Source organism: Prosthecobacter sp., from assembly GCF_020439865.1.
Lineage (GTDB): Bacteria > Verrucomicrobiota > Verrucomicrobiia > Verrucomicrobiales > Verrucomicrobiaceae > Prosthecobacter.
On sequence record NZ_JAGRPF010000152.1, the window covers coordinates 1 to 54,190 of the forward strand.

Annotated in this window: 39 protein-coding genes and 1 pseudogene; 35 read left to right on the top strand and 5 right to left on the bottom strand. The window is 61.0% G+C overall.

Translation table 11 applies throughout. The features are described from left to right. The 9 genes from KDL09_RS18785 to KDL09_RS18825 form a co-directional block, all read left to right on the top strand. Positions 1 to 1,025 (top strand): DUF1553 domain-containing protein (locus tag KDL09_RS18785; protein WP_294388630.1); only part of this gene is annotated, 1,025 nt, incomplete at its 5' end. Positions 1,026 to 1,029: 4 nt separating this feature from the next. After that, on the top strand, positions 1,030 to 2,409 hold the full coding sequence (locus tag KDL09_RS18790; protein WP_294388636.1) for a DUF1501 domain-containing protein: 1,380 nt from the start codon (positions 1,030 to 1,032) through the stop codon (positions 2,407 to 2,409). Positions 2,410 to 2,457: 48 nt separating this feature from the next. Continuing rightward, on the top strand, positions 2,458 to 4,056 hold the full coding sequence (locus KDL09_RS18795; protein WP_294388639.1) for an arylsulfatase: 1,599 nt from the start codon (positions 2,458 to 2,460) through the stop codon (positions 4,054 to 4,056). Between the two features lie 117 nt (positions 4,057 to 4,173). Then, positions 4,174 to 5,529 carry a hypothetical protein gene (locus KDL09_RS18800; protein ID WP_294388642.1) on the top strand — a complete coding sequence of 452 codons (1,356 nt, stop codon included), beginning with the start codon at positions 4,174 to 4,176 and terminating at the stop codon, positions 5,527 to 5,529. A gap of 45 nt (positions 5,530 to 5,574) precedes the next feature. Continuing rightward, positions 5,575 to 6,843 (top strand): hypothetical protein, encoded by a 1,269-nt coding sequence (locus KDL09_RS18805; protein ID WP_294388646.1) that lies wholly within the window; start codon positions 5,575 to 5,577, stop codon positions 6,841 to 6,843. Beyond that, positions 6,840 to 8,189, top strand: coding sequence for a hypothetical protein (locus KDL09_RS18810; protein ID WP_294388650.1), 1,350 nt, complete (start codon positions 6,840 to 6,842; stop codon positions 8,187 to 8,189). Before KDL09_RS18805 ends, KDL09_RS18810 begins: the two co-directional genes overlap by 4 nt. Positions 8,190 to 8,192: 3 nt before the next feature. Beyond that, positions 8,193 to 9,050: a hypothetical protein gene (locus KDL09_RS18815; protein ID WP_294388654.1), complete on the top strand. Its 858-nt coding sequence runs from the start codon at positions 8,193 to 8,195 to the stop codon at positions 9,048 to 9,050. Between the two features lie 31 nt (positions 9,051 to 9,081). Continuing rightward, positions 9,082 to 9,939, top strand: coding sequence for a M15 family metallopeptidase (locus KDL09_RS18820; protein ID WP_294388655.1), 858 nt, complete (start codon positions 9,082 to 9,084; stop codon positions 9,937 to 9,939). 13 nt (positions 9,940 to 9,952) lie between these two features. Continuing rightward, positions 9,953 to 11,347, top strand: coding sequence for a hypothetical protein (locus tag KDL09_RS18825; protein WP_294388659.1), 1,395 nt, complete (start codon positions 9,953 to 9,955; stop codon positions 11,345 to 11,347). Positions 11,348 to 11,353: 6 nt separating this feature from the next. Here the strand turns inward: KDL09_RS18825 and KDL09_RS18830 are convergent, their stop codons facing one another. After that, complete coding sequence (locus tag KDL09_RS18830) at positions 11,354 to 12,064, bottom strand: hypothetical protein (RefSeq protein WP_294388661.1); 711 nt, start codon at positions 12,062 to 12,064, stop codon at positions 11,354 to 11,356. Positions 12,065 to 12,177: 113 nt separating this feature from the next. On the opposite strand from KDL09_RS18830, the gene KDL09_RS18835 reads away from it, so the two are divergent. Together KDL09_RS18835 and KDL09_RS18840 are read left to right on the top strand one after the other, a co-directional pair. Further along, the gene (locus KDL09_RS18835) at positions 12,178 to 13,599 is read left to right on the top strand and encodes a sulfatase (RefSeq protein ID WP_294388662.1); all 1,422 of its coding nucleotides are present in this window, start codon (positions 12,178 to 12,180) and stop codon (positions 13,597 to 13,599) included. Between the two features lie 60 nt (positions 13,600 to 13,659). Then, positions 13,660 to 15,456 carry a sulfatase gene (locus KDL09_RS18840; RefSeq protein WP_294388664.1) on the top strand — a complete coding sequence of 599 codons (1,797 nt, stop codon included), beginning with the start codon at positions 13,660 to 13,662 and terminating at the stop codon, positions 15,454 to 15,456. Between the two features lie 17 nt (positions 15,457 to 15,473). On the opposite strand, the gene KDL09_RS18845 is transcribed toward KDL09_RS18840, so the two are convergent. After that, positions 15,474 to 17,354 (bottom strand): sulfatase-like hydrolase/transferase, encoded by a 1,881-nt coding sequence (locus tag KDL09_RS18845; RefSeq protein ID WP_294388666.1) that lies wholly within the window; start codon positions 17,352 to 17,354, stop codon positions 15,474 to 15,476. 57 nt (positions 17,355 to 17,411) lie between these two features. On the opposite strand from KDL09_RS18845, the gene KDL09_RS18850 reads away from it, so the two are divergent. From KDL09_RS18850 to KDL09_RS18870, 5 genes are all read left to right on the top strand, one after another. Continuing rightward, on the top strand, positions 17,412 to 18,344 hold the full coding sequence (locus KDL09_RS18850; protein ID WP_294388669.1) for an alpha/beta hydrolase-fold protein: 933 nt from the start codon (positions 17,412 to 17,414) through the stop codon (positions 18,342 to 18,344). Positions 18,345 to 18,350: 6 nt separating this feature from the next. Beyond that, positions 18,351 to 19,895 carry a sulfatase gene (locus KDL09_RS18855; protein ID WP_294388671.1) on the top strand — a complete coding sequence of 515 codons (1,545 nt, stop codon included), beginning with the start codon at positions 18,351 to 18,353 and terminating at the stop codon, positions 19,893 to 19,895. 157 nt (positions 19,896 to 20,052) lie between these two features. Further along, a complete protein-coding gene (locus tag KDL09_RS18860; protein WP_294388674.1) occupies positions 20,053 to 21,048 on the top strand; it encodes a hypothetical protein in 996 nt (331 codons plus the stop codon). Beyond that, positions 21,045 to 22,190 carry a zinc ribbon domain-containing protein gene (locus KDL09_RS18865; protein WP_294388677.1) on the top strand — a complete coding sequence of 382 codons (1,146 nt, stop codon included), beginning with the start codon at positions 21,045 to 21,047 and terminating at the stop codon, positions 22,188 to 22,190. The genes KDL09_RS18860 and KDL09_RS18865 overlap by 4 nt, the downstream gene beginning before the upstream one ends. Beyond that, a complete protein-coding gene (locus KDL09_RS18870) occupies positions 22,187 to 22,939 on the top strand; it encodes a hypothetical protein (RefSeq protein WP_294388681.1) in 753 nt (250 codons plus the stop codon). Before KDL09_RS18865 ends, KDL09_RS18870 begins: the two co-directional genes overlap by 4 nt. On the opposite strand, the gene KDL09_RS18875 is transcribed toward KDL09_RS18870, so the two are convergent. Continuing rightward, positions 22,936 to 23,913, bottom strand: a complete 978-nt coding sequence (locus KDL09_RS18875) for a hypothetical protein (RefSeq protein WP_294388684.1) — start codon at positions 23,911 to 23,913, stop codon at positions 22,936 to 22,938. The two genes, KDL09_RS18870 and KDL09_RS18875, sit on opposite strands and share 4 nt — an antisense overlap. Before the next feature lie 101 nt (positions 23,914 to 24,014). Between KDL09_RS18875 and KDL09_RS18880 the strand changes: the two genes are divergently transcribed. The 4 genes from KDL09_RS18880 (at position 24,015) to KDL09_RS18895 (ending at position 31,154) form a co-directional block, all read left to right on the top strand. Beyond that, a complete protein-coding gene (locus KDL09_RS18880) occupies positions 24,015 to 27,827 on the top strand; it encodes an RDD family protein (protein WP_294388687.1) in 3,813 nt (1,270 codons plus the stop codon). 21 nt (positions 27,828 to 27,848) lie between these two features. Further along, positions 27,849 to 29,114, top strand: a complete 1,266-nt coding sequence (locus KDL09_RS18885; protein ID WP_294388690.1) for a zinc ribbon domain-containing protein — start codon at positions 27,849 to 27,851, stop codon at positions 29,112 to 29,114. A 2-nt stretch (positions 29,115 to 29,116) separates the two neighbouring features. Further along, positions 29,117 to 29,779: a zinc ribbon domain-containing protein gene (locus KDL09_RS18890; protein ID WP_294388693.1), complete on the top strand. Its 663-nt coding sequence runs from the start codon at positions 29,117 to 29,119 to the stop codon at positions 29,777 to 29,779. Positions 29,780 to 29,840: 61 nt separating this feature from the next. Continuing rightward, positions 29,841 to 31,154, top strand: a complete 1,314-nt coding sequence (locus KDL09_RS18895) for a right-handed parallel beta-helix repeat-containing protein (protein WP_294388694.1) — start codon at positions 29,841 to 29,843, stop codon at positions 31,152 to 31,154. On the opposite strand, the gene KDL09_RS18900 is transcribed toward KDL09_RS18895, so the two are convergent. Further along, the gene (locus tag KDL09_RS18900; protein ID WP_294388696.1) at positions 31,155 to 32,282 is read right to left on the bottom strand and encodes a DEAD/DEAH box helicase; all 1,128 of its coding nucleotides are present in this window, start codon (positions 32,280 to 32,282) and stop codon (positions 31,155 to 31,157) included. A gap of 91 nt (positions 32,283 to 32,373) precedes the next feature. Between KDL09_RS18900 and KDL09_RS18905 the strand changes: the two genes are divergently transcribed. The 15 genes and pseudogenes from KDL09_RS18905 (at position 32,374) to KDL09_RS18975 (ending at position 53,186) form a co-directional block, all read left to right on the top strand. Then, complete coding sequence (locus tag KDL09_RS18905; RefSeq protein ID WP_294388698.1) at positions 32,374 to 34,491, top strand: FAD-dependent oxidoreductase; 2,118 nt, start codon at positions 32,374 to 32,376, stop codon at positions 34,489 to 34,491. After that, positions 34,488 to 35,921: a sulfatase-like hydrolase/transferase gene (locus KDL09_RS18910; RefSeq protein WP_294388702.1), complete on the top strand. Its 1,434-nt coding sequence runs from the start codon at positions 34,488 to 34,490 to the stop codon at positions 35,919 to 35,921. Before KDL09_RS18905 ends, KDL09_RS18910 begins: the two co-directional genes overlap by 4 nt. A 2-nt stretch (positions 35,922 to 35,923) precedes the next feature. Next, positions 35,924 to 37,513, top strand: coding sequence for a sulfatase-like hydrolase/transferase (locus KDL09_RS18915; RefSeq protein ID WP_294388706.1), 1,590 nt, complete (start codon positions 35,924 to 35,926; stop codon positions 37,511 to 37,513). 53 nt (positions 37,514 to 37,566) lie between these two features. Then, positions 37,567 to 39,003, top strand: a complete 1,437-nt coding sequence (locus tag KDL09_RS18920; protein WP_294388708.1) for a sulfatase-like hydrolase/transferase — start codon at positions 37,567 to 37,569, stop codon at positions 39,001 to 39,003. Between the two features lie 7 nt (positions 39,004 to 39,010). Next, complete coding sequence (locus KDL09_RS18925) at positions 39,011 to 40,447, top strand: sulfatase-like hydrolase/transferase (protein WP_294388710.1); 1,437 nt, start codon at positions 39,011 to 39,013, stop codon at positions 40,445 to 40,447. Between the two features lie 15 nt (positions 40,448 to 40,462). Then, the gene (locus KDL09_RS18930; RefSeq protein WP_294388711.1) at positions 40,463 to 41,314 is read left to right on the top strand and encodes an alpha/beta hydrolase; all 852 of its coding nucleotides are present in this window, start codon (positions 40,463 to 40,465) and stop codon (positions 41,312 to 41,314) included. Positions 41,315 to 41,398: 84 nt separating this feature from the next. After that, complete coding sequence (locus KDL09_RS18935; protein WP_294388713.1) at positions 41,399 to 42,877, top strand: sulfatase; 1,479 nt, start codon at positions 41,399 to 41,401, stop codon at positions 42,875 to 42,877. Between the two features lie 45 nt (positions 42,878 to 42,922). Next, positions 42,923 to 44,386 (top strand): sulfatase, encoded by a 1,464-nt coding sequence (locus KDL09_RS18940; RefSeq protein WP_294388715.1) that lies wholly within the window; start codon positions 42,923 to 42,925, stop codon positions 44,384 to 44,386. A 6-nt stretch (positions 44,387 to 44,392) separates the two neighbouring features. After that, positions 44,393 to 45,748, top strand: a complete 1,356-nt coding sequence (locus KDL09_RS18945) for a sulfatase (RefSeq protein WP_294388717.1) — start codon at positions 44,393 to 44,395, stop codon at positions 45,746 to 45,748. A 9-nt stretch (positions 45,749 to 45,757) separates the two neighbouring features. Further along, a complete protein-coding gene (locus KDL09_RS18950; protein ID WP_294388720.1) occupies positions 45,758 to 47,269 on the top strand; it encodes a sulfatase-like hydrolase/transferase in 1,512 nt (503 codons plus the stop codon). 20 nt (positions 47,270 to 47,289) lie between these two features. Beyond that, complete coding sequence (locus tag KDL09_RS18955) at positions 47,290 to 48,648, top strand: sulfatase-like hydrolase/transferase (RefSeq protein WP_294388723.1); 1,359 nt, start codon at positions 47,290 to 47,292, stop codon at positions 48,646 to 48,648. A 1,225-nt stretch (positions 48,649 to 49,873) separates the two neighbouring features. Next, positions 49,874 to 50,581 (top strand): annotated as a pseudogene (locus KDL09_RS25175) (alpha/beta hydrolase); the annotation flags it as partial. A gap of 3 nt (positions 50,582 to 50,584) precedes the next feature. Further along, positions 50,585 to 50,956 (top strand): malonate transporter subunit MadL, encoded by a 372-nt coding sequence (gene madL / locus KDL09_RS18965; RefSeq protein ID WP_294388727.1) that lies wholly within the window; start codon positions 50,585 to 50,587, stop codon positions 50,954 to 50,956. Next, complete coding sequence (madM, locus tag KDL09_RS18970; protein ID WP_294388731.1) at positions 50,953 to 51,699, top strand: malonate transporter subunit MadM; 747 nt, start codon at positions 50,953 to 50,955, stop codon at positions 51,697 to 51,699. The genes madL and madM overlap by 4 nt, the downstream gene beginning before the upstream one ends. A 2-nt stretch (positions 51,700 to 51,701) precedes the next feature. After that, entirely contained in the window at positions 51,702 to 53,186 is a 1,485-nt protein-coding gene (locus tag KDL09_RS18975) for an acyl-CoA synthetase (RefSeq protein ID WP_294388733.1), read from the top strand. A gap of 107 nt (positions 53,187 to 53,293) precedes the next feature. Here KDL09_RS18975 and KDL09_RS18980 read toward each other — a convergent pair. Further along, positions 53,294 to 54,190, bottom strand: an 897-nt coding sequence (locus KDL09_RS18980; RefSeq protein ID WP_294388736.1) for a sulfatase-like hydrolase/transferase, incomplete at its 5' end; no start/stop codon positions are given.

Genomic DNA, 54,190 nt, shown 5'->3' on the forward strand with positions numbered 1-54,190 from the left:
AAAGCGAAGATCTGACGAAGGAACTTGGCAAGCAGATCAACGAGCTCAAAGACGCCGACCTGGCGATGGCGCCGCGCGATGCACGCGACGCTGGCGACATTCATCTGCGTGTGCGTGGCGAGGTCGGCCAGCTGGGTCCGAAAATCGCCCGCACCTATCCCAGCGTGCTGTTTCGCGGCGCTCCGCCAAAGATCGCACCGGGTTCCAGCGGTCGTTTGCAACTCGCTTCGTGGATGACGAGTGAGGAGAACGCGCTGCTCGACCGTGTGATCGTAAATCGCCTTTGGGCGCAGCTTTTCGGACGCGGCATCGTCAGCACCGTGGACAACTTCGGCGTGCAGGGCGAGAAGCCGACGCATCCCGCGCTGCTCGATCACCTCGCCGCGAAATTCCGCGCCAGCGGTGGCTCATTCAAGACGCTGATTCGCGAGATGGTGCTCAGCCGCACCTACCAGCTCGCCGCCGAGGCGAAATCACCGCGCACCGTCGCCGATCCGGAGAATCGCTTGCTCGGCCGTCGGTCCTATCGTCGTCTCACGGCGGAAGAGATTCGCGACAGCCTGCTCTTCCTCGCCGGTGATCTCAATCTCGAGCAGGCCGACGCCACGGCGCTGACCTATGGCGAAGATCTCGACAAGCCGATGAAGTTCGACAAGGAGCGCCGTCGCAGCATCTACCTGCCTGTTGCACGCAACAACCTCGCTCCCGAACTCGAGATCTTCGACGCTGCGAATCCCGAGATGGTCTCCGGCGACCGCCCGCTCACCACCGTGCCCACGCAGGCGCTGTATCTTCTCAACAGCGAGTTTTTGCAGAAGCAGGCCGCCACGCTCGCCCAACAGGCTTACGCCAAACCGGAGCCCGTCGTATGGCTGCATCAAGTGATCCTCGGTCACGCGCCGGATGCCGCTGGCATGAAGCGCGCGAACGATTTCGTCGAACAGTCCGGCAATGACCGCGAGCAGGCGCTCGCCGATCTCGCCCACGTGCTGCTCGCCTCCACCGAGTTTTTGTTTCTCGATTGATGCCATGAATGCCCTTCCTCAAATCAGCCGCCGCACCGCGTTGAAAACCGCCGCGTGCGGCTTTGGCTCGCTCGCGTTCAACGGCCTCGCCACTGCGGCCAGCCTGCCGCGCGGACTGCACCACACGCCGCGTGCGAAGCGCGTGATCTTCCTCTTCATGCACGGCGGCCCGTCGCAGGTGGACACGTTTGACTACAAGCCGATGCTTCAGCAGATGGATGGCAAGAAGCTGCCGTTCGCGCCGGCAAAGAACCTCGATCCGTCCGCGACGGCGCAGGCGAAGCTGCTCGGTTCGCCGTGGAAGTTTCAGCAGCATGGCGAGGCGGGCTTGTGGGGCAGCGATCTGTTTCCCGAAGTATCGAAGCGTCTCGACGACCTCTGCGTCATCCGCTCCATGCAGAGCAAAGGCCAGTCGCACGGCCAGGCGGTGTGCATGATTCACACCGGCTCGGACAACTTCGTGCGTCCGTCGATGGGCTCATGGATCAGCTACGGTCTCGGCACCGAGAACGCCGACCTGCCCGCCTTTGTCAGCATCAGCCCGCCCGCCACGCACGGCGGTCCGCGCAACTACGGCAGCGCCTTCCTTCCCGCCGCGCATCAGGGCACGACCGTCGGCCGCGCGGGCAAGCTCGGCAAGGACGCCACCTTCCGCTTCCTCGACTCCGGCGGCGATTCCGATCGCCAGCTGCGCAAAATGAAACTGCTGCAGGCGATGAACCGCGAGGAGTTCGAGCGCACGCGTCACGCGCCGATCGAGGGCATGATTCAAAGCATGGAACTCGCCTTCCGCATGCAGCGCGAAGCTCCCGGCGTCATGGACATCGATCACGAGCCCGAACACATCAAAGCGCTCTACGGCATCGGCAACGAAACGACCGACAACTACGGCCGCCAGTGCCTGCTCGCGCGTCGCTTTGCCGAGGCAGGCGTGCGCTACATCCAGGTCAGCACACCGAACGTGTGGGACCAGCATTCGAATCTCGTCAGCGGTCACACCAAGAACGCCGCCGCGGTCGATCGCCCCATCGCCGGACTGCTCACCGATTTGAAACAGCGCGGCATGCTGGAAGACACGCTTGTCGTCTGGGGCGGCGAGTTCGGCCGCACGCCGATCGTGCAGGGCTCGAACGGTCGCGATCACAATCCGCAGGGCTTCACCATGTGGCTCGCCGGCGGCGGCGTGAAAGGCGGCCTCGCGTATGGCGAGACCGACGAATTCGGCTACTACGCCGTGCGCGACAAGGTCCACATGCACGACCTCCACGCCACGATCCTGCATCTCCTCGGCATCGATCACTTGAAGCTCACCTACCGCTACGCCGGCCGCGACTTCCGCCTCACCGATGTGTATGGCGAAGTCGTGAAAGGGATCATGGCCTGAGCCGACGAATCCGCTGAAGGAACTCTGACCCGATCGCGTTGGTGGCGCATGCGTTTTGCCATCTGTTCTCTCGTGTTTTGGACCTCGTGCGTCCTGTTTGCCCAGCAACCGGCCGAAAAGCCGAACATCGTAGTCATTCTCGTCGATGACATGGGCTTCAGTGATCTGGGCTGCTATGGCAGCGAGATTCCCACGCCGAACCTCGATGCGCTGGCGGCGGACGGACTGCGCTTCACGCAGTTTTACAACACCGGTCGCTGTTGTCCCACGCGTGCGTCGTTGCTGACCGGATTGTATCCGCATCAGGCCGGCGTCGGCCACATGACGGATGACAAAGGCGTGCCGGGCTATCGCGGCAGGCTCAATGACTCATGCGTCACCATCGCTGAGGTGCTGAAACCGGCGGGCTATTTCACCATCATGAGCGGCAAGTGGCATGTCGGTCAGAACCTCGGCGTCACGCCCTGGGGTCGTGGCTTCGATCGCAGCCTGAATCCTGCAGCCGGTGGGTTCTATTATGCCGGATCGCCGCGCTATGATCTCTGGCTTAATGGCGAGTCCATCAAGGCCGATGATCCGCGTCTGCCGAAAAACTGGTACACCACCGATCTGTGGACGACGTTCGGCCTGAAGTTCATCGACGAGGCGCTGGCGGAGAAGAAGCCTTTCTATCTTCATCTCTGCCATAACGCGCCGCATTTCCCCCTGCAGGCACCAGCGGATGCGATCGAGAAATTTCGCGGTAAGTACAAGGCCGGCTGGGGAGCGATCCGTGATGCGCGCTATGCCAGGCAGATTGAGATGGGCATCATCAACAAAGACTGGGCAAAGTCACCGCGTCCGAAAGACGTGAAGCCTTGGGCGGAGGTGCCGGCGGAGGAAAAGGAGCGCTTCGACCACCTCATGGCCGTCTATGCGGCCTGCGTGTATCGCATGGACAAGGCCGTGGGCGATCTCGTCGCCGGACTGAAGGAGCGCGGCGTCTTCGACAACACGCTCATCCTTTTCATGAGCGACAACGGAGGCAACGCCGAGTCCGGACCCAAGGGTCGCACCGAAGGCGATCCGACGCAGGCGACGTCGAACTGGTTCTGCGGCGAAAGCTGGGCCTTTTCCGAGAACACTCCCTTCCGCCTCTTCAAGCACTACAACCACGAAGGGGGCATCGCCACGCCGCTCATCGCGCACTGGCCGGCGGGCATCACCGCGAAAAACGAACTCCGTCATACGCCCACGCATCTCGTCGACATCATGACGACGTGTGTCCGTGTCGGCGGCGCCACATATCCGAAGGAGTTCAAGGGCAGGCCCATCACGCCGATGGCGGGCCACACCCTGACCACCGTTTTCAACGGCACCGGCATCATGTCGCGCTATCTGTTCTGGGAGCACGAAGGCAACGCCGCCGTGCGTCTGGGTGACATGAAGCTTGTTCGCAAAGGCCGCAACGCCCCGTGGGAGCTCTACGATATGAAGGCCGATCGCACCGAACTGCACGATCTGACTGCTGAGCAGCCAGAGAAGGCAAAAGAACTCGCCGCACAATGGGAGGCATGGGCCGAGCGAGCCAACGTGAAGCCGTATCCCAACGAAGGCGGCACCAAGAAGAAGGGCAAAGGCAAGAAGAAGGCGGCGGCTCAGGAATGACCCAACAGATTGGATGAAGTTACGCGAACCGTGTCGCGTTGACGAATGATGCGATTCTTTGTCTGTGCCGTAGCGATTTGGGCCTCATCAGTTCTGTTTGCACAAAAGCCGCCCGCGATGCCGGTCAACATCGGCTCACAACTGGAGTTGATGGTCGATGATCATCTCATCGAATCGATGACAGGCGGTGCGGCATTTGAGCTCCATCATCCGGTGCTGACATCTCATGAGAGCGATGCACAGCCCGTGATGCCCTGGGGCAACGTCTTCAAGACGGGAGGGCGCTATCAGATGATCGTGCGGGCGCTGAAGGATCCGAAGGTCGGATGGAAGGAGGACGGACCTGAAGCGCATTACTTGAACCACATCCTGCTCTACTATGAGAGCAAGGATGGCGTCCATTGGAAGGCCCCGAAGCTGGACCTGCATGCGTTGCCGGCGTTTCCGGCAGGGAATGTGATCATGATGGACGAGTTCGGTGTGGAGCAGACCTTTGCCGCGTTTCTCGACACGCGTCCCGGTGTGCCTGCGGCGGAACGCTACAAGGGGCTCGGCGGCAAGTCCTACCCGGATGCGAAGGTGAAGGAGTTCAGCGAGAAATACGCGCCGCCCGGACTGCGCGCCTATGCGTCGCCTGATGGCATTCATTGGAAGCGCCTGCACGACGCGCCGGTGATTCCGGGCGCATGGGGGAAGTTTGATTCGCAGAACATCGTGTTCTGGTCGGAGCAGGAGCAGTCGTATCTGTGCTACTTCCGATCGTTTGAGAACAAGCTCGCCAAATCACTGCGCTCGGTGAAACGCACGACGAGCAAGGACTTCCGCGAGTGGTCGCAGCCGGTCGATGTGCAGATCAACCTGCCCGGCGAGGAGCTCTACACCAGCAACGTGGAGCCCTACTTCCGCGCTCCGCATCTCTACATCGGCCTGCCCACACGCTACCTCTCGAAGCGCGGTTCCTCGACGGACATCATGTTCGTTTCCAGCCGCGATGGCCTGCACTTTGACCGGACCGCCAAGGACGCCTTCATTCGCCCTGGCCTTGACCCCGCCGCGTGGGGAAATCGATCCAACTACACGGCCTACCACATCGTCCCGACTTCACCGGAAGAGATATCGATCTACGCGTCAGCAGGCCGTCGCTACACGCTGCGCACGGACGGGTTCATGTCGATTCACGCGCCCTACGAAGGCGGCGAGTGGGTCACGAAACCGCTGATCTTCACCGGCAAAAAGCTCATCTTGAACTTTGCCACGAGCGCGGGCGGCCAGATCCGCGTCGAGGTGCAGGACGCCAACGGAGCGCCTATCGAAGGATTCAAGCTGGATCAGTCCAAGCCGCTCATCGGCGATGCGATCGAACGCGCCGCAGCCTGGGCGGGCGGCAACGACGTCAGCGCACTTGCGGGCAAGCCCGTGCGCCTGCGTTTCGAAATGAGCGACGCAGACGTGTTTTCGCTGCGGTTTCGCTGAGCAGCGAGGAAAGTGGCGTCGTCGGTGCGTTTGATAACGCATCGCATGAACGCTCCGACTTCACTCCACCGTCGTCAGTTTCTTCGCAGCACGGCCGCCACCGCCGGAGGGCTCTGGCTTTCCGGGTTCCAGTCATCGCTCTCCGCCGCGGCGATCGAGGGCGATACGGAGCATTTCTTTTACCGCATGCCATCTGCGGACGATCCCTACATCGACACGCAGCGCGACAACAAGGCTTTCGCGTTTCAAGGCACGCAGATCCTGCTATCCGAGGACAATGGCAAAACGTGGCCGCATCGCGCGGAGTTCCCCGAAGCGCAGAACATCACCTTCAGCGTCATCTTGAAGAATGGGAACGTGCTGTTCGCGACGCTCAACCGGCTCTTCCTCAGCACGGACAATCTGAAGACGCATCGCGAGATCATCGTCAAGCGGCCGGACGGCAGCGAGTACCGGCCGCACACGCCGGTGAAGGCGGATCAGCCCGGCTGGTATTTCCATTCGCTCGACGGCGAGCACTGCTTCGAAGTGAACGGCAAGGAGATGCTCGTATGGGGCAACTACTGCAACGTGCTCGGCGGCGCGGTGCCGGTGAACGTCTATTACTCGACCGACAACGGCGAGACGGTGAAGCTCGCCTATGCCTTTGGGCAGAATCCGAAGTTTCAGCAGAAGGACGCACCACCGGATGCGCCGATGCTCGGCGATCCGAGCAACCAGCTCATCGCCCGTCATGTGCACAATGTGACCTACAATCCCGCCGAGAACGCCTTCTACGCCTGCACGGGCGACATCGACCGCAGTTTCGGGAAGGAGGTGCACTGGATCCGCGGCACGTATGATGCCAAAGCGGATGCCTGGGACTGGAAGCACGTCATTTCAGTGGACTCGAATTCGCGCTTCAAATGCGGCGGCATCAACTTCATCGGCGACAAGGTCTACTGGATCGCCGATGCGAACGGCCCGGCCATCGCCAACCGGCATGACCGCGGCATCTTCGTGTGCGATCCGAAGGACATCACGGACACCTCGCAGCACACAATGCTCTTCAATCCGATGTTTGAATCCGCAAACATGCTCGTGCAGGACGGCGTCTTCGTCGCCACGCACTGCGCGCCGGCTTCGACCTACGCCTGCGGCATCATCTGGTCGCCCGACATGGGGAAGACGTGGGAACAATACGACCTCAAAGAATTCGGCCCGCGCAGCGGCGTGCGCATCAATTACAAGAACAGCGACGGCTGGTTCCGCATGGACCTGCGCAAAGGCTGGATCGAACGCGCCGAAGTTCTCTTCCTGAAACCCAAGTCATGAAACATCTGCTCTTCCTCGTTCTCCTGGCCTCCGCGCATGCGCAGGTCATCGACGGCCAGTTTCCCGTCACCTCGAATCTCAAAGCCGGTGTCGCGAAGGTGGACATCACGCCGCCGGAGGTGAAGGGCGTCATCGTCACCGGACATACCCGCGAGGTGAACGGCGTGCGCGATCCGCTTCGCGCGGGCGTGCTGCTGATGGACGACGGCGAAACAAAGGCGGCCATCGTCACGATGGACACCATCGGAGCATGGGAGGAGATGGTTGCTCAGGCGCGTGCGGAAATCGAAAAGGCCAGCGGCGTGCCAGCGGCGAACATCATGATCTGCGCCTCGCACAATCATTCCGGCCCCGGCTGGAACGAGAACATGCGCTGGGCTTCCGATTTGATCAAAAAGATCGGCGCGGCAGCGAAGGAAGCCGCCGCCAGCATGCGCCCCGTCAGCATCGGCATGAGTGTGGATCGCATCAGCTTCGGCATCAACCGTCGCAAGACGATCGATGGACGTGCCGTCGTGCGCTTGAACCCGGACGGACCGAATGATCCGCGCGTGAAGGTGCTGCGCTTTGATGACGGAAAGTCGCTCGCGCCGATGGCCATTCTCATGCACGCCGTCTGCCATCCTTGCTTCTTCACCTGGGGTGACAAAGGTTCGCAGCCGTATCCGAAGGGCTTTCCGATGATGACCGCCGACTACCCCGGCGAGGCGCAGACCTTTGTCGAGATATGCTACGCGGGAAAAACGGCGTCGATGTTCATGCAGGGCTGCGCCGGTGACATCCGCCCGAACCTGCCCGGCTATCCCTACCGCTGCGCCGACGAAGCAGACATCCAATGGGCCGGCCGCGATCTCGGCGGTGCCACCGCACGCGCCGCGGCGTTCAGCATCACGCGCGAGCAGTTGAAGAAGCGCGAGACCTTTTATCAAATCCGCGTGGCCAGCGAAGTGATCGACCTTCCCGGCAAGGAGCAGCCGGTGAAAGCAGAGCTCATGGCGATGAAGGTCGGTCCGTTTCTCTTTTTGACCATGCCCGGCGAGCCGATGGTCGAGTACGGCTTCAAACTCGAGCAGGCCATCGCCGACCGCGCCACGCCGGTGATCGTCGGCTACGCGAACGGCAACATCGGCTACATCGCCACCGCCGCCGCGCACGAAGTCGGCGGCTATGAACCGAACCGAAGCCACCTCAAACCCGAAGCCGAGGCCATTCTCCTCAGAGAACTCGGCAAACTCGCCGACCGCGTCGTCGGCGATGTGTTTGAGTCCTTCTCGAAGCATCCCAAAGACATGGTCAAGCGCGAGGCGGAGGAGAAGGCGCGGCTGCAGGGAACGCCAGTGAAGTAGAACATGCCTGCCGGGCAGGAGTTGAAGCTGGGGCAATCTGAATCACCGTGCGGCATGAATACATCGTCTCAAGAGCTCGTGCCGCCTATGCGCTGGTTCTGGGTCTTCTTGTCCGTAGGTTCGATGTGGGTCTTAATGGCTTTAGGGCCGCTGACTTTGCTCGTTCCGTTTGTCTGTGTTTTCCTCATTGTAAATGCGTTGCAGTCCAAGCGCTCGAGACCTCTGCTGGCGGTTGGTTTGTCTCCCATGGTTGTCTTGTTCGTGAGCGGCATCATGAGTTGGTTCTCGGCACGCCCTTCTTTCCAGTTTTTCGGCTTGCCGACGCCTGAAGCGTACAACCTCGAGCCTGAAACGCGGTGCTACGCCAGCAGCAGCGGCTGCTTGGTGGATGGTGGCGAAATGATCCGCCAAGGGCCGCATAACCTCGGGTTAACACTGATGTGCGCGGCCTTCGGCTGGCCTCCCAAGACTTACCACGGATTTTATCCGTCCCAGGAACAAGCCAACAAGCTGACTGAGGACATGGTCGCAATACCGCTAAAAGACTTTGAAGAGGGACTGCTAAGGCTTCCTGCCGGACAAATTGAGGTCGGCGAACACCAGGCACACCGGATGCTGTTGGATGCCAACACATTGCCCGGTGACGGGACTTCAAACGGCAATATCAGCGTGCGTGCTCAAGTGTTTGAAGGCGATTGCCTGGCGATTCGTGTCACCAATGACAATCCCGACATGGCGACGGACCTCTTCTATCTTTTTGATCGCACGACTAGGCGCGCTTTTGCTCGCTATCAATACGGCAGTCGTTCCAGCAATCCCCCCTTCTTCGCGGGCAACATGGATGAGGTCTTCACTGACTGACAGAAAAGGCAGTTTTCCGGCGAGTTGTTACATGATGTCAATATCCTCACCCACCGACGACCAAGCCCGCCGCGCCTACTGGAATGAGCAGATGGAGGCGGGTTATGCCATCGTGCAGAAGCTCATCGAATTTCCCGTGAAGGAATGCGGCGAGCGCTTTGCCTCGATCCCAGAAGCGGCGACGGAAGCGGGCGTGGAGATGCTGTTCTCCACCTCGAAGATCGCGGGGGATCTGGACCGCGTTTACTTCCTGCGCGAGAGCCTCGTGCGCGATGTGATCACCATCGGCCGCGAGATGAACGAACGCGGGTGGATTCTGAAGATCGAAGACGGCTTTCGCTCGCTGGACATGCAGCGGCAGCTCGTGCGGAAGCCTTCCGTGTTCGACACCGTGCTCAAGAAGACCATGTGGGAGCTCGGCGGGCAGATTCCGACGCCGGAGATGATGTTCCGCCGCGCCATCGTGCTCACGGCGAACATGCCGAAGATCGGCGCGCACATGTCCGGCTCCGCCATCGACATCAGCGTGTTCAACCGCGAGGACGGCTCGGAGGTGTGGCGCGGCTATCCGTATCTCGAAATGAGCGAGTGCACGCCGATGCGCTCGCCGTTTGTCGCGCCGGAGCACATCGCTACGCGGCTGGACATCTGCGCGATGATGGAGAAGCACGGCTTCATCCACTTTCCGTTCGAGTTCTGGCATTTCGACAAGGACGACGCCGGCATGCACATCCTCACCGGCAATCCCGCGCCCTGCCGCTTCGGCCCCGTGAACTGGGATCCACGCACGAACGAGGTCACGCCGGTGGAAAACCCGCTGGAGCTGCTCAATCCGCTGCCGGTGATCGAACGCGAGATCGCCGCGGCGCTGGAACGTGCGCGTGCTTAAACTCCCGATGACGATGAAATGCCTGTGGACTCTTCTCGCGGCGACATTGGCCGCACATGCCGTCGAGCCGGTGAACATCGGGTCACGACGCGAGCTGTTTGTGGACCGGTTTCTCGTCGGCGAATTGAAGAACACGTCGCTGAAGCTGCATGAGCCACAACTCGCGCCGCCGGTGTCGCCGCCGCGTCCGCATGGGCATTACGCGACCGTCTTGAAAGCAGCGGACAAGTTTCAGTTCTACTATCGTGGCGACACGAAGCCGGGCAACCATTGGAAGCAGGGCTGGGAGCAGTATCACGAAGGCGAGGTGACTCTCTATGCCGAGAGCCACGATGCGATCCACTGGACGCTGCCGAAGCTCGGACTCCACGAGCATCCCACGTTTCCGCAGGGCAACATCGTGCTGATGAACGAGTTCCTGGTGAACCACAACTTCACGCCCTTCATCGATACGCGCCCCGGCGTGCCTGCAGAGGAGAAATACAAGGCGCTCGGCGGTCTCGCCTACCAGTCGCATGCGGAGCACCTCGCCGTGCGTGACAAGCGCGGACCGGGCGGACTGAAAGCCTTCGCATCGCCCGACGGCATTCATTGGAAGAAGCTGCGCGAGGAACCGGTGATTCCCGAGGCGTGGGGCAAGTACTTCGACTCGCAGAACTACGCCTTCTGGAGCGAGAGCGAGCAGTGCTACGTCTGCTACTTCCGCCGTTTCATCGGCGGCATGCGCGGCATCGCCCGCACGACGTCGAAGGATTTCATCCACTGGACGCCGTTTGTCGAGATGCAGGCGAACCTGCCGAAGGAGCATCTCTACACTGCCTGCACGCAGCCCTACTTTCGCGCGCCGCACATCTACATCGCACTGCCGACGCGCTTTATGGACAAGCGCGGCGCGGCCACAGACATCCTGTTCATGAGCACGCGCGGCGGGGGCAAATACGACCGCGAATTCACCGAAAGCTTCATCCGTCCCGGCATCGGCAAGGACGGCTGGGCCGATCGTGCGAACTACGCCGCCATCGGCATTCATCAAACGGGCGACGCCGAGATGTCCATGTTCCTCACCGGCGGCCGACGCTTCACCCTGCGCCTCGACGGCTTTGTCTCGGTCAATGCGCCGCTTGCCGGAGGCGAGTTCATCACGAAGCCGTTCGTCTTCTCAGGCAAGGAACTGGAGATCAACTACTCCACCAGCGCCGCCGGCCAGATCCGCGTCGAATTTCAAGATGCCGAAGGCAATCCGCTGCCCGGCTTCACCCTCAACGACAACGAACCCATCTACGGCGACCACATCGCCCGCACCGTGACCTGGAAATCCGCACCCGACCTCAGCGCCCTCGCCGGCAAGCCCGTGCGCCTGCGCTTTGAAATGAGCGATGCGGACCTCTACTCGCTGCGGTTTCGCTGAAGCAGATCACTTCTTGTAGATCTTCACATCATCCACCACGGCATTCCGTGGCACGGAGAGGCGCAGCATTTTCTTCGTGGGGTGGGCGATGCCGGGCGATTTGAAGCTGCCGGCGTCCTTGCCGTCGATCGTGGCGCTAAGTTCATCGCCGGAGATTTTCACGACGAGATCGTGCCACTTGCCGATTTCCGAGGCCAGCGGGATGACCTTCTGCTTGCCTTCCATCGCCTTCTTCTGCTCCTCGTTGAGCGGCTTTTTCTCCTGACGCGCTTCGCTGATGTCCAGCCGCATGCTGCCGGTTTTCAAATCCTGCAGCGTCACCTGCTTCGGATTCACACGCGCGGCGAAGAGGTGGCCAGCGTGCACTTCCTTGCAGCCGAGATCAGCAAAATCGAGGCCGAGGCTGTCCTTCGCGTCCTCCAGCATGAAGCGCAGACTCACCGCGCCGTCGGTAAACTCGGCGGGATGCGTCACGGAGACGGCGTGATTCGCCTCGGGGGAAAGGTAGATGTACATCGCGCCATCGCGCAGATCGACCTGCTTGTTGCCCTTCGCGCGCGTCTTGCTGTTAGTTCCCCAGCCGTTGCCGGGCTCGTCTTTCTGCTCCTGCGACTCGTTGCGATCAAAGTGATCTTCAAAGACAAGCTGGCCCAGTTCCTCGGCGGAAACAGCGGAGGTCAGAACGATGGAGGCGAGGAGGAGGCAAGCAGGTTTCATGGATGGCATGTGGTTGGCCGGTGGAAACGCCAGTGGGCAGTGCAACTTGCGCCAAGGTGATGGCAAGGCGCGGCTCATTTGTGCGTTGGAGGGCGGAACCTTCCCCCACACCCATGAGATCTCTCCCCGCTCTGCTCTTCGTCCTGCTGCTGACCTCGTCCTTCGCGGCGGCACAGCGCCCGAACTTCCTTCTCATCATCGCCGACGACCTCTGCTGGCGGGACCTGGGCTATGAAGGCAATGCGGAGGTGAAAACACCGAACCTCGACAAGCTGCGCACCGAATCCATGCACCTGCGCGGCATGTTCAATCCGGCGACCACATGCTCGCCGACGCGACACGCGCTTTACACGGGCCTCTACCCGATCCGCAGCGGCGCGTATCCGAACCACACCCGCGTTTATGACGGCACGAAGAGCCTCTTCACGCATCTGAAGGACGCTGGCTACCGCGTGGCGCTGCAAAACAAGGAGCACGTCGGACCGAAACCGTCATTCCCTTATGAGCACATCGAGGGTGCGGATGATCTCACCGTCACGAAGTCGTTCGTGACACGCGATGCCTCACAGCCATGGTTCATGGTCTTTGCCTCGAACGATCCCCACGGCCCCTGGACCCGCGGACCGAAGTACGATCCGACGAAACTCACCATCCCGCCCTACCTGCACGACAACAAGATCACGCGCGATCTCCTCGCCGCCTACTACGGCGAAATCACGAAGCTCGACGAACAGGTCGGCGCGCTGATGAAGCTGCTCAATGACACGCAGCAGGCCGAGAACACGCTCGTCATGTTCGTCAGCGAGCAGGGCAGCAGCTTTCCCTACGGCGGCAAGTGGAGCGTCTATGACAACGGCATTCACGCCTCTGCGCTGGTGCGCTGGCCTGGAAAGGTGAAGCCCGGGAGCAGCAGCAAAGCGCTGATGCAGTATGTCGATGTGCCTCCCACGTTTCTTGACGCGGCGGGCATCGATCCGACAAGGATCGACGTGAGCTGCCCGGACGCGAACGGAGCGACCGGATTCGACGGCATCAGCTTTTTGCCCGTCCTGCGTGGCGAGATCGACAGGCTGCGCGATTACGTCTTCGCCCAGCACACGACCCTCGGCACAAACGGCGCGCTCGAAGCCTACCCGATGCGCATGGTGCGCGACGCGCGCTACAAGCTCATCCGCAACCTCGCACCCGAGAACACCTACACCATTGGCGGCATTCACCAGGGCCAGCCGATTGAGTCGTGGAAAGCAGACGCTGAGAACAACTACAAGCTCGCCGATCGTGTGAAGTGGCTGTTCAAACGTCCTGGCGAAGAGCTCTACGACCTGCAGTCGGACCCTGAGGAAATGAAGAACTTGGCCGAGGATCCCGAATTCGAGACGATCAAAGCCCGGCTGCAAACGCAGCTCGACGCCTGGGTCGCCCAGCAGAAAGACCACGGCATGGAAACGGAAAATCTCGCAAGCACCCGCCAGGGCAAGAGCGACGACGAACCGCGCAAGGCGAAGAAGAAGGGCAAAAAGAAGGCGGCCAAGTGATCCCGAAGGCCAGCCCACATCCCTGAAAAGACGCTCCCCGACCTGCGTTCACAGCAGGCCATGAACCGCGCCATTCTTTTCCTCCTGGTCACCTTTGCCGCATCGCTGCATGCGGCGAAGCCGAATCTGCTCATCGTCACCGTCGATGACATGAGCTGCGACTCGGTCGGCGTTTACGGCTGCAAGCTGCCGGACACGTCCCCGAACATGGACAAGCTGGCCGGGCAGAGCCTGCGATTCAATTACGCGCACGTCGTCGTCGGCAACTGCATGCCCTCGCGCAACGTGATGTGGTCCGGACGCTATCCGCACAACAACCGCATCCAGGGCTTCCGCTCGATGAGCAAGAACGACAAGGACTATCCGGTGCTCGGCGACATCATGAAGGACGCCGGCTATTTCATCGGCATCCGTCACAAGGTCTCGCACTCCACGCCCTACTCGCCCTTCCCCTGGGACCTCATTCTCGGCGAAGAGAAGAAGGACGATGTGAAGAATCCCGCCTCATGGGGCAAAGCGGCAACTCAGGGAATCGAAGCCGCCAAGGCCGCCGGCAAGCCCTTCTGCCTGCTGCTGAACATCGCCGATCCCCACAAGCCCTTCTATGCCGAGGGCGGCAAGGGACAGACCGTGCCGGACGACAACGTGCCGTCGAAGGTCTTCACCCCCGAAGAGGTGCCCGTGCCCGGCTTCCTGCCGGACGATCCGGTCGTGCGCAAAGAGCTCTCGCACTACTACTCATCGGTGCGCCGCGCCGACGACTCACTGGGCATGATCCTCGCGGCGTTGAAGGCCTCCGGCGAAGATGAAAACACGATCATCGTCTTCCTCTCCGACCACGGCATGCCGCTGCCGTTTGCCAAAACCCAGCTCTACCATCACAGCACGCGCACGCCGCTCATGATCCGCTGGCCAGGCGTCACGAAACCGGGTGCGGTCGATGACACGAACATGGTCTCCACCGTCGATCTGCTGCCTACGCTGCTCGACATGGTCGGCGTGGCCAAGCCGGACGGGTTCGATGGACGGTCCTTCGCTCCGCTGCTCAAAGGCGAGTCGCAGGACGGGCGCGACATGGTCTTCAAATCGTATGACGAGAACTCCGGCGGCCAGCGCACGCCAATGCGCGCCGTGCAGACGAAGGACTTCGTCTACATCTTCAATCCCTGGTCCAACGGCACCCGCGTGATGACCGGCGCGACCGCAGGAACCTCCACCTGCCGACAGATGCGCGTGCTCGCGAAGACGAACGAGCAGATCGCCGCACGCATCGATCTCTTTGATCATCGCGTGCCGGAAGAAGCCTACGAGGTGCGCTACGATCCTGACGCGCTCACAAATCTCATCGCCGACCCGGCACACGCGAAGGAGGTCACCGCTTTAGAGAAAGCGATGGAGGACTGGATGGTCCGCGTGAAGGATCCGCTGCTGGAGATTTTCCGTCACCGAGCCGACGCCGCCTACCGCGAGAACTGGATGCTCGAGATCGAGAAGGAGCGCACCAGCCGCAAGGAACGTAAAGCCGCCGCACCCAAGGCGAAGGGCAAAAAGACCGCCGGCCTCATTGAGCTCGAGATTCCCACGAATGTCACCGCAGGCGAGAAGGCCACCGTGAAACTCAAGCACACCTTCCCCGCCGACCTCGGCGAAAAGCCGGTCCAGGTCACGCTCAAAGACGGCAACAACGGACGCATCGAACGCCAGGAGGTCAAAGCCAGCGGCACCGGAGAGATCGATGTCACCTTCGCCATCCCCGCCGAGGTCCCCGGCGGCAAAGTGAACTTCGCCGGCCTCGTGGGCACCGGCATGAAGGATTCGCTCGAACTCATTCAGTCCAAGCAGGTGCCGGTGAAGTAAAGCTTCGGTCGTCGCGCCTACTTCTTGCCCTTCTTCTTTTTCGCGCCTGCATTCGGCGGATAGGGCACGCCGTTGATGTAGTTCAACCGGTCGTCAACGTCGCCGCCTTTGACGAGGGGATGAAAATCCGAACGCTTCACGGAGTATTTGCCCGCGAAGTGATCCTTGAACCAGACGACGGAGTTCAACGCTTCGACAGCAAGCACCGGATCCGCGGTCTTGTTGACGATGTCCGTCAGGGCGGGCTGCGGATTCATCACATCCAGGGAACCCAGAAACTCGAGCGCGCGCACGCGCACGATTTCGGATGGATCGTTGAGCAGCGGACGCACGAGATCGGTCAGCGGAGCGGCGTCTTTGCCAAAAGCGGTGCAGACCATGGCGCCCCAGTAGCGCTGCATCGGCACATCGCTCTTCAATGCGGCTTCGATGCCGAGCCGGGCCTCTGCAAACGGGCGCAGCATGAGATCGGCGATGTCTGCGAGTTGACGGATCTCATCAAGATGCTTCTGGCCGAACGCCACCGGGTTGTCCATGGCGTGTGCGGCGAGATAGCTCTCCGGATAGTAGCTGAGGTCGGGCATCGAGCGCATTTGCTGCTGCAAACGGCCGCGCAGATCCTGAAGCGTCGCCGCATGCGCCGGATCGGTGGCGAGGTTCTTCACCGTCCAAGGATCAGCTTCGCAGTCGAACAGCATCTCGACCGGCTTCCGTTCAAAGAACTGCGCGGGAGCTCCGCTGAACTTGCCGTCCTTCCAGAGCTGACGCCACTCCTCGTAGGCCAGCATCTTGTAGCGGTAGTTGTTGTGCAGTCCATCCGGCAGCCACGGCTCGAAGCTGCGAATGTACTGATACTTCCCCTTCCGCAGCGTGCGGACGAAGTCGTACTTCTCATCCATGCGGTTCGCGTAGCCAAAGGCCTCGTCACGCTCGTTCACGTCTTTGATCGGGACGCCTTTGCCAAGAAACGCCCTGCCATCAATGCCGTGCGGCAATGGCACACCGGCGAGCTGAAGCGCCGTGGCACCGAAGTCGATGAACTGCACGAAGCCGGGCACGCGCGCACCCAGATCCGCGCCTTCCACGAGGTTTTTGAAGTGCTCCGGCACACGGATCACCAGCGGCACATGAAGGCCTGTGTCATAGACGTAGCCCTTGCCACGCGGCAGCACGCCGCCGTGATCGCCGAAATAAAAGATGAACGTGTCTTCCAGCAGGCCGTCCTTTTGCAGATCAGCCACCGTTTGCGCGACGATGTCGTCAATGACCTGCTGCTTGTCCAGATAGAGGGCGTGTGTGTAGCGAAACAACGGTGTGTCGGGCAGGTGGGCGCCGGGCTGAACCTTGGCCGGATCGTGCTTCGTTTTCACGTTCTTGTAGGTCTGCTCGTTGAAGTGCAGCGAGCTCTCGTGCGACTGCGCATGCGATTGCATGTGGAAGAAGGGCTGCTTCGCATCGGGTCGGTTGCGCCAGGAGGCCTTGTTGGACGATTCGTCCCACACCTCCTTGCCGGCCTCGGCGTTGTAGTCGGTCTTGGAGTTGTTCGTCGTGTAGTAGCCTGCCTTGCGCAAATATTCGGGGAACATGCGCACGCCGTCCGGCAGCGGCGGCGATTTGTAGCGACGATGAAACTGTGTGCCGATGCGCGGGCCGTAGCACATCGTTGCCAGCGTCGTGCGCGCCACGGAGCAGACGGGCGCATTTGAGAAGGCGTTGTCAAAGGTCAGCCCATGCGCCGCCATCGCTTCGATGGCAGGAGTCTCTGCGCCGCCGGGGAAGAAGTGCTTCAGATAATGGATGGAATTGTCCTCTGAGACGATCCAGACGATGTTGGGCCGATCAGCGGCGACGGAAAACGAGGAGACGAAAAGAAGGCAGAGGGCGGTCAGAAGGCGCATGGCGTGCTAACGCGGAGAGCTCGTGAAACTTGCCCGCGATTCCGCCGTTCAGGCGCAATGCTTCGGTTCTTCATCTGTCTCGTTTTGACCTCCCCTGTACTGTGTTTCGCCCAAAAGGGAGACAAGCCCAAAGCCAATGCCGCTCCGGCTCCATTTTCCTGGGTCTCACCCATGGTGAATGCCGAGTGGGCCAAGAAGATCCTGCCGCCGACGGTGAAGCACGCGACGTTCAAAAGCCCGTCCATGGGCATCGACGTGGGCTACTACATCTACCTGCCGCCGGGTTATGAAACGAGCCAGGAGAAGTATCCGGTCGTTTATCATCTGCACGGTGGTCGTCCCGGCGGCGAGAGCAAGAGCGTGAAGCTCGCCACCTACGTCGATGCAGCAATCAAGAAGGGCACGATCAAGCCGACGATCTATGTCTTCCCGAATGGCGGTCCGGTGAGCTGGTATGACATGCCGGAGATCAAGAACGGCATGGGCGAGAGCGTGTTCGTGAAGGAAGTCGTCCCGCACATCGACGCGACCTACCGCACCTGGGGCACACGCGAAAGTCGCGCGCTGGAGGGCTACTCGCAGGGCGGACGCGGCACGACGCGCATCATGTTCAAGCATCCCGAGCTGTTTCTCTCCGTCGCACCTGGCGGCTCCGGCTACGGTCCTGAAAAGCACATTCAGGAAAACGACGGCTACGAATCCGAGAACCTGCGTTTCCTGCCCGTCGGCTACAACGCCTGGGACCTCGCGAAGGTTTATGCATCCCGCACTGACAAACCCGCGCTGAACATTCTCGTCTGGGACGGCACGAAGTGTTTCAACTACGAGTTCAATCTCCAATACTCCACCTACTTGAAGGAACTCGGCATCGCTCATAAGTTCCTCTCCATCCCCGAGGTTCCTCACACCGCCACCGGCAGCTATGACGTGAAAGGCGACGACATCATGCGCCACCACCAGAAGACCTTTGACCAACATCGTCCCAACTGAATCACCATGCGCATCGCTCTCATCCTTCTATCGTCACTTCTCGTCGCACAGTCGTCATTTTCGGCGCAGCCGAACGTGCTGATCATCCAGACGGACGAGCACAACTTCCGTACGCTCGGCTGCTATCGCAAACTGCTGCCGCCGGAGCAGGCCTTCATTTGGGGCGAAGGCGTGAAGGTGGACACGCCGAACATTGACTCCATCGCGGAACGCGGCGCCATCTGCACGCGCTACTACGCCACGTCGCCGGTTTGCACCCCATCGCGTGCCGCGCTAATGACCGGCGTGTATCCGCAGAACACGGGCAGCATTTCGAATGATCTGCCGATGCTCGACTCGATGGAAACCTTCGCAGCCGTGCTCGGTGCGAACGGCTACGCCACGGGTTATGCCGGCAAGTGGCATCTCGACGGACCGGCCAAGCCCGGCTGGGCGCCAGCGCGTAAGTTTGGCTTCGAGGACAACCGCTACATGTTCAACCGCGGCCATTGGAAGAAACTCGGCGAAGATGCGAGCGGTCCCAAGGTCGCGGCGACCGATAAGAAGGGCACCCCGAACTACGATGTGGCCGATGCCGACGACAAATCCTTCACCACCGACTTCCTCGCGGACCGCACCATCGAGTTCATCAACAAGAACAAGGAGAAGCCCTTCTGCTTCATGGTAAGCATCCCCGATCCTCACGGGCCGAACACCGTGCGTGCGCCATACGACACGATGTTTGATCCGAAACCCTTCCAGCAGCCGAAGTCTGCGCTGACGAAGGGCGATCAACTGCCATCCTTCGCCAGCATCATGCAGGACCGTTTCGTGGCACGGCAGATGGCGCTCTACTTCGGCATGGTGAAGTGCATCGACGACAACATCGGCCGCATCCTCGCGACGCTGCGCCAGAACGGCCAGCTTGAGAACACCATCCTCGTCTTCACCTCCGACCACGGCGACATGTGCGGCGAGCACGGCCGCTACAACAAAGGCATCCCCTGCGAAGGCAGCGCCCGCATTCCTTTCGTCATCGCCGCGCCCGGCATGATCCAGCCCGGCACCGTCATCAACGAAGCGCTCGGCACCGTCGATTTCAAACCCACGCTGCTGAGCCTGCTCGGCGTCGAAGCCAAAGCCGCCATGCAAGGTCGTGATGCTTCCGCTCTCCTCAAATCCGGCAAAGCACCCGAAGGCTGGGTCGATCAGGCCTTCGTCCGCATCGGCGGCACAGCCAGAGAAGGCGCAGCAAGCAGTGGAGGCGCAGGGTGGCTGGCAACCTTCACAAAGCGCCACAAGCTCATCCTCTCGCCCACCGATGATCCCGCACTCTTCGATCTCGACAGCGATCCGTTTGAAATGAAGAACCTCTTCCACGATCCCGCGCAGCGGGAACTGATCCGCACGCTCGCCAAAGGATTGGAAGGCTATCTCACGACGCGAAACGATCCGCACGCCAAATCCCCTGCCGTCATGGCCGATCTCGCCTGGTGCCTCTCCGACGCCACCGACTACACGGCCCCGAAGCGTGACAAAACAAAGCGCGGAAAGGCGGAGCGTGACGAGTAAGCTTGCCAGATTCGTTTGATTGCTGGCAACTGCCCCCACTTGAACGTCGATCGCAAGAGACGCCCCCCGGCCTGACAGGCTGAGATGGGGCAAGAAACGGCTGGGAGTGCCCAATAGCCGGGTGGTGACATCGGACAAAGGGCCGTACGATATCACCATGAAAACTTCCACCGGTTTGCGGCTGGTTCTCACACTGGCAGTGATGCTTCTGCCCGTATTGACACTTCGTGGCGAAGAGTTTCCGACGGAACCGCTCACGCTGTCGGCCGATCTGAATGGTGACGGCGTGCCGGAGCAGATCTCGCGGCGCAAAGTGGGAGCAGATGACCAACTGGGCACATTTTTCCAAATCCTGGTAAAAGATGCTCAAGGCACGGTACTGTGGAAGAGCCCGGAGGTGCTGGCCGTCGATCATCCGCTGGCATTTGGGGAATGGGATTTCGGCATCAGCCTCCCGCAGTTTGCGGCGGACATCGATCATGACGGCAAAGTGGAACTGATCGTGCCCGCGCCGCAGAGTGATGTGTCACCCACGACGTTCCGTTTGTTCCGCTGGAACGGCGCGGCATTTGCGCCGTTGCAGGTAAAGGCTCTCACAGGCAAGGCGCAGACCGGAGCGGCTTTTCGCTGGACGGCCAACCCCACGCCGTCGTCGTATTGGGTCGAGAAATGGATCGGCACCAGCGCGGAGGGCGGCTGGGTGGTGAAACTCGTGACGATGCCGGAAGGCGGTGACCTGATGACGGCGGTGGCTGTGATGGCTGCGAAGAGTGACGGATTTGAACTCGTGCGCTGGATCGAATCTCCCGCAGCGCTTGGCAATGAGGGCGGCGAATCCGTAGGTGTGAGGCCAGATTCATATCGTGCAAGACTCAGCGCGCAGGATCATGTGAACTCATCAGGCACGCCGCTGCGCAAAGTAATCGAAGTCCTGCGCCAGGACCGTGCGAACGTGCATCGCGGCACTCACCGGGACAAAGAGGACGATGTGGATGTGTTTTTCACCACGCCGGAAAACCGTGAAGGCATGTCGCAGCAGCCGCTGAAAGTGGTCGGCGGATCGAAGACCGAGGCAACGATCCTCAGCGGCACGCCCGTCGTTGAGGTACAGATTTCAAACGACGGCTTGCAGGTGGAAGTCATCAGCCCATGAGCACGCCGTCGAACCAGAACTGCTGTGCGAAATGCGGGGCCGCGCTCGCTGAAGGAGTGCGTTTCTGCGAACAGTGCGGCGCTCCGGTGGAGGTTTCGCCGCCCGCAATGCCATGCGCCGCGCCGCTTCCGGCGAAAGCAGCGGGCAACCCGCCGTTGCTGCTTATCGTGGTGGCGTTGGTGGTCGGAGCGCTGAGCTTTGCGGGCTACAGCCAGCGCGAACGATTGCTGGGCTGGTTGAAACGCAGCCCAGCTCCCGCGGTGACGACGCCCGCGCCCTCTCCGTCGGCGACTACCACTCAAACGCCGCCTGTGTCTGCGGTGCCGGTGAGTCCAGAAGTCGCCGCGGCACAGGATCTCGCGGAGATGATCCTGTGGTTTCAAAAGCTGCCCTGGCTCGTCGAATTGCAGAAGTCGATGCCACGTGGTGTCGGCATCGCGATGCATGCGGAGCCGTATGATGGAGGAGGATGGTCGGAGATGTCGTTGCGGGAGACGCACTCGAAGGACTCCGGCTTCGAGCCAAATGTGAGTCCGATGGTCGGCCTGTTTCGTGTCTCGCGTGCGGACCGACGCATCGAATGGATGGAGCCGGTCTCGGGCGAGTTTGTGCCGTTGGCGGAGTTTCTCAAAGATCGCGGACTGAGCGGCGGCACGGTGAACACGCCAACGCCGCCGCAAAGCAGCGCACGCGGTGTGCAGGGCGGTGATTTCGAAACGGCGGTTTCCACCGGTCCGAACAGCGACACAGCCGTCATCGTGACTGATCCAACGCAGAAGGGCAATCACGTCGCCCGCATCATCGGACCGGATGAGATGAGCTTTGACCTGCCGCTTAAACTGGCTGTCGGCACACCTGAGGCGACGATTGCGCTGCGTCTGCTGCTGCCGGAGAACACAAAGCTGGTCCGCTTCGACGACGGCAAATCGCCCGAAGGCATCCGCCTCCGCGTACGCTTGGTGAACGACATCGGCAACTCGATCATCCGTGATGCGGTCGTGCGGCCCATCGGACAATGGCGTGAGATGGAGTTCAGCTTTTACGACCTGCCGAAGAAGGTGGTCAGCGTGAGCGTGGAGGCCATCTGGATGGAAGGTCCGGTGTATTTTGACGACGTGAAACTCATCCCCACCCAACCATGAATCGAGACCTCAAATTTGCACGCCGCGCCTGGATCGTGGCGCTGATTGCCTTTCTCGCCTGTTTTGTTCCGGGTCTGGCCGGCTGGGACATGATGGATATCGGTTTCGCACTGATCATGCTGTGCGGGATGGTGTCACTCACGGCACTCATCACCGCGCTGGTGTTCCGCAGCCGCGGCAAGCAGGCCGAGGCCCTGCTCAGCGGCACGGGCGAATTCATCGTGGAGTGGAGCATCCCGCCGGAACTCTGGCGTGAGATTCTTCAACTGCAGTGTGAGGAGGAGAAGACCATGAAGATGGGGTTGCTTCGCATCGTGTGGTTCTTCTGCGTGCTGTTCGGCGTCGGCTTCATCGTCTTTGATCCGGATGCAGGCATCGTCGTTGGCGTGGTGATGCTGCTGCTCATGGTGATGACGGGGCTGCTGGCGAAACTGACACCGGGCGCGCGCATGCGTCGCCTTGGTAAAGCAGAAACACGGGTACGTGTGGGCAAAAAGTGCGTGATGCTCGGAGACGAACTGCATTCGTGGTCGATGCCCGGCTCATGGCTGCGGGATGTGGCGCTTGAAGAGGAGGATGGCCGGAGCTGGTTGCGTGTCTGCTACGCCTTCATCACGCGCACCGGCATTCAGGAGGAAAACGTTCTGCTGCCCGTGCCACCGAGCGAGATTCCCAAAGCCAAGTTCGCGGGAGAGGCGCTAGCCAAGGTGAAGCGCCACGAGCCACCGCCTCTTCCGGGGACTGTTTAACGTTCCCAAGCGAAAACCCACGTGCTGCGCCACGTCTCGCCTGGAACGCCGAGCTGGTAAAGGCCCGCAGCAGGGAGCACCTGCTTTGTTTCGCTTTTCGCCGGCAGCACGATCTCCACACCGGCGCTATGATGGCCTTCCTTGGTGCTGCGCATGCGCACTTTGAGTTCTCGGTCGGTTTCATTGCGCAGCGTGAGGTCGGCGCCTGCCGGCAGATGAACATCCCGCACGCCGGGGAAGATCGCGACGGGACCAAAGCGGATCACGCGGCCTGAAAGCTCTGGATAACCGGCCACCGGCTGCCACGCGAGCACGAACCACGCCGCCAGCGCGATGATGGCCGTGCCCGACCAGCCAAGTGACACACCGAGGCCGCGCGTAGCGCGCACTTGGCACACACGACCGAGCGGATAGCCGTAAAACAGATGAGCCACGAAGGCTATGATCACGGTTTGCGAAAATGCGCGAAGCCCAAAGAGCTCACCGAACGGCGTGACGACAGCCATCGCCTCCAGGCCAAGTCCCCACAGCACGCCCCAGACCCAATGACGGCCCGTCATGAGCAACGCAAAGATCCAGCCGAAGGTGATCCCGTTGCTGATGTGATACGTGAAGCCTGCGAGATCGGTCCATGGCGTGGCGTGATCGAGACCGCACACCCACATGCCGTAGGCCCGGATAGGCGGGAACGGATTTAGGCCCATCAAGTGCAGCGGCACGCGCACTGCATCGTAACCAACTGTGCCCCAGAGCCCACCGACGAGGCCCAGACGCAGCCGCTCCGTGAGAAACCAGTCTCCTTTGGCCGATGCCAGCAGCCACGCTGCGATGATCACCCCCACACAGGGCAGTGCGACAGGCAGAAGGAGTGTGTGCATCGTCGCGATTCCGGCGACCTGGCCGATCAACAGGGCGATGGAGCCAAAACAGGCGATCCAGACGCAAAAAGGAAGAGGGCGAAAGAAGGTGTTCATAAGGTCTGGGGTGCGCAATTCTGGTGTGGTGGTGCGTATTGTGGTGCAGTGTGGACGACCCCACGTTGTTTTGTATGCCAAAGCCTGCACAACAATCCGATGTGCTCAAATGCAAGCATTGCGCCTCGCTTGTCACAGCAGGTGCGAAGTTTTGCCCTTCCTGCGGCAAACCTGTCGAAGTGGACAAGTCGCCTGAGGCGACAAATGAAGCCAAGGCGGTCTCGCAGATTCAGAAACCGGTACATGTCACCGTCGCCGGAGGCACACCACCCCCGCCGTTGCCGCCTGCGGCGCTAGCAGACCGTGTGAAGGCCAGCGCGATCGATGTGGCGGTGATCTTCATCGGTGCGTGGTTGATCGGACAAATCATGTGGGTCTCAGCGTGGACGACCTGGCGTTTTCCGCTGCCCTTTGGCGGACAGTCGACGACGCTGCTTCCTTGGCTGCCGTTGCTGGTGGCCGCATTGTACTGGTTCACAGAAGTCGTCGGCGGACGTTCGCCCGGCAAACGCATCGCCGGTGTGCGTGTGGTGACTACCGAGGGCGGCAAGCCGGGATTCCTGGTGCTGAAGAAGCGCTGGATGATGAAGATCGGCGTCTTCGCCGGAGCGATGTTCCTCTGCATGGTGCTGTGGCAGATTCAAATGGGTGCGAATACGCGCAGCGGACCGTGGCTGCTGAATCGCCTCATCTTTTTGGTCGGCGGCGGCATTGAGGTGGCGGTCGTGATGTCACTCTTTGGCATGCGCGGGCTGCACGACCGCATGTCAGGCTGCTCAGTGGCGCGTTTTGACTCGACCGCTGCGCATCATCCGGCGTGGACGGCGGGAGAGCTGCATGTGAAACAGCTCATTCTCAAAACGCCGGGTCTGCTGCTGAAGTTTGTGAAAAGCGCGAGCGGCATCTTCGATGCGAAAGGGAAGTTCTCATGGAAGGCGCTGTGCCTCTACCCCGTGCGCATGTTCAAGTCGAAGACGCGCGCCTTCCTTCAGGGCGCGGCGCTCGGGATGATTATCCACTTCTCCACGGTGGGCCTCAGCGGCGGCTACAACGACGTGGCCAAGTTCCCCACGATGCTGATGGTGCCGACGCTGTCAAAAACCGCACCGTCATCGACTTTCTTCTTCCCGGTCGCCACGGCCTTGTGGGGCACGGTGGCCGCGATGTTTGGCTTCATCATCGGCGTGTTGCGCGGCGGTGCCACGAAGAAACCAGGCACACCGCCACTGCTGCCCGGAGCCGGCGTCGCAGCGGGTGTGGTGGCATTCCTGGTCTGTGAAGACCTCATGGCGGATGATTCGGGGTTGTCCGAATGGGGCGCGGATCCATCCCGCTTCGCGAAAGAGGGCGGCCTGAATCTCGTCGGCCAGAGCACGGTTGTCGGAGCCGCGACAGGCGCCGGCACGGCGATGGGACAAACCGCCGGCGAGACCGTGAACGAGGGCCTGACGAATGAAGAAGGCCCGCCCGGCGAGGGCTGGATGGTGACGGACGCTGACGGGAATGAGCACTTCTTCCCCACCAAGGAGGCTGCCGACAAGTACTGGCAGAAGCTCGTGAGCGAACAGGAGGCGGAGACCGAGAAGGAACACACACGGATGCGGCAGGAGGACTTCAAGAACACCGTCGAACAGATCGGTTTCGTGCAGTCCATCCGCGATGGATTGAAAGCGGCCGGCAGAGACTGCAGCGAACAGGACCGCGAAATCGAGCGCCTCACCCAGGAACGTGATCGCATCAACCGCGAACTCGCGGAAAAGGGCGCTTCCATTTCCTACACCGCCCAAGAACGCAGTATCTGGCGGCCGGATCCCGTGCTGGAACAGATGGTGCAGCAGCACAAGGAGGAGGCGCAGACCCTTCAGGACATTCACAAGACTGCGGAGGCAATCCGCAATCTGCAGGAACACGGGAATCTCAGCTACACCGAAGGCCAGTCAGAAAAGATGCTCGAGAAGCTCGACAAGATGTCGCAAGACCTGCTCAAAGGGCATCCACCGTCACGCGAGGATATCGAAAAGATCCGCCATCTCATCAGCAAGGAGATGGACGCTGAATCCTCCCGTCAGGATGCCCGCGACTCCAACTGGGTGCGCGACGGCGCCGAGTCCACCTCACGTGAGATTTTCACAGGCACGAACTCTGATGGCGAGACCTCCTACAAGGCGATGGTGCTGCGCGGACTAATCGGCGCGGCGACGGGTGGTCAGTCCGAATACGGCATGGAAATCGCCGAGAAAATGTACGGCGTGCATGACGACATCATGGCCGGCAAGAGCGGCATGGAGGCCTTCACGAACGCCGCCGGCAAGGTCATTTTTGATGAAGGCGTGGGTCGTGCCATGGAAAAAGGCCTGGCACTGACCGGCAAGGCCGCCGGCGCGGGCTACGAGGCCACCTTGAAGGGAACGGACTTCGACCGTGCGGCGAAGGAGCAGCTCGAAAAGGCAGGCAAGTTCCTGAATCAGGATGTGAAGGACCTCGTGGGCGGGACAAAGCCGAAGAACCCGGACCTGCCCGGCACAGGCATCCATGGCCCGTCCGAATCCGCGGTGCACGAGCGTACCAAAGCCTTCGAGGAAGGGCGCAAGATGGGCAATCAGAAGGTGGATGACTTGGAGCAGGCGATGAAGCAGCATCGTGACAATCCGACGCCGGAAAGCGCAGCGAAAGTGCGCGACAAACTCGACGCCGTGCAGCAGGACAAGCACGCCATGCAGGCCATGAACGGCCGCACAGGCGACGCCGCGGACAACGTGCGCAAAGGCTTCAGCGAGGATCTCGGTCAGTCCTACAACCAGGCCCACGACGCCGCCAAGCAGCGCATCGCGAAGGAGTACGGTGTCAATCCTGACGATGTGAAGGTGGTGCAGCCCACGAACAAGCCGGGTGCCGTGCCGGAACCTGATCCGAGCGGCTTTGCCAAGAAACCGAAGGGCGCTCCGAAAACGCATGGCGACGACATTGTGCAAACGCCCGGCAAGGTGCCCGACAACGTCAATCCGAAGAAGGCCAGCTTCGACCAGGACGTGACGTATCGTGTGAAGCAGGACGGCATCGATCCGCGCACCGGCAAGCCGGTCAGCGGGCATCTGGATGTGCCCAAGACGGACGCGAAGCGCATCTACAACGAAGAATTCTACAAAGCCCGCCACGACGGCAAGCTGCCCTACGAGACGCACCCCGATGGCAGCATCAAGATGGGCGCGGACGGCAAGCCCATCGTCGATGCGAAGAAGGTCAACGACTACAACCACAAGATGGACCAGTCCGTCACCGACCGGCTCGACGCCGAGGCTTACGGCACCGGCGACAAAGACCTGCAAACCGCCACCAACAGCAACGTCAAGGGCCGCGACTTCAGCGACGTCGAAGGCGTTGGGAAAACGATGGAGCACAAGCAGTACGAGTGGCGCAACGAGGCCCAGAAAATGCAGAAGGACGCCTCCGAACTGAGCAAGCTCGCCAAAGAGGAGGCCGCCGCGGGGAACCTCGAAAGAGCCGCCGAGCTCCAGGGCCACGCGGACAAACTCTCCTCAGCCGCTGAAGGCAAGATGGAGGAAGGTTTTCGCCAGACGACAAAGCAGTTCAAAAACCAGATCCAGGGCCGCGTGGATGCGCTGAACTCCAGCATGGGCAGAAACGTCGCCAATGTGCCGCCGAAGCTGCAGGAAGCCGTCGGCATCATGGAGCAATGCGGCAAGCCCGGTTACTCGCCCGCGGAAGTCGAGCGCAAACTCGCGCAGATGGGCTACACGCCGGAGAAGGTCGTGAACCAGATGTCCAGCACGTTGGAAAGCCTGCAAAAGTTCAAGCCCAGCGGCCTGCCCAAACCGCCGGTGCCCGCGCCGCCCGGCTTCATGGGCCGCATTATCGGCCAGACCGCCACGAAGGGCGCATTCGCTCAAAAATAACCTTTCATCCCCACCACGCTCATGAACTACGAAGGCAAAGATCTCGTCGCCACTGGCGCAGAACTCGTGGCGGCTTCAGCGCTCATCGGCGAGCCCTACGGCAGTCTTTCCCGACTCCCGCGCGTACTTCCCACGCCCGAGGTCGAGGCGCAGGTGAAGGCGTTTTTGGAGCAGCTCTCCCCCGAACGACGCCAGATCACCGGTGCAATGATCGCCGCCGTGGCGAATCCGGGTCGTGCGGGCACGCTGCACTACACGCTGGGTGACCTCGAAGTGCGCCGCGTCATTCTCGCCTGGCATCCAGCCACCGGCCACGCATGGACGTTCATGTTTTTCGCAGAGACGCGCTGGCATCTGCGCCTGCTCACGCCGGATGATCTGCTCCGCGTGCTCATGGAGGTGCTTCAGGAGGACACTCAGCTGCGCAGCACGCCTTATCGCTGCTGTCTGAATACATCGTCTTCGCTCCTCTTCCTCGGCATCCTGCATCTGCTTCAGGCCGCGCATCTGCACGCCTGCCTCGGTCATGTGGAGTCGCCCATCAGCTTCGTGCCGTCGGTGCTTCCCGATGTGATGCACGAGGGCTCCACGGAAGACTTCCGCTGGCCGCTGTACTTCTTTGACAAAGTCCTGCCACAGTCCGTCGAGATCATGCCATGGGCCGAAGAACTCGCTCCCGCGCTCGCGGATCTCGTCGCACATGATCTCATCAAGCCACAGGGTGAAGACTATGCGCTCACACCCGCCGGCTTCGCCTTCGCCGCTGCCTTCCGGCATCATCTCACGAAGATCGGCCTGCGTTTCACCGGTCAAAACGACGCCGACATCGAGACGCACGAGGCCCTGCTGCTCGTTCGTTCGCCGCACGATCTGCATTTGATCGATGTGGGCGGCAAGGAAAGCGCGCTCGCCTCGCTCACGCTCGAAAATGCACGCAATCTGCTCGACGGACTGCTCCGCATCGGACCCGCCGAAGCGCAGCCTGCTGCTGAACCAACACCCGCATCCGCTCCTGCACCGGCCCCCAAACATACCTGCACCGTCTGCGGGGCTCGTTTCGCCGCGGACGCTGACGCCTGTCCCACCTGTGGAACGCCGGTGCATCCAGAGTCAGCCGCCGCATCTCCCGCCCCCGTTGCTGCGCCGCCGCACAGCGTCAAACCGCCGCCACTGCCACCCAAATCGGCTCCGACACCTGCCGGACCGCCGGTCTGCAAGCAATGCGGCAAACCGCTCGCCAAGGCCACGTCTAAATTCTGCGGTCACTGTGGCGCACCCGTTTCCTGATCATGTCTGATTCCGTCTCTGCCTTCTGCACCAACTGCGGCTCAACGCTGACGCCCGGCTCTGCGTTCTGCGATCAATGCGGACATCGCGCCGCATCAGCTCAGCCATCACCGCCTCCACAGACACCGCCGCCTGCACCCGCTGTTGTCGCGTCGCCTCCGCCGGCATCCAGCGTTCCGTTTTCAAGCATCGAACAGGCAAAGCAGTCGTCGAAAGGGCTCTCGATGGTGATCATCATTGTGGTCGCCGCTGTGCTGGGTGGCATTGGAGGCCTTGTGGTCGAGCGTGTCAAAAAAGCCCGCAAGGAGGCTCCGATCTCCGCACCCACCAAGCCCACGATCCTCGCCGATCCAGTGGGCGCCTTCAATGACAAGGGCACACCGCCGGTCGAAGTGGCCTACATTCACTTCCTCGATGAGGCGCATCGCCTCACGAACGGAAAAATCCGTGTTGGCTCGCCTGCTTCCACACCGACCCGCATCGAAGTGAACGTCACCGCACCCAATGCGAAACCCGAGATCGTCGTGGTCGTGGAAAAATCCAACAACGGCCGCCACGCCGTTGTCTTCGTCGGCCCCAAAGACGCCGGCGCCGTGCGCAGTTACACGCTCGCTTTTGAAAACGGAGCCTGGAAGATTCAGTCCTTCAAGGACCTGGACGGATGACCGAAGCCGGCGCCGTGCGGCTTCTATTCACAACGTTCTTGATTGGCCGCCATTCATCGTCATGGCAGCTCAACACATGAATGTCTCTCCCAACTTCGTCGCACGTCTTCGTCGCGTTCTTGTCGCATTACCGCTGGTGTTTGCCCATGCGCACGCGTCGGAGCTCTCCGTCGCCGCCTATCCTTCGATCCAGGCGGCTTTGGACGCGAATCCGAATTGCATGCTCTTCGTTCCGGCGGGTGATTACGTCATCAAGGACAAGATTTGCATCCGCGGCGAGCGCAGCGGGCTGTTTGGCCCCGGTCGTATCATTCAGCAGAGCGACGATCAGCCGATCATCGAAATTGAAAACGCCAACGCCGCCGAGATTCGTGATCTGACACTCACGCGGCCTGAAGGGAAGATGGAAACGCGCAACGAGGGCATTCTGGCGATCAAGTGCCGCGACCTCGTCATCGATAACGTGCGCGTGATCGACAACCGCTCGAGGTCGAGCGTTATCGAAATTCGGGAATGCAAGGACGCACGCATCAGCCGCTGTCTGGTGCGCAATTACATGCGCGTTAGCATCGACGACCGCACGGCGAACAAAGAACTCGGCTACGCCTTCAACTGCACCGACGGCACCGGCATCAACGTGACCTACAGCACCGGCACGCTGGTCGAGGGCAACCGCGTCATCGAGGACAACCTCGTGCCGACACCGGAGATCAAGGCGAAGCACAAGCTCGGCGACTTCGTGAAAAAGAACGCGGAGAAGGGCGCGATCATCAATCAGCAAATGTGGGATGCGAACTACACGGACGCCTGGCAGCAGGGCTCCGCCATCGTGATCAATGCGCCCGAAGCCAACGACCTCACGCGTGTGATTGGCAACCACATCGAAAACGCTGCACAGGGTTTGGACATCCACGCGGATCACGTGATCGTCTCACAGAACATTATCACCAACGCCTTCATCGGCATGAAGGCGATGCACGGCAGCCGCAACGTGCTCATCACGGGCAACCAGTTCGTCCGTAACTCGCTCTGGGCCATCGGCCTCATGCCTGGGGCCGCTGCCAACGCTGAAAACTTCGACGGCGGCTCGATCATCTCCAATAACATCATCTCCGACTTCGGTCACGGCGACGCGCATTGGATTTGGGGCGATGAACGCTCGCCCATCAAGTTCGACACCGGCCAGCAGCCCGATGATCCGCCGCTCACCGATGTGATCATCACCGGCAACCTCATCCACTGCATCGGCAAACCGCGCTACAAATACGCCGTGATCATCCCCGGCGGTCCGAATGCGCCGCGCGGCCTGCATTTCTCGAACAATCTGTTTCACCCCGGCACAAGCGGAGTGTGCAACACGGAGCTGCCGCCGTGATCAGCGCCGGAGCTCGCTGAACTTCACGTGCAGCTTGGTTTCGAGCTGGGTGATCTGCCATTTTTCCTTCGGCTCGATCAGCGCGAGCGACATGCCCTTCTTTCCCGCGCGAGCGGTGCGGCCGGCGCGGTGGGTGTAGTATTCGAGCTGATCGGGAAGCTGGTGATGGATGACGAAGGACAGGTCGGCGACGTCGATGCCGCGCGCGGCGACATCGGTGGCAATGACGAACGGAACGCGCTGTTTCTTGAAGGCACGCATCACCTTGTCGCGCTCTTTCTGCATCAGATCTCCCTGCAGCACGTCCACCGGCAGGCCGAGCTCGGTCAGTTCGTTGAACAGCGCCATCGCGCCCGCCTTGGTGCGGCAGAAGATGAGGCCGCGCTGGCCTTTCTGGCGCTTGAGGAAGTCGTAGATGAAGTCGGTTTTCTTCTCGCGTTTGCAGAAGGCAAAGCGGTGGTCGATGTCGCGGTTCACCACGTTCGCCTGGTCGATCTGGATCGAGTGCGCGCTGGCGGACATGCAGCCTTTGATGAGCTGCTGGATCGCCTCGGGAAACGTCGCGGAGAAGAGCCAGGTGCTGCGGCGCATGGCGGCCAGTTTGAGAATCTCCGTGAGCTGTTTCTTGAAACCCATGCTCAGCATTTCGTCCGCCTCGTCCAGCACGACGTAACGCACAAACTCCAGCGTGAGCGCATCGCGCTCGATCAAATCGAGCAACCGGCCCGGCGTGGCGACGAGAATGTGCGTGGGACGACGCAGCCTTTCGATCTGCTGGTCGATGTTGTCACCGCCGCCGACCACCTCGATGAAAATCTTCTCCGTGTACTTCGTGAAGCGGAAGAGCTGCTTGCCGATCTGCTTTGCCAGCTCGCGCGTCGGAGCGAGCACCAGGCCCTGAATGTCGCGATGCTTCGGATTCATCTTCGTCAGCAGCGGCAGGCCAAACGCGGCCGTCTTGCCGGTGCCGGTCTGCGCCTGCGCGATGAGATCGCCGCCATCCGTCAGCAGAAACGGGATCACTTTTGCCTGTACCTCGGTCGGCGTGACGATGCCCAGTTCCTCCAGACCACGGATCATCTCCGGCGGGATTCCGAGGGCGGCAAAAGGATGGGGGGCGTCTGACATGGCGCTGCTGTCCGTCATGCCGCGGTGAAATGCCAGCGGAATGCAGGGCAACATGACGGTTATCGAGCCCGTTCATGCTTCAGCCCATTTCATGAAATCCTTTCTTCTCACGTTCCTCCTGACCAGTTTTGCCGCTGCTGAATCGATTCAAACCGATCTCCTCATCGTCGGCGGCACCGAGTCCGGCTGGGCGGCGGCGATTCAGGCGGCGCGCATGGGGGTGAAGTCGATCACGATCGTGCACGACGGCGAATGGCTCGGCGGGCAATACACGGAGCAGGGGCTCGTTTGCGTGGATGAGAACAAGGGTGTGGGCAAGGTCGGCTGGGGGCCGGACTGGCATCCGATGAAACGCTCGTTTCATCGCTTCGGCCTCTTCAAAGAGCTGATGGATCGCATCGAGGCCTTCAACACACAAAAGTACGGCTCGCCGATGCCCGGGAAGCCGATGCATGGGCCGACCACGTTTCGTCCGGCCGAGGCGGAGGCGATTTTTCGCGAGATGCTGCAGCCTTACATCGCCAGCGGGCAGGTGAAGCTGCATCTGAACTTCATCCCGCTGAGCGCGATGAAGTCGAAGGACGGCCATCGCATCACCGGCATGACGTTTCGCTCGACGAAGGGCGAGGAACTGAGCGTCGAAGCACCGCTGACGATCGATGCGTCGGACTGGGGCGATGTCGTGCAGCTTTCCGGCACGGAGTTTGAGGTCGGGCCAGATCCGAAGTCGCGCTACGGCGAACCGAGTGCACAGGAGGATGTGTCCGTGAATCCGCCGAATGAAATGAATCCGATCACGTGGACGCTCATTGTCGAGGAAAGCAAAGGCGACACGCCGATCCCGCAGCCGCCGCATTACGATGACCGTCGCTACTGGGGATCCACGAAGTTTGGCAAGGCGGAGGCCTCCAAACAAAAATGGGAGCGCAAGGTGCGCGCCAGCGGCATGGCGCCGTGGCCTGCCAAGGGACACGAAGCAGCTCGGCAGGGAACGATTCTCACGATGCGCCGCATCGTCGAAGGTACGACGAGCAAGGACGGCATTACTTCAGCGCTCATCTGCTACTCGAACGGCCAAGATTATCCGCTGGAACGGCTGCCGCGGCATGTATGCGATGGGCTGGAGGCCACGGAGGCCGGCGCATCGATGAAGAACCTCGTTTTGATGACGCGTGCGCAGCGCGAGATCGTCTTTGCCGACTGCCGCGCGCATTCGCTCGGCCTGCTGTATCATTTGCAGACGACCGTGCATGATCGCGCCAAGGACACCGCGAACAGCCTGCGGCATTACCATCTCAGCACGGAGTTCGGCACGCCGGACAACCTGCCGATGAAACCCTATATCCGCGAGAGCCTGCGGCTGAAGGCGCTGCACATGATGCGCGAGCAGGACAGCCTCGTCATCGACGGCAATGGCAAGAACGGCGCCAAGGAAACCTTCGCGAAGGTGATGTATCCCGACGGCGTCTTCTGCTGGCAGTTCCACTACGACTTCCACGATACCGGTCGCACTTATCTGAAGAGCGAGGGCGATTCAGGTCCATGGACGCATTACGAGAAGCCCGGTCGCGGTGTGCACAATCTCAGCGAGCGCAGCGTCTTCCCGCTGCGCAGCCTGATTCCCGTGAAGATGGACGGTCTGATCGGTGCGCAGGGCAATGTGGGTTTCAGCAGCATCGTCAGTTCCGCGATCCGGCTGCACGATCATCGCGTGCACATCGGCCAGGCCGCGGCAGCGCTCGCGGTGCTGGCGATGAAGCATCACATCCAGCCACGTGACATGGCGTGGAACCGCGAACGCCTTGAAGAAATCCAGCACGCCCTCTGCGGCGGCACGGAAGGCGTGCCGATGCTGCTGTTCCCCTGGCGCGATATTCCTGAGGATCACGCGGCGTTCGTCGCGATCAATCGTTTAAGTGCGCGCGGTTTGATTCCCGTCGATCGACACGAGGTCGATTTTCAACCCGATGCACCCGCGACGAAGGAGTGGCAGCAAGCGGTGATCAATTGTTGCATGGCTTATGACTTCAGCGTGATCACTGATGACCAGCTCACCCGCGGTGAATTCGCCCAACGCGTGTGGAATGCGATAAAGACCCAGTCGCCTCCGGCGTGGAAGCGATTGAAACCCGACGATGCCGATGCGGACGGCATTCCTGACCTCGATGACGCGCTCCCGTTTACCAAGGAAACCCAAAGCTGGCCATGAAGACCCATCACCTCGTCCTCCTCTGCTGTTTTCTCACCGTCGGCCTCGCGCACGCGCAGCCGCCAAACGTCGTTTACATCATCGCCGATGATCAGACGTATCGCGATTTCGGCTTCATGGGCAGTCAGGATGCGCTGACGCCGCACATCGACAAACTGGCGGCGCAGTCGGCACGGTTCGTGAACGGCTATGTACCCACGAGTTTGTGCAGCCCGTCGCTTGGCGTGATGCTGACCGGACGCTATCCGCATCAAAGCGGACTGCATTACAATCACCCACCGCCCGGCAACAGCGGCTTCAACAAGATGTCATCGGCAGCTGAATATGAGGCGGCACGCAGTCCGGCCTTTGAGATCATTCGTTCACAGTCCACCCTGCCGCGAACGCTCGGCACACTGGGCTATCGCTCGTTTCAAACCGGCAAGTTCTGGGAGGGGCATTTCTCCAACGCGGGCTTCACAGACGGCATGACGATCTTCCAACCCTCACCGCATCTGAATTACACGGGCGTCACGCGAGTGCTAAAAGACGGGTCGCAGGCAGCGCACGGCAACGGCGACCACGGACTCGCCATTGGTCGCGAGACAATGCAGCCAATCGCGGATTTCCTCGACCGCAACGGCAAGACCCAGCCCTTTTTTCTCTGGTATGCACCTTACTTGCCGCATCAGCCCCACGACTCGCCGCAAAAGTATTTCGATCTGCATCGACAGCGCGGCGCGGCGGAGCATCGCATCCCGTATCTCGCGTCCGTGAGCCAGTTTGACGACACGGTGGGCGAATTGATGACGATGATCGACCAGCGCGGCCTGACGAAGGTCACGCTCTTCATCTTCGTCGTGGACAACGGCTGGACGCCTGGCAAGACGCGCATGAAGAAGAGCCCGAAGGAGTTCGAGCACACGCACGAGAGCAAGTACTCGCCCTTTGAAGATGGCCTCCGCACGCCGATCCTGATCCGCTGGGATGGGCACACGAGGGCGGAGACGCACGAGCAACTTGTCAGCAGCGTCGATCTTTTGCCCACGGTGCTCGCGGCCATCGGCAAACCGGATGCCATCGCATCACTGTCAGGCCGCAGCCTGTGGTCGGCGGCGATCGGTGAATCCAAGCTCGAAGACCAGCCCGTGTTTGGCGAAATCTATCCCGGCGATGCCACCAGTCTCGGCCATCCCTCACGCGACATCGCGTATCGCTGGATTCGCAGGGGCCCGTTGAAGCTGATCGTCCCTCAATCGCAAAAGGGCAAAGCGGCCTGGGGTGACTACCTTACGGACGTTGCCCTGTTCGACGTCGTCGCTGATCCCGACGAGAAAACCAATCTTGCCGCGAAGCCGGAGCATGCCGCCGACGTTCAGAAGCTGCGCCGCCAGCTCGACGCCTGGTGGACACCGGGCGATGACTCGCAGGTGCCCCAACCTCGACGCTGATCATGAAATCGTTGTTCCTTGCCTGCCTTCTTCCGGCTCTCTTCCTCCCGCTTTCCTCCGATGCGGCGCCGCCGAACATTCTTTTCATCTACGCCGATGACTGGGGCTGGGGCGATCTCGCCTGTCACGGACATCCGCATTTGAAGACGCCCCACCTCGACCGGCTCGCAAAGGAGGGCACGGACTTCCAGCAGTTCGTCGTGTGCAATCCGGTCTGCTCGCCGAGCCGCACCGCCATCGTCACCGGCCAGTATCCGGCGCGGCATCTCGTGCATCAACACTTCGCCAGTCATGCCGAGAACGAGGCGCGCGGCATGCCCGACTGGCTGGAGCCGAAAGTCACGTTGCTGCCGCGCCTGATGAAAAACGCCGGCTACACCACTGCACACTACGGCAAGTGGCACCTCTCTGGTGGCGGCAAGGACATCGATGCGCCATTGCCCACCGAGTACGGCTACGACGATGCCGCCGTGTGGACCGGTCCGGGGCGCAGTGTGTTTGAAGACACGAGCGTCGAGAAGCAGGCGGGAGATGCGCATGACAAATCCGGCGCGTCGTTTCAAACCATCGCCGCCGCCGAGCATGTGCTGCGTTTCATTCGCGACGCGAGCGGGAAGAAGCAGCCGTTTTACATCAACTTTTGGCTGCATGAGACGCACCATCTTGTCGCCGCCACAGAGGAGCAGAAGGCGCCGTATCCCGACACCTCCGAACCGCAGCGCACCTACTATTCCGCCGTCACACGTGCGGATGCGCAGATCGGCCGCGTGCTCGCGCTGCTGGATGAATTAAAGCTCGCCGACGACACGATCGTCATCTTCTCCAGCGACAACGGTCCTGAGAATTCGATGCCCGAACCCGGGCAGAAGTTCTATTACAGCGTCGGCACCACCGGCGGACTTCGTGGTCGCAAACGCAGCCTCTACATGGGCGGCGTTAACGTGCCCTTCATCGTGCGCTGGCCCGGCCACGTGCCTGCCGGACGGGTGGACAAAACGAGCGTCATCGCCGGCGTGGACATGCTGCCGACGCTGCTCGCTGCCAGCGGCATTCCTCTGCCCGCCGGTTATCAAAGCGACGGCCTCAATGTGCTCGCCGCTTTCAACGGCGAGCCCTTCACACGTCCGCAACCGCTGTTCTGGGAATGGCGCGGCCCGAACTCCCATGAGGCCGACTGGCCGCAGCTCGCCATGCGCGACGGCTTCTTCACGCTGCTCATGAAGCACGATGGCTCGCACGCCGAACTCTACGATCTCACCAAGGATCGCGGACAGGAGAACGACCTCGTCACCGCACAGCCCGAACGTGTCGCCAACATGACGACGGCCCTGCGCGCCTGGCAGCAAACGCTGCCCGTTACCACGCCGCCACCTGCTCCCACACCGCGCAAAGCACCGCCGGCCACGCCTTCCAAGCCTGCACCTGACCGCGCCGCTGTCTTTAAGAAGTGGGACAAGGACGCGGACGGCATCCTCACGCTCGAAGAATACACCAACGGCCTCTCCAAAAAGGAGAACGCAGCCCAGCGCTTCAAGAACTTCGACAAAAACGGCGACGGCAAGCTGACACGCGATGAATTCGTGACGCCGTGACGTCTGCGAGTCGTTTGTTGGAACAACCCGCCGGGTCCTTCGTTTTCCATCCCATGCACCGCATCTTCATCGCCCTGCTCCTTCTGACGTCGTCTGCTCTGGCCACCAAACCCAACATCATCTTCGTCATGGCCGACGACATGGGCTGGGGGCAGACCGGATATCGCGGGCATCCGGTGCTCAAGACTCCGAACATCGATGCGATGGCGGCCAACGGGCTGCGCCTTGACCGATTCTATGCCGGATGTCCCGTTTGCTCGCCGACGCGTGCCAGCGTGCTCACCGGACGTTCTCCAGATCGCGCAGGCGTGTTGAGCCACGGCTATGCGCTGCGTCTGCAGGAGAAGACGATCTCGCAGGCGCTCAAGGCCGCGGGATATGTGACCGGTCATTTCGGCAAATGGCATCTCGACGGCTTCAAAGGACCGGGTGCTCCAATCTTGAAGGATGATCCACGCAGCCCGGGTGCGTTTGCCTTCGATGAATGGACGTCGGTGACGAATTTCTACGATCAGAACCCGCTCATGTCCCGTGAGGGCGAGTTCGTGGACTTCAAAGGCGATTCATCCGATGTCGTGGTCGATGAGGCGCTGAAGTTCATCGAGAAACATCACTCCGGCGACAAGCCGCTCTTCACCGTCATCTGGTACGGCACACCGCACGCGCCGTTCAAGGCGCTCGAAGCCGACAAGGCGGAGTTCGGCGCACTGGACAAGTCGTCGCAGGATCACTACGGCGAACTCGTCGCGCTGGATCGCAGCCTCGGCAAACTGCGGCAGAAACTGCGCGACTTTGGCATCGCCGACAATACGCTGCTCGTCTTCAACAGCGACAACGGTGGACTGCCCGGCATCAAGCCGGAAACCGTGGGCGGCCTGCGCGGCTTCAAAGGCAGCGTGTTCGAAGGCGGCCTGCGCGTGCCGGGCATCATCGAGTGGCCGTCAGTGATCAAACCGCGTGTCACCAACCACGCCGCCTGCACGATGGACCTGTTTCCCACTGTCGCGGATGTGCTCGGCCTGTCTGACGACGTGATAGTCAAGCCGGTCGATGGCGTGAGCCTGAAGCCGCTCTTCGCCGGAGAGATCGGCGATCGGAAGCAGGCCATCCCGTTCCGCTTCGGCACCAAGGCCGCACTGACCGGCCAGCGCTACAAGATCCTCACCGAGAACCTCGGCAAAGGAGAGTTCCAGTTTTACGATCTGGAAACGGATCCGAACGAGACGAAGGACATCAGCAAGGAGCAGCCGGAGATGTTTGAGAAGATGAAGAAGGATCTGCTCGCGTGGAATGCCTCGGTCGATGCCAGTTTCGCGGGCAAAGATTACCCCGAAGGCAAGGTCACGCCGCCCGATCCTGAATCGATTCCATGGACCGAATTTCCCGGCTACAAGCCCTTCCTCGAAGAGTGGTCGAAGCGTTGGGAATACGAAAGCGCCATCAAAGGTGCGACGAAGGGTGGCAAGAAAAAGAAGAACAAGAGCGAATGACCTGCCTATGAAAACCTGGATCGCACTGGTTTTGCTGCTGTTCACTGCCGTATGTCCCGTTCACGCCACGCCGCCGAACATTGTCTTCATCATGCTCGACAACGTCGGGCAGGAGTGGTTCGGGTGCTACGGAAGCGAAGAAGGCTGCACGCCGCAGATCGACCGGCTCGCGGCCACAGGCATGCGTGTCGAGCACTGCTACACGCCGTCGGTCTGCGGACCGAGCCGCACGGTGTTGCTCACGGGGCGCTATCCGCACAGCACTGGTTTTCGCCTGCATCACGATGCCGCGCTCTACAGCGGCGGCGGGTTGGATCCGAAGCGTGAGATTCTTTTCCCGCGCCTGTTTCGCGAGGCCGGCTTCGCCACCTGCATCGCCGGCAAGTGGCAGGTGAACAATCTCTACGACGAGCCGGATGTGCTCACCCGGCACGGCTTTGACGAGCAGCTCGTGTGGCCCGGCAGCCTCGACACGAACAAAGTCAAGGGCGCCGATCTCGCGAAGTACTGGGACGCGGTGAAACGCGAAGACGCACCGGAGACGACCGCCTACATTCAGAACATCGAAAGCCGCTACTGGGATCCCGTTTTTCTGCGAAACGGCAAACGCGAAGTGCATCCCGGCAAGTTCGGACCGGACATCACGCAGGAGTTTGTCTTCGACTTCCTGAAGCGGCATCGCGACAAGCCGTTCATGCTCTACTACCCGATGGTGCTCACGCATGGCGCCACCTACACGCTGCCGGTCGTGCCCACGCCGGATCATCAGGAGACCGGTCTGTCGCATGAGCAAATGTTCGCCAACATGCTGCGCTACGCGGACAAGCAGGTCGGCCAGTTCGTCGATGAACTCGACAAGCTCGGTCTGCGCGACAACACGATCGTCTTCGTCGCCAGCGACAACGGCACCGAGAAGAGTTTCCACGCACGGCGCAACGGCCGCGACGTGACCGGCGGACTTTACTCGCTAACCGAGGCCGGCAGCGATGTCGTCCTGCTGGCGAACAGCCCCAAGCTCGTGCCCGCCGGTCGCGTGCTGCCACTCGCGGACTTCACCGATCTCTATCCAACCTTCTGTGAACTCGCCGATGTGCCGCTTTCGCCAAAGCACAAGGTGGATGGCAAATCCTTCGCCCAGTTCCTGCTCGGCAAGACGGATAAGACACCTCGCGAGTGGATTCTGAACGAGTACGACAAGGACCGCGTCGTACGCGACACGCAGTTCAAGCTCTACAGCGACGGCCGCTTCTTCGATGCGAACGCCGATCCCGCCGAGCAGCACAACATCGCGAGCAGCGACGCCACCGATCACCGCACCGCCCATGAGAAACTGCAGCGCGTGCTCGATTCACTTCCGCCTGATGTCGAGCCGCCCTTCCTGCTGCGCAGCCAGTCGGGATTCAAATTGCGCACAGCGGAGCGAATGAAGAAGCTCAGCCAATAACATTCACGACACCGCATGAAGCCTTGGTCGCTGTTGCTCTCGCTACTTCTCTTCGGCTCCGCATCATCGTCTGCTGCCGAGAAACCCATCGTGCTGTGGCCGGAAGGTGCGCCGGGCGCACTCGGCACCGCCGCAAAGGACATTCCGACGCTCACGCCCTATGTGCCCGCGAAGGCGAGCGGCGCAGCGATGCTGCTCATTCCTGGTGGCAGCTACTCCGGCATTTACGAAGGGCAGGCGGAACCGTTTGCGCTTTGGCTCAATGAGCAAGGCATCACCGCCTTCGTGCTGCGTTACCGTCTCGGAAGCGCGGGCTATCGCTATCCGGCGCAGCTTCAGGATGCCGTTGAGGCGATGCGCCAGATTCGGGCCGGTGCGACGAAGTGGAAGATCGATCCGAAGCGCATCGGCGTGATGGGATTCTCTGCCGGCGGCCATCTTGTCTCCACCCTGATCAACCGTCCTGAGGACGGTGAGATCGAAGGACGCACGCCCAGTGTCAGCCCGCGTCCGGATCTCGCGATCCTCTGCTATCCGGTCATCAGCATGATCACGAAACCACACGGCACCTCGCGGCGAATGCTGATCGGTGATGAACCTGAGGAGAAGTTGATTCGCCAAACATCCAGCGAACTTCAGGTGCACGCCGGTCTGCCTCCCTGCTTCCTCTGGCATACGACCGAGGACAAACTGGTGCCGGTCGAACATGCCCAGCTCTACGCTGCCGCTTTGCATCAACACGGCATCCCGCATGAACTTCATCTCTATCAGCACGGTGACCACGGCACCGGGCTCATCGGCACACAGCATCCCTGGTTCGCCGATTTGTTGTTCTGGCTCAAGGCGCAGGGTTTCATTGCGAAATAAAAGGAGGCCGTTGGGGGACTTGCGGAGCTTCTCCGTGGCATCTTCCTGACACAACTTTGCCTTCCTCGCGTTCACAGACATTCCATGAAGTCCTCGTTGCTCAGTCTCGTGCTTTTCTTCAGCATCTCGTCGCTTATCGCAGCGGCGCCGAACTTCGTCTGGATCATCGCGGATGACATGTCGCCGGACACAGGCGCCTACGGGCTGAAGGATGTGAGCACGCCGAATCTCGACCGCCTCGCAGCGGAGGGACGGCGTTACACACGCGCCTATGCAAGCGCCCCCGTGTGCAGCGCGTCGCGTTCGGCCTTCATTCTCGGCTGTTATCAAACGACCACCGGATTGCATCCGCATGACGCGGAGAATCCGCAGCCGCTGATGGCCCCCTACCGTCACCTGCCGGGGCTACTGCGGGACGCGGGATGGTTTGTGACGAATGCGCCGGCACCAGGCGGGCTGCGCAACGGCAAGCTCATCAAGAAGGCGAAAACGCACTACAACTTCAAACACGATGCAGCGGAGATGTATGACGGCGACGACTGGCGGAAACGAAAGCCAGGACAGCCATTCTTCGCGCAGTTTCAGATTCCCGAGCCGCATCGCCCGTTTCCGATTCCTGAGAGCTACGACGAAGCGAAACTCAACGCGATCCAGATTCCTCCGAACTATCCCGATCACCCGCTCATTCGTCGTGACTGGTATGCGTATCAGCGCAGCGTCGAGATGGTGGATCACCGCGTCGGCGTGATCCTCGACCAGTTGAAGGAAGAAGAAGTTCTCGACAACACTGTCGTCATGTTCTTCGCCGATCACGGTCGCCCGATGCCATGGGGCAAGCAGTGGCTCAGCGTCGAGGGACTGCAGGTGCCGCTGATCATGCGCGGTCCGGGCATCGAGGCGAACAGCGTCGAGAACCGCCTCGTGAGTCTGATCGATCTCGCACCGTCGATGCTTCAGCTCGTCGGGCTGCCGATCCCGACGTGGATGGAAGGCCGGGCGATCCTGCGTGGCGAATTCCCGGAGCGCAGCACGCTGTTTGCCGCACGCGACCGCTGTGGTGACGCGATGGACCGCATCCGCGCGGTGATCGGCACGGAGTCGCTGCTGGTTCGGAACTTCCAGCCCTCACGTTCGCGTCTCAACTGGTCCGGCTACAAGGAGGCCAGCTATCCCGGCATGCCGCTGCTGCGCGTGCTGAGCAAGTCCGGCGGTTTGAACGACTTTCAAGCGCAGTGGCTCACGCCTACCCGCCCGGAGATCGAATTCTATGATCTCAAGACCGATCCGCAGGGACTGCACAACATCGCCGGCGAGCCCGCAGTGAGCACCAAGATCGAATCCATGCGTGCCGCGATGGACACGTGGATCCAAACGAGTCCGGATCGTGGTGCGCAGGGAGATCCCGTTACCGAGCCGCCGCTCGCCACGATTCAGAAGGAAAAACGTGCCGACTACCAGCGCACCTGGAAAGCCCGCCTGAAAAAAGCCGAACCCACCGATGCCGAGCGCGTGGCGTGGTGGATGCAGGCCTACGGTCTGCCCGCGAAGGATCCGATCCCGTGATCTTCGGAGGAAGATTGCCCCCCTCGCATCCGTTCGCAGAGGTTCATGAAATTTGTCTGCGCCCTGCTTTCATTCTGCGCGGTTGTTTCGTGTCCGGCCGCTGATCAGCGCCGGCCGAACATCCTGTTCCTGTTTGCCGATGACCAGCGCTTCGACACGCAGAGCTGCGCGGGACATCCCATCGTGCAGACACCCACGGTCGATCGTCTCGCGGCAGAAGGCGTGCGTTTTAGCAATGCGCATGTCACCACACCCGTGTGCTGGGTGAGCCGCGCAGTGGTGCTGACGGGCCAGTGGGCGCGGTCTCATGCGCAGCGCCAGGCCATACCGTCGGTGAAGCCGGAGGTGCTGACCACCATGTATCCGGTGCTGCTGCGCGCTGCGGGCTATCGCACGGGGCACTTCGGCAAATGGCACATGATCGCACCGCAAGGCTTCAAGCCGCAAGAGCAGTATGACGAGTACGAGGCCATCGGCCGCAATCCGTATTTCAAAACGATGCCGGACGGTTCGAAGCGGCACGAAACCGACATCGTGTGCGACAAAGGCATCGAATTCATCAAATCGCAGCCGAAGGACAAACCCTTCGCGCTGAATCTCTGGTTCAACGCCGCGCATGCCGAGGATAGCGATCATCGTCCCGGCATCGGTCTCTATCCCTGGCCGCAGTCTGTCGATGGCATGTATGAGGACCGCTCCATTCCCCCGCCACGTTTGGGCGATCCGGCGATCTATGAAGCGCATCCGCAGTTCCTCAAAGACTCGATCAATCGTGAGCGCTGGTTCTGGGGCTACGACACGCCGGAGAAATTCGAAATCAATCTGCGCGCCTACTACCGCATGATCAGCGGCATCGATACGGCCATCGCACGCGTCCTTGCAGCGCTGAAGGAGGCGGGCCTCGCAGACAACACGATCATCGTTTATTCCGGCGACAACGGCTACTATCTCGGCGACCGCGGATTTCAGGGCAAGTGGTCGCACTTCGAGGAATCGCTGCGCGTGCCAATGATCATCTACGATCCGCGTGCGCCGAAAGAGAAACGCGGACGTGTCTTGGATGAGCTGGTGCTCAATGTCGATCTGCCCGCAACGTTCCTCGACTGGGCCGGAGTCGAACGTCCGGCCGCCTACGAAGGCCGCAGTCTCGCGACGCTCGTCGAAGACAAGGGCAAGGACAAACCATGGCGCACGCATTTCTTCTGCGAGCATCTCGATCTCGCACCGACGCTGACCTGGGAAGGCGTGCGCGATCAGCGCTACGTCTATGCGCGTTACTTTGATCAAACGCCTGCGTTCGAGTTTTTGCACGATCTCGAGACGGATCGCGATCAATTGAAGAATCTCGCCGGCGACTCCGCGCATGCCGAGGCGTTGCTGAAAATGCGAACGCTTTGCGATGCCGAGATGAACGCCCGCGGCGGCGCATTGCTGCCAATGGATCAGCGCGGTTCACGCAAGGCCGCGAAAAAGAAAGCTGCCGCGAAGAAAGCCAAAGCCACCCAGTAACCGCTCATGCAACGCCTCCTCATTCTCCTCGCCTCGCTCATAGTCGTTCATTCATCCTTTTCGGCGCAGCCGAACGTGGTCATCATTTTCGCCGACGATCTCGGCTATGGTGACCTGAGCTGCTACGGCTCGCCGACGATTCACACGCCGAACCTCGACCGCATGGCCGACGAAGGGCTGCGCTTCACGGATTTCTACTCGGCGGCGGAAGTCTGCACGCCGAGCCGGGCGGCGCTGCTGACGGGACGTTATCCGATCCGCAGCGGCATGTGTGGCAGCCGGCGCGTGCTGTTTCCAAATTCCGAGGGTGGCCTGCCTAAAGACGAGGTCACCATCGCAGACGCGCTGAAGGGCAAAGGCTATGCGACGATGCAGATCGGCAAATGGCATCTCGGCATTCACGACGGCTCGCGTCCGCTGGATCAGGGCTTCGAGCATCAGTACGGGCTCCCGTATTCGAACGACATGGATGCGCGGCCGGGATTGCCGAAAGGATCGACCGGATCGCCCACACCACCGGAGGACGGCTGGAATGTGGCGTTGAGCCGCGACGGCGAAGTGATCGAAAAGCCTACCGTGCAGACCACCCTGACGAAACGCTACACCGAGGAGGCGGTGAAATTCATCACCGAGAAGAAGGACAAGCCGTTCTTCCTCTACTTCGCGCACACGTTTCCGCATGTGCCGCTGTTTGCCTCGCCCGCGTTCAAGGGGAAAAGCCGCGGCGGGATTTTCGGCGACTCGGTGGAGGAACTCGACTGGAGCGTCGGCCAGGTGATGAACGCGCTGAAGAAGAACGGCATCGCGGAAAACACGCTGGTGTTTTTCACCAGCGATAACGGCCCCTGGCTCATCATGGGCAATCAAGGCGGCAGCGCAGGCCTGCTGAAGGACGGCAAAGGCAGCACCTGGGAAGGCGGCATGCGCGTGCCGGGCATCGCGTGGATGCCGGGCCGCATCAAACCGGGCGTGGCGCATGAGCTGGCGAACGCGATGGATCTGTTCGCCACATCACTTGCGCTCGGCGGGGCGAAGTCACCTGATGTGCCCGTCGATGGCGTGGATCTGTCGCCGCTGCTGTTTGAATCGAAGCCGCTGCCGCAGCGCCCGTTCTTCTACTATCGCGGCGACCAGCTCTTCGCCTGCCGCATCGGCGAATGGAAGGCGCACTTCCGCACGCAAACCGGCTACGGCCAGCCCAAGGCGGATTCGCATGTGCCGCCGCTGCTGTTTCATCTCGGTCTCGATCCTTCCGAGAAACGCGACGTCGCCAAGGATCATCCCGATGTGATTGCACAGATCGAAGAGGCTGTAAAAGCACATCAATCCAACCTCGTTCCCGGCAACCCCCAGCTTCAGTAATCCAACCTCATGAAAACCATCGCCCTGATTCTGTCATCGTTCCTCGTTCTAGTTTCGTCATTCGCGGCGGAGCGGCGCCCGAACATTCTTTTCATCATCGTGGACGACCAGTCACCGTTTGACTTCAAGTTCTACAACCCGAAGTCGTCGCTGAATTCACCGAACATCGACAAGCTCGCGGCGGAGGGCATGGTCTTCGATTCCGCGCGACACATGGGCTCGTTCAGCGGCGCGGTTTGCACACCGTCACGACACATGGTCATGAGCGGGCGTACCGTGTGGCATCTGCCCATCGGTCCCGGCGCCAGGAATCACTGCCCGCCGAATCTGGAACAGAACACGCTCGCGGCGGTGTTCAACCGTGCCGGATACGACACCATGCGCACCTGCAAGCAGGGCAACAGCTACGAAGGCGCGAACAAGCAGTTCACCGTGCGGCACGACGCCAGCAAACGCGGCGGCACGGACGAAACCGGCAGCACCTGGCACGGCGATCAGGTGATGAACTACCTAAACGAACGCGAGGCGACGAAGGACGCGGACCCTTTCCTCATCTACTTCGGCTTTTCGCATCCGCACGACACACGCGACGGCCGGCCCGAGCTGCTGGCAAAGTACGGCGCCACCAATCATGCCGATCCCAACACGCTGCCATCGCTGCACTCCCTGCAGCCACCGCTGCCGTCCAACTACCTCTCCAAGCACCCCTTCAACAATACGCACGCCGATGTGCGCGACGAAGTCTCCGTCAGCGGTGTGTGGAAGAACCGCGACGAGGCGACGATTCGCAACGAGATCGGCCGCGACTTCGCGTGCAGCGAGAACATCGACATCCAGATCGGCCGTGTGCTCGCAAAACTCGAAGCCATGGGCGAACTCGACAACACCTACATCTTCTACACCGCCGATCACGGCATCGCCATCGGCCGTCATGGCCTGCAGGGAAAACAAAACCTCTATGAGCACACTTGGCGCGTGCCGTTTGTCGTCAAAGGTCCCGGCATCAAGCCCGGTTCCCGTGTTCCGGGAAACATCTACCTGCTGGACACCGTGGCCACGCTTTGCGACATTGCCGGCATTGCTGCACCGGAGAGCAATGAAGGTCTCAGCTTCAAGCCGGTGCTCGAAGGTAAAAAGGAAACCATGCGCGATGTCATGTATGGCGCGTATTGCGGCGGCACGAAACCCGGCATGCGCTGCGTGAAGCAGGGCGACTGGAAGCTGATCAAATACGACGGCATGAACGGCACCGTGCATGAGACGCAGCTCTTCAATCTCGCGGCCAATCCCAACGAGCTTTTGAAAGAGCATGGCAATGCGGATCCGATGAAGACGAACCTCGCCGACGATCTGAAGCATGCCGACAAGCGGAAGGAGATGGAGGCGCTGCTTCTCGCCGAGATGCGACGCGTGGATGATCCTTACCGTTTCTGGGACCAGCCTGACGATGGTCTGACTCCGCCGCCTGAACCCGCACCGAAAGCGAAGAAGAAAGCCAAGAACAAGAAGGCCGAGAAGTAGCCATCCCACGCTCTCCCATCATGAAATTCACCTCGGTCATCCTTTCGTCATTGTTCATGCTGGTTCCGTCATTTGCCGCGGAGTCGAAGCCGAATTTTCTCATCATCTTCGCCGACGATCTCGGCTACGGCGATGTTTCGACCTATCACCCGTCGGACTGCCACACGCCGAACATCGACAAGCTTGCCGCGGAGGGCATGCTGTTCCCGAACATGCGCGCGAACTGCACGGTGTGCTCGCCTTCGCGTGCGGCCTTGCTCACCGGACGTTTTCCGGATCGCGTCGGCGTTCCTGGCGTGATTCGCACCAAGCCGGAAGATTCGTGGGGTTATCTCGCGCCGGGCATTCCGACAATCGGCAACGAGTTGAAGAAGGCCGGTTATCACACGGCGGTCATCGGCAAGTGGCATCTCGGCCTCGAGTCGCCGAACACGCCGAACGAGCGCGGCTTCGAATTCTTCCACGGCTTCCTCGGCGACATGATGGACAGCTACATCACGCATCTGCGCCAGGGTCACAACTACATGCGCCGCAATGCGGAGGTCATCGATCCGCAGGGACATGCGACGGACATCTTCGCCGACTGGGCCAAGGATTACTTCCGAGAACGGGCGAAGGAGAAACAACCCTTCTTCCTCTACCTCGCCTTCAATGCACCGCACTTCCCCATCGAACCGCCGGCCGACTGGCTGGCAAAGGTGAAAGCGCGCGCGCCGCAGCTTGAGGAGAAACGCGCGCTCAATGTCGCGCTGGTCGAGCATCTTGATGATCGCGTCGGTCAGGTGCTTGCGGTTTTGAAGGAGGTGGGACTGGATGAAAACACCTTCGTCGCGTTCAGCTCCGACAACGGCGGCTCGCTGCCACATTCCCAAAACAACGATCCATGGCGCGACGGCAAGACCAGCCACTATGACGGCGGGCTGCGCGTGCCCTTCATGGTGCGCTGGCCCGGTCACATCAAGGCGGGATCACGTTGCGAATACGCAGGGCTCAACTTCGACCTGTTTCCCACCTTTCTCGAACTCGCCGGTCTGAAGCCTTCTGAAAATCTCGACGCCATCAGCCTCGTCCCCGTCCTCAACTGCGGCACGATAGACACACCGCGCGATCTCTATTTCGTCCGTCGCGAAGGCGGCTCGGCCTACGGCGGCAAGAGTTACGAAGCGATCATCCGTGGTGACTGGAAGCTGATGCAAAACACGCCCTACAGCCCGCTGGAGCTCTACAACCTCAAGAACGATCCTCAGGAAAAAAACGACCTCATGGGCAAGGCTCCCAAGGTCTTCAAAGAACTCTCCGACGCCATGCGCCGTCATGTGCAGACCGGCGGCTCCACCCCGTGGCAAAAGCTCGATGTGCGTGAACACGATCACGAATAATCCTGTTTGTGTTCCCGTGAGGATTCGTGTCGTCTAAGGGATGTTTCGCGTCATTGCCATCTTCCTGACTTTCCTTGCCACTGTTTCAGGGGCGGAGCCGCGTCTCCTCGTTCACTACATGCCCTGGTATGCCACGAAGGACGTGAGCGGCGCGTGGGGATGGCATTGGACGATGAACCACTTCGATCCGGAGCAGAAGAAGTGGGACGACCAGAGGAAAATCGCCTCGCATGACTACCCGCTCATCGGCCCGTATGACTCAGGCGACGATCACGCGCTCGAATACCATGCGCTGCTGATGAAGATCGCCGGGCTCGATGGCGTCGTCATCGACTGGTATGGCACGAGCGAAATCAACGACCACGCGATGAATCATCGCAACACGCTGAAGTTCATCCCGTGGCTCAAAAAGGCCGGGTTGAGCTTCGCGGTGTGTTATGAAGATCAGGCAGTGAAGTCGCTGAAAGATGGCGGAGACATCAAACAGGCGGAGAAAGATCTGCATTGGGCCGAGGAGCACTTTTTCTCCGATCCGAGCTACGTGAAGCAGCATGGCCGCCCATTGCTGCTGGTCTTTGGACCGCAGCATTTGAAGTGGAAGTTCGACTTGGGCTCAAAGCCGCTCGTGTTTGGCCTTTCGCATCTGGCGAAGCAAAACGGACTCGATGGTGCCTTTGCCTGGCCGCCAGTCGCAGGTGGCAAATCGCTTTCGCCGGAGCACTGGAAGAAAGAGCTCACCAATATCTATGCGCAAAAGCTGCCCTTCATCGCCACCGCGTTCCCGGGCTTCAAAGACATCTACCTGCAAGCTGGTGTGCACGCGAGCTACGGCAGCATCGCCTCGCGTGCGGGACTCACATTGAGTGAATCGCTCGCGCAGGCGCTCGAAAGCAAGACGCCGCTCATCCAGATCGCGACTTGGAATGACTACGGCGAGGGAACGATGATCGAGCCGACACGTAGCAACGGCTTCCGCCATCTTGAAAAACTTCCGCGCTGCGGCAATCCGGCCGATCTGCGATTGCCCGTGATGCTATACCAACTGCGCAAACGCGGTGGCGATGCTGCGAAGCTCGATGAAGCCTCCGCGCGGATGTTTGAATCGAAGTTCACCAAAGCCGAGGCCCTCCTCGCGAGTGTGAGCCGCGAACTCGACAAGCAAACCATCGACGGCGGCTACCATCTCACCACCGAGCTCCTCTACCGCGAAGGAAACGGCACCACCGCCGCGATGAACCAACGCTGCCGACTCGACGTGTATGCGCCCGCCACGAAACGGCCGTTCTCCACCGTCATCTGGTTCCACGGGGGTGGTTTGACGCAAGGCGAGCGCTCCATCCCGCTGCCGTTGCGCAATCAAGGCATCGCCGTCGTCGCCGCGAACTACCGGCTCAGCCCCGGCGTGAAATCACCCGTCTTCATCGAGGACGCTGCAGCGGCCATCGCGTGGACCTTCAAGCACATCGCCGATTTTGGCGGCGATCCGCAGCACATCTTTGTCAGCGGCCACAGCGCCGGAGCCTATCTCACGCTGATGTGCGGTCTCGATAAAAAATGGCTCACCACGCACGGCGTCGATGCGGATCAAATCGCCGGGCTCATCCCGCTCAGCCCACAGGTCATCACCCATTTCACCATTCGCGACGAGCGCGGCATCGCCGAAACGCAGCCCATCATCGACGACCTCGCGCCCTTGTTTCACGTCCGCAAAACCGCCCCGCCCATGCTGCTCGTCACCGGTGACCGCGAAAAGGAGCTCATGGGTCGCTATGAGGAGTGTGCCTACTTCGGGCGCATGATGAAGCTCGCTGGTCACAAGCACACCACCCTCCATGAACTCGACGGCTTCGACCACGGCAAGATGCCCGAGCCCGCGTTTCCGCTGCTGTTGAAATTTATCGAGACAATCGAAACTGAATCTGCCAAAAAGTGATTCATGCCCATCTACGGCACCGCCTTGCTTTCCCTATGCCTGCTCACCGGTCTCACGGTGGGGCGGATGATCGGCGCGGCGCTGGGAGTGAATGCGGACATCGGCGGCGTGGGCATCGCGATGATCCTGCTGATCCTCGGGTGTGATGCCTTGCAGCGTCGTGGGCTCATGAAAGCACCGACGGAGAGCGGTATCGTGTTTTGGGGTCAGATGTATGTGCCCATCGTCGTCGCGATGGCGGCAAGTCAAAATGTCCTCGGCGCGCTCTCCGGTGGTTTGATGGCCATCATGGCCGGCTTGTTTGCCGTGGGCCTTAGTTTTGTGCTCGTCGGTGTTTTGGCGAAGAAAGGCGGCAAGGAGGAAAGCCCGTCATGAGCACGCTGGAGAGTGTTTTTGCGAAAAACGGACTGCTGACGGCATTCGCGCTCATCGGCGTGACGATGCTCGTTTCGTATTGGGCGAGCGAGAAGCTCACGCGTGGACGGCTGCATGGAAGCGCCATCGCGATCATGATCGGTTTGCTGATGGCGCTGCTTGCCGGCGGCAAAAGCGGCGTGGCGGATGTCCCGATGCTCTCTGGCGTGGGCCTGATGGGCGGCGCGATGCTGCGCGACCTCGCCATCGTGGCAACAGCTTTTGGCGTGCGCATGGAGGAGTTCCTCAAAGGCGGCGTCATTGGCGTTGTATCTTTGTTTGTCGGCTTGTTCGTGTCCTTCTTCGCCGGTGGAGCGGTGGCGTTTGCCTTTGGTTATCGGGATGCGGTGAGCATCACGACCATCGGCGCGGGCGCGGCGACCTACATCGTCGGTCCGGTTACAGGTGGTGCCATCGGAGCGAGCAGCGAAGTCATTGCGCTGAGCATCGCGGCCGGATTAGTGAAGGCCATTGCGGTCATGATCGCCACGCCGTTCCTCGCCAAAGCCATCGGCCTGAACAATCCAAGCGCTGCGATGATCTTCGGCGGAGTCATGGGCACGAACAGCGGCGTGATGGCCGGACTCGCCGCCACCGATCCCAAACTCGTGCCCTACGGCGCGATGACCGCCACCTTTTACACCGGCCTCGGCTGCCTGCTTGGGCCTTCAGTGATCTTCATGATCGCCCGCACTTTTTTTTGACCATGCCCGACCTTCCCTTCATCGCCCGAGCCCGTTCGTTTGCCGACCGCATCGCGTTCCGAACGCCAGAGGTTTCGCACACTTATCAGCAACTCTTGGATCGTTCATCGCAGATCGCGGTGGAGTTGCTGCAGGATCAAAGTGAGCTTCAAGAAGCTCGCGTGGCGTTGCTGGTGGCACCGGGATTTGAATACACTGCCTCGCAATGGGCGATCTGGCGGGCGGGCGGCATGAAGTTGCCCATTTGCCTCTCCGCGACTGAATCCGAGTGGGAATACGCGCTGACGGACTCGCAGGTAGGCGTGGTGATCGCCGATGCGTCGAACGCGCCTAAGATCGCGTCGCTTTGCCAAAAGATCGGCGTGCGTTTGGTGAACGTGAGCGGCATCAACGGTAATGCGGTGAAGGCATTGCCAGACATCGATGTGAACCGCCGCGCGATGATCCTCTACACCAGCGGCACAACGAGCAAGCCGAAGGGCGTGGTGACGACGCATGCGAACATCCAGGCGCAGATCGAGAGCCTCGTGCAGGCGTGGGAGTGGAGCGCGGAGGATCGCATCCCGATGTTTCTGCCGCTGCATCACATCCACGGCATCATCAACATCACCGGCTGCGCGTTGTGGAGCGGCGCGGTGGTGGAGCCGTTCGCGCGGTTTGAAATGAATGCGATCCTCGAACGCGTGCGCGACGATGCCTACACGCTCTTCATGGCCGTGCCGACGATCTATGTGAAGCTCATTCAGGCGCTCGAAGCCGCGTGCGAATCGGATCGCGCGGCCATCGTGGCCGGTTTCAAGAAGATGCGCCTCATGGTGAGCGGCAGCGCGGCACTTCCGGCGAGCGTGCATCAACAGTGGACGGCGCTTACGGGCCAGGAACTGCTCGAACGCTACGGCATGACCGAGATCGGCATGGCCATCTCGAATCTCTATCGCGGTGAGCGACGCCCAGGTTCAGTGGGTGCACCGCTGCCAGGTGTCGAAGTGCGGTTGAAGGCCGAGAACGGCCCCGTCATCACCGCCGAGGATGAGCCGGGAGAGATTCAAGTGCGCGGCGCGACGGTGTTCCAGGCGTATTGGAACCGTCCGGAAGCCACGGCGGAGACATTTGAGGACGGCTGGTTCCGCACGGGCGACATGGCGGTCCTTGAGCGCGGCTACTACCGCATCATGGGCCGCCTGAGCGTGGACATCATCAAGAGCGGCGGCTACAAGCTCAGTGCGCTCGAGATCGAAGCCGCGCTGCTTGAGCATCCGCTCATTGCCGAGTGCGCGGTGATCGGCTTGCCAGATGACACGTGGGGCGAGGCGGTCACGGCGGCGGTCGTGTTGAAGAGCAGCACGCTAGAGCTCGCCGCGCTGCGCGAGTGGTGCAAAGGCCGTCTCTCCGTTTACAAGATCCCGCAACGGCTCAAAGTCGTGACCGAGCTGCCGCGCAATGCCATGGGCAAGGTGACGAAGCCGGCCGTGAAAGCATTGTTCTGAATTCCAACCGGCGTCATCGAATCTCGACAAGCTCGCCGCCAAAGGTTTGCGCTATCGCTATGCATTCGTCACGTCGCCCGTCTTTTCGGTGGTCCGCACGACACTGATCACCGGCTTTTCTCAGCGGCGATCAGCGCATCGAGCTTGGCGACGAGTTCCTTGGCCTTGTCGGGGTTCTCCTCGCTGAGGTCCTTTTCCTCGGCGGGATCGTCCGGGAGGAAGTAGAGCGCGTTCACACCGGCGGCGTCCTTGTGATTCTTCGTCGAGACGGTCGCCTGTGATTTGCCTTTCACCTTGCGGCGCACGAGTTTCCAGTCGCCCATGCGGAGGCCAAAGTTCGTGCCGTTGTTGTCCTGCTGGAGCAGATGATCACGGCCCTTCGCGCCGGATTCACCTAGCAGTGCAGGAAGGACGTTGAAGCTGTCGCGGCAGGAGTTGTCTGGCAAGGCGGTTCCTGTGAGAGCAGCGAGACTCGACGCGAGATCGATGGTGCAGACGACTTCATCGGACACACCGGGCTTCACGCGGCCTTTCCAGCGGGTGATGAACGGTGTGCGCGTGCCGCCTTCAAGCACGCTGTATTTGCCGCCGCTGAAGGGACCTGCGGGAGTATGCGTGCCGAGCTTTTCGACCGCGCCGTCTTTGTAGCCGTCGTCGAGCACGGGGCCGTTGTCGGAGCAGAGCACGATGAGCGTGTTCTCGGCGAGGTTGAGACGGTCGAGCGTCTTCATGACCTCGCCCACGCACCAGTCGAACTCCACGATCGCATCGCCACGGAAGCCGAGCGTCGTCTTGCCCTGAAAGCGTTCATGCGGCATGCGCGGCACATGGATGTCGTGGCTGGCGAAGAAGAGGAAGAAGGGGTTGTCCTTGTGCGCCTCGATCCATTCGTTCGAGCGCTTCACCCATTCGTCGGCGAGATCCTCGTCGCGGAAACGCGCGGCATGTCCGCCGGTGTAAAAGCCGATGCGGCCGATGCCGTTGTGAATCGTGCCGTTGTGGCC

Excerpts from the sequence above, each read along its gene's own strand:
- madM (WP_294388731.1), top strand. The coding sequence starts at position 50,953 with ATGAGCACGCTGGAGAGTGTTTTTGCGAAAAACGGACTGCTGACGGCA.
- KDL09_RS18825 (WP_294388659.1), top strand. The coding sequence starts at position 9,953 with ATGAAATGCCTGTGGACTCTTCTCGCGGCGACATTGGCCGCACATGCC.
- KDL09_RS18850 (WP_294388669.1), top strand. The coding sequence starts at position 17,412 with ATGCTTCGGTTCTTCATCTGTCTCGTTTTGACCTCCCCTGTACTGTGT.
- KDL09_RS18885 (WP_294388690.1), top strand. The coding sequence starts at position 27,849 with ATGAACTACGAAGGCAAAGATCTCGTCGCCACTGGCGCAGAACTCGTG.
- KDL09_RS18800 (WP_294388642.1), top strand. The coding sequence starts at position 4,174 with ATGCCGGTCAACATCGGCTCACAACTGGAGTTGATGGTCGATGATCAT.
- KDL09_RS18920 (WP_294388708.1), top strand. The coding sequence starts at position 37,567 with ATGCACCGCATCTTCATCGCCCTGCTCCTTCTGACGTCGTCTGCTCTG.
- madL (WP_294388727.1), top strand. The coding sequence starts at position 50,585 with ATGCCCATCTACGGCACCGCCTTGCTTTCCCTATGCCTGCTCACCGGT.
- KDL09_RS18945 (WP_294388717.1), top strand. The coding sequence starts at position 44,393 with ATGCAACGCCTCCTCATTCTCCTCGCCTCGCTCATAGTCGTTCATTCA.
- KDL09_RS18900 (WP_294388696.1), bottom strand. The coding sequence starts at position 32,282 with ATGTCAGACGCCCCCCATCCTTTTGCCGCCCTCGGAATCCCGCCGGAG.
- KDL09_RS18840 (WP_294388664.1), top strand. The coding sequence starts at position 13,660 with ATGAACCGCGCCATTCTTTTCCTCCTGGTCACCTTTGCCGCATCGCTG.
- KDL09_RS18865 (WP_294388677.1), top strand. The coding sequence starts at position 21,045 with ATGAGCACGCCGTCGAACCAGAACTGCTGTGCGAAATGCGGGGCCGCG.
- KDL09_RS18890 (WP_294388693.1), top strand. The coding sequence starts at position 29,117 with ATGTCTGATTCCGTCTCTGCCTTCTGCACCAACTGCGGCTCAACGCTG.
- KDL09_RS18935 (WP_294388713.1), top strand. The coding sequence starts at position 41,399 with ATGAAGTCCTCGTTGCTCAGTCTCGTGCTTTTCTTCAGCATCTCGTCG.
- KDL09_RS18855 (WP_294388671.1), top strand. The coding sequence starts at position 18,351 with ATGCGCATCGCTCTCATCCTTCTATCGTCACTTCTCGTCGCACAGTCG.
- KDL09_RS18815 (WP_294388654.1), top strand. The coding sequence starts at position 8,193 with ATGCCTGCCGGGCAGGAGTTGAAGCTGGGGCAATCTGAATCACCGTGC.
- KDL09_RS18845 (WP_294388666.1), bottom strand. The coding sequence starts at position 17,354 with ATGCGCCTTCTGACCGCCCTCTGCCTTCTTTTCGTCTCCTCGTTTTCC.
- KDL09_RS18810 (WP_294388650.1), top strand. The coding sequence starts at position 6,840 with ATGAAACATCTGCTCTTCCTCGTTCTCCTGGCCTCCGCGCATGCGCAG.
- KDL09_RS18830 (WP_294388661.1), bottom strand. The coding sequence starts at position 12,064 with ATGAAACCTGCTTGCCTCCTCCTCGCCTCCATCGTTCTGACCTCCGCT.
- KDL09_RS18820 (WP_294388655.1), top strand. The coding sequence starts at position 9,082 with ATGATGTCAATATCCTCACCCACCGACGACCAAGCCCGCCGCGCCTAC.
- KDL09_RS18870 (WP_294388681.1), top strand. The coding sequence starts at position 22,187 with ATGAATCGAGACCTCAAATTTGCACGCCGCGCCTGGATCGTGGCGCTG.
- KDL09_RS18795 (WP_294388639.1), top strand. The coding sequence starts at position 2,458 with ATGCGTTTTGCCATCTGTTCTCTCGTGTTTTGGACCTCGTGCGTCCTG.
- KDL09_RS18805 (WP_294388646.1), top strand. The coding sequence starts at position 5,575 with ATGAACGCTCCGACTTCACTCCACCGTCGTCAGTTTCTTCGCAGCACG.
- KDL09_RS18915 (WP_294388706.1), top strand. The coding sequence starts at position 35,924 with ATGAAATCGTTGTTCCTTGCCTGCCTTCTTCCGGCTCTCTTCCTCCCG.
- KDL09_RS18950 (WP_294388720.1), top strand. The coding sequence starts at position 45,758 with ATGAAAACCATCGCCCTGATTCTGTCATCGTTCCTCGTTCTAGTTTCG.
- KDL09_RS18860 (WP_294388674.1), top strand. The coding sequence starts at position 20,053 with ATGAAAACTTCCACCGGTTTGCGGCTGGTTCTCACACTGGCAGTGATG.
- KDL09_RS18930 (WP_294388711.1), top strand. The coding sequence starts at position 40,463 with ATGAAGCCTTGGTCGCTGTTGCTCTCGCTACTTCTCTTCGGCTCCGCA.
- KDL09_RS18875 (WP_294388684.1), bottom strand. The coding sequence starts at position 23,913 with ATGAACACCTTCTTTCGCCCTCTTCCTTTTTGCGTCTGGATCGCCTGT.
- KDL09_RS18790 (WP_294388636.1), top strand. The coding sequence starts at position 1,030 with ATGAATGCCCTTCCTCAAATCAGCCGCCGCACCGCGTTGAAAACCGCC.
- KDL09_RS18835 (WP_294388662.1), top strand. The coding sequence starts at position 12,178 with ATGAGATCTCTCCCCGCTCTGCTCTTCGTCCTGCTGCTGACCTCGTCC.
- KDL09_RS18955 (WP_294388723.1), top strand. The coding sequence starts at position 47,290 with ATGAAATTCACCTCGGTCATCCTTTCGTCATTGTTCATGCTGGTTCCG.
- KDL09_RS18975 (WP_294388733.1), top strand. The coding sequence starts at position 51,702 with ATGCCCGACCTTCCCTTCATCGCCCGAGCCCGTTCGTTTGCCGACCGC.
- KDL09_RS18940 (WP_294388715.1), top strand. The coding sequence starts at position 42,923 with ATGAAATTTGTCTGCGCCCTGCTTTCATTCTGCGCGGTTGTTTCGTGT.
- KDL09_RS18905 (WP_294388698.1), top strand. The coding sequence starts at position 32,374 with ATGAAATCCTTTCTTCTCACGTTCCTCCTGACCAGTTTTGCCGCTGCT.
- KDL09_RS18895 (WP_294388694.1), top strand. The coding sequence starts at position 29,841 with ATGGCAGCTCAACACATGAATGTCTCTCCCAACTTCGTCGCACGTCTT.
- KDL09_RS18910 (WP_294388702.1), top strand. The coding sequence starts at position 34,488 with ATGAAGACCCATCACCTCGTCCTCCTCTGCTGTTTTCTCACCGTCGGC.
- KDL09_RS18925 (WP_294388710.1), top strand. The coding sequence starts at position 39,011 with ATGAAAACCTGGATCGCACTGGTTTTGCTGCTGTTCACTGCCGTATGT.